Raw genomic sequence first — 54,852 nt, forward strand, 5'->3', positions numbered from 1 at the left:
CGTCCGGCCGCAAGCCGCCGCTCCTCCAGTTGCTGGGTCGTCCAACGCCTCGGCTGCCACGCCATGGAAGCGCCCCCTCCATGGAGCAACCGCCGGTCCCTTACCCAACTTCCCTGAAGGGGGTTAGTGGTTGAGGTGGTGGACGTGGATCGCCCAAATGAACGTATCGGCCGACTGGACCTTCTCCGTCCACGACACGATGGGCTCGTGGTCCCCCGCGAGGGCGAAGTCAGGCAGCCCCCACAGCAGTCTGCCCGGGCTCGGTCTCAAGACACCGCCCAGTGACTCCCATCGGGCTCCCGTCCAGCGCCGCGTCTGGCCAATCCGACTGCCCGTCTCGGTCGCGGAGGGCGCTTCGCTCGCGAGCACGACCAGCGACCCGTGGGAGTCCAGTGCAATGGCGTCCACTTGCCGGGACGTCCCGCCGGCAATATCCGTCAATGGTTCGCCGACCGTCACCCAGGCGCCCCCATTCCATTTCCTGACGAGCCCCGTCCAGGCTCCATTGATCAAGCCAGTTCCTCCCACAAGCAAGTACCCATCGCGTCCCATGCAACGGGTTACCGGCAGCAGGCCAAGCCCTGTGGAAATCTCCGTCCAGGAAGTCCCATCCCACCGCATCACTCGCCCCATGTCGCCAGTGCCTGTTTCGGATTGCCTGAAAGTGACGATGGGTCTCTCCGAGGCATCCAGGTCGAACCCCAAGTAGTTGATGTTCGCGCCTCTCTTCATTGGCAGTGGCGCGGCCATGGCCACCCAATTGCTTCCATTCCATTGGCGGAAGACAACCTGTGCCTGTGAAGAACTCTCTTCGTGCCACGCCACGACCGGGAGCTCCTGGGCTCTGGAAGTAAACCCCATCCATGGGATGGCGCTCTGAGCAAGGCTGGTCGTCATGACTGGGCCCATGGGGGCCCATGCAGTTCCATTCCATCTGCGGACATGGACTTGGGTCTGGCCGAGGCCTGTCGCGTATTCCAACCAAGCCACCATCGGGTGCCCGTCAGAATTGATTTGCAGTGCATTGCCCCAGACGGAGTTGTTCGAGCCTCCGTTCAGGGGACCGCCCAGATACTCCCACCCCTCACCATTCCAGCGTTTCACATGAATCGTACCGTTCTGCGCCCAGGCCACGATGGGCAGGGCATCCATTCCCACCCGGAGTGACGTATCTCCAATGAAACTCTCCTCAAGCCTCCCTGCGAACTGCGGCTCTCCCCATTGGAGATAGGCAGGCACGAACCACGCCCAGTCCTGAAACAGTGCCTCAAGCCTGTTTCCAGCAAGATCAACGACCGTGTTTGCCATCACCACGCGGACCCGCTCATTGACCGGCAGTGGAGAAGTAGGGATCAAGCTCAGCGACCGTCCATCTGCTGAAAGCAGAACCTCCGCCTCCAGGGTTCCGGTATCCGTCATCAGTTGGACCGACTGCCCACTCACGGTGGCGGGATTCAATGACTCGGAGAAGGTCACTTGAATGGGCGTCTGTACTGGGACTTCGGAGGCGCCGTTAGCGGGGGTCTGGGCAATCTGGCGCGGCTGCGTCCGATCCACCACGACATTGCGCTCAGCGCTTAGAAAGACCTGATCATTTCGCAGAGCGCGCACGACCAGGACATGAGCCCCTTCAGCGAAGTTCCAGGTTTCCCAAGTCAGTGCGTATGGAGATTCAAGCGCCTCGACAGCAGCCCCATCCACTAGCAACTCCACACGGTCAGGTGCGGGCCCAACAACCTCCACCTGAATCCGCAGGGTGCCGTTGGTGATGCTGTCCGCTGCTGGCGACATCCAGTTGAGAAGCACGGGGCGTTCATCAGGGCTTCCAGAATCCGGTGCAGCACCGGGCTCCAGCTCTGGAATCTGGATGCAGGCACACGGAAGGAACAGCATGAACACCGCAAGGTAGAACCGACCTGAGAGCATGAATCCCATCTGAAGCAAGAACGAATCCACGAAGCTCCAGCCGCTGTCATCACGGTGCAGGCATCGGTCCATGAAGCCCAGAGCCGTCTTTACACCGGGACACGACGTCCCACTCACGAGACCCCGCGTCCATCCATGAGGAGTCGCCCTGAAACGAAAATGCCCCTGCGAAGCCAGGGCTTCACAGGGGCATCTGATGACTCAGCACTTCCACATCATGCGTCTACGGTGCGGCAGGATTCTTCTGCATGACCATGCCGGAAGCATCCAGGTCCGCAATGGTGGCCTGGCCCCAGATGGTCTCATAAGCATCGCCGTATCCCTGCTCCGGCAGCTTGCTGAACGCGACCCGGAGGGTCAGCTTGCTGATCTGGACCGAGTTGAACGAAGTCGCCCCAGCGTAGGTGAAGGAATAGCGGGTGCTGTAGCCCGAGGACAGGATGCCGAAGACCGGCTTCTCGGCGGGAGTGCCGGTCACATAAGGGGCAGTGGGTTCGGCCGAGTTGAGGAAGAACCCCTGCGCATTTCCGACCTCACCCTGGGCGTTACCGACCTTCCCGTCGCCATCGATGTCGTCGTTGAAGAAGATCTGGGCCGTCGTGCCAATCAGGGCCTTGATGGGCGCGGAGAAGCTCACATAGACGGTCTCACCGGCATTGAGCTGGGTGGAAGCCGGCGCAACCGTGGAGTTCTCCTGGTAGCGGACGTCCGTGATGGACACCGACTTCGGAGCAGCCTGGTCGCCGCCGAAGAAGAAGCCCGTCTGGCTGAAGTTGCTGCCACCCTCGGCGGACACGGCGCGCACGAAGATGTTGTACTCCTTGCCCTCCTGCACGATGCCGTTGGCAGGGGTGATGGTCGCCGAGTAGCCACCGACGTTCACCGAGGCCGTCACCGGCAGCGACTCCTTCGCGTACTCGTCCGTCAGGCGCACGAGCAGCGAGCCCGGCTGCACCGGCTGGTTGAAGTACACGTAGATGGGCTCGCCCGGGCGCACCATGTTCCGGAGCGGATCCGTCTCCACGGCGCCCTTGAGGCTGGACACGTTGCCCCCCTCGATGGTGAGTGACACGTTCGACGGCTTCGAGTAGGACAGCTGCGCGAGCGTGGTGGTCTGCGTCCCCACGATGGCGCCGCCCGAGTAGCTCTTCACGTAGCCGCCCGTGTCCACCACCCCGTCGCCGTTGGAGTCCATCGGGGCGATCCACAGGTTGTAGGTGCCGTTCAGCCGCGCCAGCTCCACGCCGGAGGGGATGCCGCTGAAGGTCAGGACACCGTTGGAGTCCGCCGTGGCCTCCACGTAGACCTTGCTCACCACGGAGTTGGCCTGGTCGTAGTTGCTCAGGATGACCGAGCCCGCGCGGTCCACTTCCAGCACGCCCTTCGCGCCCACCGCCGGACGGCCCTGCGGCGTCACCACGTTGACCGTCAGCGAGCCGTTCAGCTGCGTCAGCGTCACCGGACCGAAGCTCGCGTTGCCGTTGTTGATGGGCACCGTGCCCGCGGACGACGGCACCGTGGACGTCGCGCGCAGCGTCGAGTAGCCGCTCTTGCTGAACGTCAGCAGCACCTGCGCGCCCGCCGGCACGTCCGTCATCACGAAGTTGCCGCTCGGGTCCGTCGTCGCCGACTTGCCCGTCGGCTGGCTGCCAATCGTCATCGCGACCGTGACGTCCGCGAGCGGCTGCAGCGTCGTGCTCAGCACCTGGCCCGACACCGTGCCCTTCGGCGTGGAAGGCACCACCACCGACACGTTGTTCGGATCACGAATGCCGTCCGCGACACCATCGTTGTCCGCGTCCGTGGCGTCACCGCACCCCCAAACCATCAGCGGCAACACGGCCATCAGCACATGCTTCTTCATCGTCCCCACCTTGAATTTATGACGGAATTTTCACGCCCCAGCTGCTCCCAAAGGGCGGAAATCGGACACTCCCTGACCCGGGCCCACGCCGTCAAGGTGGGGTAAAATATACCCAAGCCCACTGGAATAGGATGACTCGCCATGTCAGACGTCAACGACCCCTGCCTGGGCTGCGCCATCGTTCACGGGGAGTTCCACCCACCGGGTGGCGTGCTCGCCCGGGCGCCCGGACTCGTCCTCCACGGGGTGGCGTCACCCAGTCCGCTCCCGGGCTGGGTGGTGCTCACGAGCGCTCAGCATGTGCGCGGCTGGTATGACCTGGACGAGGGGGCGTCGCGGGAGCTGGGCCCGTTCGCCGCCCGGGTGATGCGCGCCCAGCGCGAGGTGCTGGGCGCGGAGCACGTCTACGCCTTCGCCATTGGCGACGTGCTCCGCCACTTCCACCTGCACCTCGTGCCCCGCTTCGCGGACACGCCATCCCACCTCCGGGGTCGGGGCGCTTTCGACGCGGCTCCGGCGGAGCACCTTCCGGTGGAAACGCTGGAGGCCGCGGCCCGGCGGCTGGCGGCGGCGCTCGCCCGCTGACCCATGCCGGGCGTGCACAGGGCGCCTGGATGGGCCACTGTCATGGACCTGACACCGTATCGGGGGAAGAATGCAGGCCGTCCTCATGCGTGCGTTCCCCCTCGGCCCCTGGCTGCTGTCCCTCTGGCTCCTCACCGCCGGTCCCGCGCTCGCGGACAACAACGCGGACGAGGCGGACATCGCCTTCGAGCTGGGCAACGACGCGTACTCGCACGGCAACTACACCGAGGCGCTGCGCTCGTACTTCACCAGCTACCGGCTGGTGCCCAACCGCAACGTCCTCTTCAACATCGCGCGCTGCTTCGAGGCCCTGGGCAAGTTCAACGAGGCGTACCGCTACTACAACGACCTGCTCGGCGAGGACCTGCCGGCCGAGGACGCCTCCGAGGTCTCCCGCTCCCTGGAGCGGCTGCGCCCCAAGGTCGCCCTGGTGCGCGTCACCACCAACCCCCGGGGCGCGGACGTCTTCGTCGACCGCGCGGACCTGGGCAGCCGGGGCCGCTCGCCGCAGACGCTCGCGCTGTCGCCGGGCCGGCACAAGGTCCTGGTGCAGAAGTCCGGCTACCGCCCCACCGAGACCACCGTCACCCTCAGCCGGGGCCGGGAGGTGCCGGTGGACCTGGACCTGGCCCTCATCACCGGCGTGGTGGACGTCACCGGCACGCCCGAGGGCGCCGAGATTCGCGACAACCCCACCGGCCCCGTCCTGGGCCGCGTCCCCGCGAAGCTGCGCCTGTCCCCGGGCCAGCGCGTGCTGCACGTGCGCGCCGCGGGCCACGCGCCCGGCCAGTACGTCATCGACGTGCCCTCCGAAGGCACGCTGCCGCTCGCCGTCACGCTGAACGCCCAGACGGCGCCCACCGGGCGTGTCGTCGTCACCGCCAACCACGACGGCGCCACCGTGCGCGTGGACGGCCGGCCCGCGGGCTTCACCCCCACCGTCGTCACCCTCCCGGAGGGCGAGCACGTGCTGGAGGTGGAGAGCCGCGACGTGCGCCCGGTGCGCCAGAAGGTCACCGTCATCCCGGACCAGGAGGTGAAGGTCCACGCGACCCTGCGCTACGAGCCGCCCCCGGTGCGCGCCGCGTCCAAGCGCCTGCTGGCCGTGGACGAGGCCCCCGCCTCCACCACCGTGCTCACGCCGGAGGAGCTGCGCGCGTTCGGGTGGCGCACCCTGGCGGAGGCCCTGGCGGGCGTGCGCGGCTTCTTCCTCACCGACGACCGGACGTACACGTACCTGGGCGTGCGCGGCTTCTCACCGCCGGGCGACCTCAACACGCGCATCCTCATCCTCTGGGACGGCCACGCGATGAACGACGTGTGGGCCGGCCAGGGCTACGCGGCGCACGACCTCAGCGTGGACCTGGAGGAGGTGGAGCGCATCGAGGTGGTGCGCGGCCCCGGCAGCGCGCTGTACGGCACGGGCGCGTTCTTCGGCGTCATCAACGTGGTGCCGCGCGAGTCGCTGGGCCTGGACCGGCGGATGGAAATCACCGGCGCCGTGGGCGCGCTGGGCTCCACGCTCGTGCACGCCACCACGTCGTGGGAGGACCCGGAGCGCTCCGTCCTCTTCAGCCTCGCGGGCATGAAGTCCCACGGCGCGGACACCACCCGCCTGGGCGACCCGGGCCCCATCGTCACCGGCCTGGACGGCGAGAAGGCCGGCACCGGTTCGGTGCGCGCGCGCCTGGGCAACCTGTCGCTGGTGGCCCAGCTGCACGGGCGCAGCAAGGACGTGCCCACCGCGCCCTACGGCACGGTGGTGGGCGCGCAGGGCACGCGCGTGCAGGACGTGCGCGGCTTCGCCGAGGCGAAGTACGAGCGCCCCCTGTCCGAGCGCTTCATCCTGTCCCTGCGCGGCGCCCTGGACCTGAGCCGCTACCAGGGCCACTGGAACTACGACGGCGGCGACAGCGCGGCGACGAACACCGACTCCGGCGCGGCGGACTGGCTCACCGCCGAGGCGCGCCTGCTGGCCGGGCTGTCCGACGACAACCGCCTCACCGTGGGCGTGGAGGGCCAGTACCAGCTGCGCGTGGACCAGAAGAGCGTGGGCCCCGCGGTGGCCGCGTCGCTGGGCACGCAGACGCGCTCGCTCGTGTCCGTGTACGCGCTGGACGAGTGGCGCCTGCACCCGCGCCTGAGCCTGTCCCTGGGCTTCCGCGTTGACAGGTACTCGGACCTGGACTCGCTGCCGCTCACGCCCCGGCTCGCGGTCATCGGCCGGCCGTATGAGCAGGGCCTCACCAAGCTGGTCATCGGCCGCGCGTTCCGCGCCCCCAATGTCTACGAGCTCTTCTACGAGGACAACCTCCTCACCCAGCGCCCCGCGAAGCAACTGGAGCCGGAGACCATCACCACCTTCGAGGTGGAGCACTCACACGACCTGACGCACGAGCTGCGCGTGACGGTCGCCGGCTACCACAACCGCATCTCCCGGCTCATCACGCTCAGCACCGAGTCTGCGGCCACGCCCGCCTGCGGCACCGCGAGCGCGCCCACGCAGTGCCTGGTGTACGCGAACAACTCCGGCGAGACGCTCGCGTGGGGCGCGGAGGCCGGGCTGCACTGGCAGCCGGGCCGCTGGCTGCTGGTGGACCTGAGCTATTCCTACGTGACGCTGCGCAACGCCTCGCAGGACGTGGTGGAGGCCGCGCCCACGCACCTGGCCTCCGGGCGCTTCCTCCTGCCCGTGGGCAACGGCGACATGCGCATCGCCACGCAGGCCACGTACCAGAGCGCGCGGGTGCCCGGCATCGCGGGCGCGGACAGCGGGGAGGCGCTGCTCGTGGGCTTCGGCGTGTCCGGCGACTACGGCCGGCTGCGCTACTTCGCGGGCGTGAACAACCTGCTCGACACGCGCTACGCCTTCGTCGTGAGCGACGACGTGTCCGCCGGCCCCGTGCCCCAGTACGGCCGCACCTTCAACCTCCAGCTCACCGGCAGCTTCTGAGAGACTCGCGCGCCATGGTTGAACCCGTCCTCGACTTCATCCAGCCCGGACACCCGCTCTACGAGGGCGAGCTGGAGCTGCGCTTCCGCGTGCTGCGCGAGCCCCTGGGCCACACCCGCGCCTCCGTGAAGTTCCCCTTCGAGGACGACAGCCTCCACCTGGTGGCCCACGCGGACGGCGCCGTGCTGGGCTGCGTGCTGTTCCACCCGGAGGACGCGCACGGCGGCCGGCTCTTCCAGATGGCCGTGTCGCCGTCGCTCCAGGGAAGGGGCCTGGGCGCGAAGCTGGTGCGCGCGCTGGAGGACGCGCTGCGCGGGCGCGGCTTCCGCCACGTGCACCTGCACGCGCGCGCCCCCGTCGTCCCCTTCTACGAGCGCCTGGGCTACGCGGTGTACGGCGAGCCCTACGAAGAGGTGGGCATCCCCCACCGGAACATGCAGCGCGACCTCTGAGCCTCTGAGCCTCAGGTCGCGGGGACCTGGACCGCCGGCAGCCGGCGGCTCCCCCAGAGCACCGCCACCAGCGCCGTGAGCGACATGCCCGCGCCCACCGCGCACACGCCCGGCCAGCCCGCGCGCGTCCACGCCGCCATGCCCGCCCACGCGCCCGCGGCGCCGCCCACGAAGTAGGTCACCATGTAGAGGGTGTTGAGCCGACTCCGGGCGTCCGGCCGCAGCGAATACACGCGCGCCTGGTTGGCGATCTGATTCGCCTGCGCGCCCAGGTCCAGCAGCACCACGCCCAGCGCGATGCCCCACAGCGAGTGCCCCAGGAGCCAGAGCACGACGAAGGACGCCAGCAGCACGGCGATGGCCAGCGCGTTGATGCGCCGGCCGGCGCCCCTGTCCGCGGAGCGCCCCACCAGCGGCGCGATGACCGCGCCCGCCACGCCCACCACGCCGAAGAGGCCCGCCACCTGCGCGTCGTAGTGTCCGGGCATGGAGCGCAGGTACAGCGCCAGCGTGGCCCAGAAGGCGCTGAACGCGCCGAAGGTCAGCCCGCCCAGGAGCGCGTGCAGCCGCAGCACCGGCTCCGTGCGGGCCAGGTGGATGAGCGACCGCATCAACTGGGGATAGGGCATGGCGGCCACGGGCGGCTGCGCGGGCAGCGTGAAGCGCAGCACGACGCCCATCACGACCATCAAGCCCGCTGCCACGAAGAACATGGTGCGCCAGCCCAGGTGCGTGCCCACGAAGCCCGCCGCCGTGCGCGACAGCAGGATGCCGATGAGCAGCCCGCTCATCACCGTGCCCACCACGCGCCCGCGCTCCGAAGGGGCCGCGAGCTGCGCCGCGAACGGGATGAGCAACTGCGGCACCACCGTGGTGACGCCGATGGCGAAGCTCGCCGCCACCATCACGTGCAGCGTGGGCGCGAGCCCCGCCGCCACCAGCGCCACGCCAACGCAGCCGCACAGCACGAGGATGACCTCGCGCCGCTCCAGGCTGTCTCCCAGCGGCACCAGGAACAGCATGCCCACCGCGTAGCCCACCTGCGTCAGCGTGGGCACCAGCCCCAGCGCGCTCCCGTCCGCGCCCAGCGCCCGGCCGATGTCTCCCAGCAGGGGCTGGTTGTAATAGAGGTTCGCGACGGTGACGGCGCCGGCCACCGCCATCAGCCAGACGAGCGAGGGACGGAGCGAAGCGGAGGGCGCGGGGTCGGAAGGCGTCTGCATGGCGGGCGGCGCAACGGATAAGCCTCGCGTGGACGCGCTTCAAGCAGGACGTGCGCGCGCAGCCGCCGGCCGGGCGGGCGGGCCACGCCCCCCTTCCCCACGGCCCCCGCGCGCGGCAGGCTGCGGGCCATGCTTCGTTCCCTTCTGCTGTGCGCGGTGCTGGCCCTGGCCGGCTGTGGTGGCGACTCCTCCTCGGGTGACCCGGCCCAGGTGACGTACGCCGACGCCCTGGGCGTGAACCTGTCCTCCATGAACAAGAGCGAGTCCGGGCTCTACACGCAGGACCTGGTCGTGGGCACCGGAGCGGAGGCCGTCAACGGAAGCCGCGTGCTGGTGCACTACACCGGCTGGCTGCCGGATGGCTCCAAGTTCGACAGCAGCCGCGGCGGTCAGCCCTTCAGCTTCGCGGTGGGCGCGGGCCAGGTCATCGAGGGTTGGGACGAGGGACTCGTCGGCATGCGCGTGGGAGGCACGCGCAAGCTCGTCATCCCCTCGGACATGGGCTACGGCTCGCGCGGCGCTCCCCCGGTCATCCCGGCGGACTCCGTGCTCGTCTTCGACGTGGAGCTGATGCGCATCTACTGAGACGCCCACGGCTTCAGACGCCGGGCGTCCCTCCGGACACCGGCGGCGCCGGGGGCGTGCGCTTCTTCGGAATCGCGGAGCGCCCCTTCGGGCCCTTCAGCGCCACGCCCAGCAGCATCGTCGCGGGCAGCATCATGCCCAGCCCCTGCGTGAGGTCCTTCGGGGGATGGGTCACCACGCCCAGCACCATCCCGAGGAAGAGCAGGCCGCACACGATGCGCAGGACGAGGGCGTTCACGTTCGAAGGCTCCCAGGCGGGCAGTGCCCGTTCGCGGGCGGCCAGAGCATAGCGCGCGGCGCCCCGGCGCGCCGTCCGTTAAGGTGGCCCCGTGAGCCCCCCGAACCGCTTCCAGCCCGGGTATGAACCGCCCGCCCGCTCGCGCGACACCGCGCTCCTGTTCGCCGTGCGCGGCATGGACCTGCTCGTGTCCGAGCACGACGGCCGCCTCGACCTGCCCCGGTGCCAGGCCCTGCCGGACGCCGCGGCCAGCGCCCACTTCCTGGGCGTGCTCGACGACACGGACTGCTACGCCGCGCCCGTGCCCGGCGACTTCACGCCTCCGGAGGGGCTGAAGTTCGTCCCCGCCCGCTCGCTCTACAAGCAGGTGGACGAGGCGACGTTCGCCGTGGCGGGCCGCGCGCTCTCCATCGCGGAGTGGGACCTGAACCACCGCTTCTGCGGCAAGTGCGGCACGGCCACGCAGCGGGTCCCCGGTGAGCGCGCGCGCCGCTGCCCGGTGGACCACACGCCGTTCTACCCGCGCATCTCGCCGGCGGTCATCGTCCTCATCACCCGCGGGGACGAGATGCTGCTCGCGCGCAACGCGTCCTTCCCGGAGCCGTTCTTCAGCACCGTGGCGGGCTTCGTGGACCCCGGCGAGTCGCTGGAGGAGACCGTCCTGCGCGAGGTGAAGGAGGAGGTGGGCGTGGACCTGAGGAACGTCACCTACTTCGGCAGCCAGCCGTGGCCCTTCGGTCGCTCGCTGATGGTGGGCTTCATGGCCGAGTACGCGGGCGGCGACGTCACCGTGGACGGCAAGGAGATCGCCGAGGCGCGCTGGTTCGGCGTGGAAGACCTGCCCCGCATCCCGCCCCGCCTGAGCATCGCGCGCCACCTCATCGACACCTTCATCGACCAGGTGAAGGCCCGCCGGCCCCAGCCCTGAGCTCCCCCTCCGAGTTCCCTGGCCCGGTCCTTCCGGGCCGGGAGCCAGGCGCCCGCTCCGGAATTCCCCGCGTCCCCGGACGTGTTTCACCCGGATGGGCGCACCGGGCTTGACCCCCACCCCCAGGGTGCGCTTGATGCGCCCCTCCGCACGCACGCCATGCCCGCCGCACGCCCGCACATCGAGCCCCGCCGCGTCCCCACCGCCGACTCCGTCGTGGTGAAGGAAATGTATCTCTCACTCCAGGGCGAGTCGTCCCACGCCGGACTGCTCTGCGGCTTCATCCGCCTCACGGGCTGCCACCTGCGCTGCTCGTACTGCGACAGCGAGTTCGCCTTCCACGGCGGCAACCGCATGAAGAACGCGGACGTCGTCGCCCAGGTGCTGGCCATGAACACGCCCGCGGTGGAGGTGACGGGCGGGGAGCCCCTGCTCCAGCCCGGCGTGTATCCGCTGATGGAGTCGCTGCTGGACGCGGGCCTCAAGGTGCTGCTGGAGACGAGCGGCGCCATCGACGTGCGGCTCGTGCCCCCGGCCGTCCATAAAATCGTGGACATGAAGACGCCGTCGTCCGGCGAGTGCGACCGCAACGACTACCGCAACCTCACGTCCATGAACGCCAACGACGAGCTGAAAATCGTCATCGGCTCACGCGAGGACTACGAGTGGGCGCGCGCGCTCGTGCGCGAACACCAGCTGGGCCAGAAGCCCTACAGCGTCCTGTTCTCCACCATCTTCGACAGGCTCCACCCGCGCGAACTGGCGGAGTGGATCATCGAGGACCGGCTGCCGGTGCGCTTCCAGCTCCAGATGCACAAGTACCTCTGGGACCCCAACGCGCGCGGCGTGTGACGCGCGCTGCCCGGTCCTCACCGCCAGGACAGCGAGACGGCGGCGAGCGCGCCCCATAGCAGCAGGCCCAGCAGGTTCAGCGCCGACAGGACGCGCAGCAGGAGGGCCAGGCCCCGGTCGCCCACCTCGTGACGGCGCCGCAGCTTGCGCGTGGAGATGACGGTGCCCGCCACCGCCACCGCCAGCGTGCACGCCAGCTCCAGCAGCATCCCCAGGCCTCCGCCCTGCCGCCCGTGGGCTGCCCCCGCGAGCCGCACCACATGCGCGCCGAGGAACAGGCCTCCCAGGGCGTTGGCGAACAGCGCCAGCCGCACGGTGTGCGACGGCCGCAGGTCCCGCCGGCGCCGCTCCGCGCACGGCGCGCAGTACGCCAGCTCCTCCAGTACCTCCGTGCACGCGCCGCACAGGAAGCCGCCGCAGCGCGTGCAGAGGGCCACCGCGGCCACGGCCGGATGCTGGCCACAGCGTGCACCCGCGAGGCTCGCGGCGGATCCGGCCATGCGGCTTGCCGCCTAGAAGCCCGGAGGCGGCGTGCGGGCCGCCAGCGCCGCAATGCCGTGGACGCCCATGCCCAGGAACACCGCCGTCAGCACCGTGCTGGCCACGAAGCCCGCGACGATGAGGTTCTTGCGCGGGTGTTCGAACTGGCTGAACGCGTAGACGAGCATGTAGCAGGGGATGAGCAGCACCATCACCCCGGTGCCCACGCTGCGGCGGAAGGCGTGCGTCAGCAGCAGGACCGCGCACACGAGCGAGACGACCCCGAACAGGATGGCGAGTGGCAGGAGCGGCACACCTGCCCCCTTAGCACGCCTTCGCCCCTTTCGCGGCGGGCGTGCGCATACTAAGGACGGCCCGCCGCCCACCCGCCGAGGAGGTCCCCGCCATGGCCCTGTTCAAGACGTTCCTCATCTTCATCCTGGCCGGCACCCTGCTGGGCACCTTCATCGCGTCGCTGGCGGCCCCCTCCTACATCGAGTGGAACAACAGCACGCCGCTCGCCACGCAGACCATGTGCAACCTGCCGGAGGTCGTGCGCAGCGTGACGGCGTCGCTGATGCACTCGCAGCTCATGGGCGCGGCCATCGGCGCGGGCGTGGGCCTGGTGGCCGCCATCCTCGCCGCCGTGCGCGCCCGGAGCCGCTCCAAGCAGCGTCCGGGCACTCCGCCTCCCGCGGCCACCGCCGCCTGAGGCGGGCGCCGCTACTGCTTCGGCAGGACGTAGATGGCGGGCGACTGGCCCAGCAGCACGCCGCCGTTGCCATCCTCCACCTCCACGTAGAGGTGGAAGGCCTGGTTGGGGTCCTCCGGCGGTGACGGCACGGTCCAGGTGGGCGTGGCGACGCTGGCGTTGCTGAACGCGCCCGCCGGGTTCGCGGGCACCTGCGTCCAGCGGAAGAAGATCTCGTCCTCGTCCTGGTCCGTCACCTCCAGCTGGAGCTGGAGGACCGTGCCCTCCTCGAACTTGAGCCCGCCCGGCGTGGACGGCGAGCCCAGCGGGCGCGGTCCGGCGATGATGACGGGCTGGTGGTTGGGCGAGTAGCACCCGACGCTCCCCAGACCCAACGCGAGCAAGACGAACAAGAACGAGCGAGAACGCGACATGGACTTCCCCCTGCTAGGAACGTCCACACCCTAATTCGGCCCCCGCGCTCCGTATACCCACCCGGGGGCCCCGGCTGTTTCATCACCAGCTGATGAACGCGTCGCGGGCCGCGCGCCAACTGTCGCGCGGCGCGCATCCCGCCCCGTTGGGAAAATCCGTCCCGCCAACAAGCCGGGGGGACGAGCGTCAACGCCTTCCCGGACGCCGCGCGAAGAGCCGCAGCTTGTCCGCGCGCGTGAGCCGCTTGATGGCGGCCTCCCGGCGCAGGGCGGCGCTCCGGTCCTGGGCGGGCTCGCTCCAGACCAGCGTCACCGGCAGCCGGGCGCGCGTGTACGCGGCCCCCTTGCCCCGGCCATGCGTGGCCAGACGGCGCTCCAGGTTGTTGGTGGCGCCCGTGTACAGCGTGCCATCGCGGCAGCGCAGCATGTACACGGTCCAGGCGGCGGTGGGGGCTTCCGACACGGCGCCCCCACTCTACCGCCAGGACGGCGAACGTCAGGAGGGCTTCTGCCCGCCCCCACGCCTGCCCTGCATGCGCGCCAGCCGCCGCGTCTGCGCCCTCACCGCGTGCGTCTTCCGGACGCGCGCCATGACGTCCGACACCTGCGCCAGCGGATCCGTCCGCCACCCCGCCAGCACCTGCGTCTCATGCACCACGCCCACCAGGCTGCCCCCTGCCCCCACCACCCCCACCACCTGCACGTGGTACTGCTCCATCACCTTCAAGGCCCCCAACAGTGTGTCTGTGGGAAAAACTGTGGCGATGAAGGACGACAACGCTTCCCTGAACCCCCGGCCCTGCCCCATTTCCACGACCTCCCCGAGATGGACTCACATCCCCTGCAACTGTCCTGCCGTCCCAGGAAAGTCCGGCCGCGACACTCCGGCATCGGCCCGGCGTCGGGCGTAGACTGAAGATGTGACATCACGACAGGCACCAGCACCCCGGTTGAGCCGGATGGCGGACCTCTTCACCAAGGCGGTCGAGCGGAGCAAGGAGGGGTTGCTGACCCTCAGCTTCAAGCCGGACGAGCTGTACCGGGTGCCCACGGACGACGGAGCGGCCATCGCGCTGGGGCGCTACCACCCTCGGGGAGAGCGCCGGTTCGCGGAGCCCGTCCTGCTGTGCCACGGGCTGGGAGCCAACCGCTTCCACATGGACTTCAACGAGCAGTACAGCCTGGCGCGCTACCTGGCGCGGGCGGGGTTCGAGACCTGGGTCATCGAATTGCGCGGCCGGGGGCTCGCGGGGGCCTGCGCGGACTGGAATTTTGATGATCAGGCTGAACACGATGTGAGAACGGCTTTGCGCACCGTGATGTCCACGGGTGCCCAGCAAGTGCTCTGGGTGGGCCACTCCAAGGGCGGGCTGATGCTCTACGCCCACCTGGCCCGCAACCCCCAGGCGCCGGTGAAGGCGGCGGTGTCCCTGGGCGCCCCCTTCACCTTCGCGGTGCAGCCGGGCTTGCGAGCGTTCGTGCAGCGGATGGAGCCCTTGCTCAAGCTCAAGGTCATCCCTACCCGCCGTGTCACCAGCATCGCCTTCTTCGGGGCGCCGCCGGGGCCGCTCACCCGGTACATGATGCTGGCGGACAACATGGATCCGCAGGTGGTGCGCTGGGCGCTGGCCAACGTGCCCGCGGACGTGGCCGGGGGCGTGGGGCGGCAGTTCGCCCGGTGGATCACCACCAGCCAGTTCACGACGTTCGACGGGAGCTTCGACTACCGCGAGCCGCTGGCCGGGGTGAGGATTCCCTTCCTGCTCATCGCCGGCAGCCGGGACCTGCTCGCGCCGCCGCTGGCGGTGGCCCGGGCGAAGGAGCACCTGGGGGGCCCGGTGAAGATGCTGGTCGCCGGGCGCGGCCACGGCTTCGCGGCGGACTACGGCCACGCGGACCTCATCCTGGGCCGCAAGGCGCCGGATGAAATCTTCCCCCAGGTGGAGGCCTTCCTGGCCTCCAACGCCACCCCGCTCTAGGCGGGGTGCCCCTGCCCGGAGCGCCGGTTGTCCGGGCCCGCCCGGCGTGCTACCCGGAAGGCCGCTCCCATGGGCCCATCCGTTCGCTTCCCATCCCGGCCGTGACGTCCCGCTTGAAAGCCCGGCGGCCCGGCACCACCGTGGAAGGTCCCCTGTCCCCTCCCCCGAGGCCCCCGCGCATGCGTCCCGCTTCCTTCCGCGCCTCCCTCCCGTCGTGGTCCGCCGTCGTCACCCTGGGGCTCGCCCTGGGAGTGCTGGGGCTGACGGGCTGCCGGCCGCAAACCCAGGAGGGACCGGACCCCACGGTGGTGGCCACCGTGAACGGCGAGTCGCTCAGCCGGACGGACTTCGAACAGGAGCTGGCGCGGGAGCTGGCCACCACGGAGGGCCCGGAGCCCACGCCCGAGGAAGTGGAGCCCTTCAAGCGGGCGCTCGTGGACACGCTGGTGAAGCGGATGCTGCTGCTCCAGGCCGCGAAGCAGAACAACATCGCCGTGACGCCCGAAGAGGTGGACCGGGGCGTGCTGCGGCTGTCGGGTGACTACCCCGCGGGCAACTTCAATGAGGTGCTCGCCCAGGGGCAGCTGTCCATGGCGGAGCTGCGCGCGCGGGAAGCGAGCCGGCTCACCATCGAGAAGCTCTTCACCAACCACGTCTATTCGCGCGTGGCGGTGACGGAGGAGGAGCTGCGCGCGTACTACGCGGCGCACGAGGCGGACTTCCAGGAGCCGGAGGAGGTCCACGCGGCGCAGATGGTGGTGAAGGGCCTGGACGAGGCGCGCAAGCTCCAGGTGCAGCTCAAGGCGGGCAAGAAGTTCTCCGACCTCGCGCGGCGCTATTCGCTCAGCGCGGATGGCAAGGTGGGGGGCGACCTGGGCTTCTTCCCCCGGGGACAGATGCCGCCGGCCTTCGACGAGGTGGTATTCAAGCTGGGGGTCGGGCAGGTTTCGGACGTGGTGTCCACGGAGTACGGCTACCACCTGTTCAAGGTGCTGGAGCGCAGGGCTCCGAGGAAGCGGGAGCTGGCGGAGGTGCGCTCGAAGGTGGAGGGGCGCCTGCTGGAGGCCAAGCGGGCGGCGGCGCAGGAGGCGTTCGAGAAGGAGCTGCGCGACAAGGCCCAGGTGGTGGTGAATGAGGCCACGCTGCAGACCATCCGCGGGCGGCCGGCGCCGCAGGCGGCGAAGTGAAGGACTTTTCCGGGGGCCGGTGGGTTGGCCTGCCCGGTGTCATGGTGTTCAAGAGGGTCGTTGCGATGAAGAACCTGGTGGCGTTCCTGGCGGCGGTGATGCTCCTCACGGGTGGCTCGTCCGCCCGCGCGGAGCTGGTGGACAAGGTGGCGGCGGTGGTGAACCGCGACGTCATCCCGCTGTCGGAGGTGCAGCAGCGCGCCGCGCCGGAGCTCCAGCGCGTGAACTCCGAGATCGACCCGCACAAGCGCGCCGAGGCCCGCGCGCAGCTGATGAAGACCGCGCTGGACACGCTCATCGGCGAGAAGCTGATGGAGAGCGAGGTCGCGCAGCTGGGCATCACCACCACCGAGGCGGAGGTGGATGAGCTGGTGCAGGACGTGCTCAAGCAGAACAACGTCAGCGACATCACCCAGTTCGAGCAGCTGCTCAAGAACGAGGGGTTCACGCTCGCCAGCTACAAGGACATGCTGCGCAAGCGCGTGGTGCGCGACAAGCTGCTGCGCATGAAGGTGGGCCCCAAGGTGAAGGTCACCGAGGAGGACCTGAAGGCCGCGTACACGCAGTACACGCGCCTGGAGAGCGAGGACGTGGAGGTGCACGCCCGCCACATCCTCGTGCAGGTGGACGCCAAGGCCACGCCGGAGCAGGTGGCCGCCGCGAAGCAGAAGGCGGAGGGCATCGCGCAGGAGGCCCGCCGGCCGGGCATGGACTTCGCGTCCCTGGCGCGAGCGCGCAGCGAGGGCCCCAGCGCGGCGGACGGCGGCGACCTGGGCTACTTCAAGCGCGGCGTGATGGTGCCTGCCTTCGAGAAGGCCGCCTTCAACCTCAAGGAGGGTGAGGTCAGCGAGCCCATCCGCACCAACTTCGGCTGGCACATCCTGAAGGTGGAGGAGCGCCGCAACGTGTCCGTGGCCTCCTACGAGGAGATGAAGCCGAAGCTGGAGTCCAAGCTCCTCAACGAGAAGACGGAGAAGTTCCTGGACCAGTACGTCCAGGAGCTGCGCTCCAAGGCCAACGTCGAAGTGAAGATGTGAGCCCGTCCCCGGTGGCCATGGCTGCCGCGCTGCCGCGCGTGGGCATCTCGCTGGGGGACGTGTCGGGCATCGGGCCGGAGGTGACGGCCCTGGCGCTGGCGAAGCCCGCGGTGCGCCGCGCGCTGGTGCCCGTCCTCTTCGGAGACGGGCCCACGCTGGACGGCTTCCCCCTCTTCCGCCGCTTCCCGCGCGTGGCCCTGGAGGACCTGGGCCGCACCCCGGGGCCGGCGGTGGTGGAGGTGACGCGCCTTGCCCAGAAGCACCGCGTGCCGGGCAAGCCCACGCGCGAGGGCGGCAAGGCGCAGTACGCGTACGTGCGGGCCGCCATCGACGCGATGCGCGCGGGGACGGTGGACGCGCTGTGCACCGCGCCCGTCTCCAAGGAGGAGATTTCGCGCGCGGGCATCCCGTTCATGGGCCACACGGAGGTGCTGGCGGACGCGTTCGGCGTGGACGTGATGATGATGATGGACGGGCCGCGCGTGAGAATCGCGCTGGCGACGAACCACGTCCCCATCTCCGCGCTGCCGAAGCTGCTCACGGTGGAGAAGCTGGTGGCGCAGCTCCAGCTGCTGTCGCGCGCGCTGCAGCCGGTGGTGGGGCGCAGGCCGCGCATCGCCGTGCTGGGGCTCAACCCGCATGCGGGCGAGGGCGGGATGCTGGGACGCGAGGAGGTGGAGGTGATTGGCCCCGCCATCCGCGCCGCCCGGGCGAAGCGGGTGGATGCGCACGGGCCCATCCCCGCGGACGGACTGTTCGCCCGGCCCGACGAGGTGGGCGCGAAGTACGACGTGGTGCTGGCCATGTACCACGACCAGGGACTCATCCCGGCCAAGGCGCTGGACTTCGAGCGCACGGTGAACGTGACGCTGGGCCTGCCGGTGCCGCGCACGTCGCCGGACCACGGCACCGCCTATGCCATCGCCGGCACGGGGACCGCCAGCTGCGTGCCCATGATGGAGGCGCTGCTCAAGGCGGCCCGGCTTTCGGGGCGAGCCGCGCGTCCAGGTGCCGCGCCAGGTCCTCGCCGTCCTCCTTCGGGTCGATGAGCTTCGCGTGCGTGCCCCGCGCCGTGGCGTCGGGGACGACGAGCACGGTGACCTTCCCCGTGGGGCAGTGACCCAGGCAGGACGCGGGGATGAGCAGCGTCTTGTCCGCCAGGCCGTGGGCCTTGAGGGCCTCGCGCACCCGGCGCGGAAGGTCCACCCCGCCCGCGTCCACCGGCAGCCGCATCAGGCAGCGGTGACACAGGTGCAACTCGATGGGGTCTGGGTCCTCCCGCGCGGCCATGCCTCAATCTAACGCTGGAACCGCTGGTCGAGCTTGCGAAGCTGGCTCTCCCAACCCGCGGACGCTCGCTGCGTCCACTCCCCGCTGTGCAGGGCGTCGGCGGTCACGGTCATCCGCACGCTGTCGCCCTGCTCCTGGAGGTCCACCCCGGTGGAGACGTTGTACGGCGCGACGCCGGGGATGAAGTCCACCGCGTGCCGGTACGCGATGCGGCGCTGGGGCGTCACCTCCGTGAACGTCAGGCTGCTCGGGGTGGAGGTGGGCATGCCCGCCCGCTTCATGAAGGCGACCTGCTCCGGCGCGGTGGCGATCATGTCGTAGCGCAGGAGGCCGCCCGGACGCGCGTCCAGTTCGTGCACCTTCACGGAGAAGCCCTCCGGGCCCCACCAGGACTCGAAGCCGTCCTTCGTCGTCCACAGCTCCCACACCTCGGCGAGCGTCGCGGGATAGGTCCGCTCGAACGTGAAGGTGCTCCGCTTCGGGGTTTCGGTCTGGGTCGTCATGGGGGTTCTTCCTCGGACTTGGGGGTGGCCATGCGTGCCTTCCGTCTTCGCTCGAGCGCCTGACCGAACCGGTCGAGCCGGGCCTCCCAGAGGCCGCGATACCCGGTGACCCAGGCATCGAGTTCCTGGAAGGGCTCCGGACGCAGCGAGTACAGCCGCTTCGTGCCCTCGGGGCGGACCTGGACGAAGCCCGCCTCCTGGAGGATCCCCAGGTGACGGGAGACACCCGACTGCTGGATGTCGACCCGCGCCACCAGGTCGTTCACCGACAGCTCGCCGCCCTTCAGCGCCTCGACGATGCGGCGGCGCGTGGGGTCGGCCAGGGTCTGGAAGACGTCAACATTCATGGACGTGAATATACATATCCGTGAATGTTTTGATTGTCCAGCGCCCTTCGGCTGGCTAGAAGACGAAGGGGAAGCGCACGGGGGCGTTCATCGCGACGCGGTGCACGGGGAACTTCCAGCCGCGCACCTGGTCCTCGATGCAGCCCGCGAGCGGGGAGCCCTTCAGTGCTTCGGTCTCCATGGCCACGCCGGACACGGTGCCGGAGGTGTCCACGGACCAGCGCACCTGGAAGCGGCCGCCGTTCTCCAGCGCGGTGCCGGCCTTGAAGTTCTGGACGCAGGTGGCGATGGCGGGCTGGTTCGTGACGACCACGTTGGTGACGTCCGCGGGCGTGAGCTGCTCGCGCTCGGAGGTCGTCGGGGCGGGCGGGATGTAGACGGTCTTCTCCTGGGCCTGCTTCGGGGCGGAGGCCTCCGCTTCGTCGGTGAAGCCGAGCTCGCGGGCGAAGTCCTCGTCGATTTCAGACTCGGGCTGCGCGGCCTCCTCGGCTTCGGCTTCGGCGGCGGCCTGACGGGCCTGGGCCAGCTCCTCCTCGGAGATCTCCCCGCCGAAGGACATCTCGCGGACCTCGCCGGTGTCCTCGGGCGCTTCGAGCGTGGCCGCGCGCTGGGCCACGGGGGCCTTCTTCTTCGTCAGCGGAGCGGGCTGCGTGGACGGCGTGGGGTCCGGGGACAACGTGTGCAGGCCGGTGGTCAGGCCCGCGCTCGCGGGGCCCGCGAGGACCGGCGTGTTCGGGGTGAGCGCCTGCGCGGCGCGCTGCGCGTCCGTCAGCGAGGGCGTGTTCACGCCGCCCGCGAGGGACTGCTGGAAGTCCGGAGCCGCCTGCGTGCCGGGCACGCCGAAGTAGGCCTGCATGCCCTGAACACCGGCCTGCGCGGCCGAGGTGCCCTGCTGAGCCGCCGCGACGCCCTGCGTGCCCGGAGGGACCTGCGCGGCCGTGGCGCCCACGGTGCGCTGCGGGGCACCCGCTACGGTGCCGAGCACGGTCTGCGCTTGCGGAGCAGGCTGCGCGGCGTGCGGATCATCCTTCGACGTCAGGCGCAGGCCCGCGACGACGAGGAGGCCCGCGGCGAGCGCGCCCATGGCCACCGCGCTGACGAAGGACATGGGGCTCATGCCGAGGATGCGCGTGGACGCATCGGCGATGGCGGGCGGCGGAGGCTCGGGCGCCTCCGGGGCGTACGGCATCCACGGCTGCGGCGCGTAGGCCGCGGCGGGAGAGCCGGGCGTGGCCCAGGCGGGCGCCGGCGCCGCGGAGTCCCACGCCGTCACGGCGCCGCAGGAGGGCTCCTGTGAAGCGCTGGTCTCCTCCGCGCGCAGCCACTCCGGGATGACGAAGCTCGCGGCTTCGGCGGACAGCGTGAGTTCGGGCTCCGCGTTGTCGTTGGACGGAGGCGGCAGCGACTGCATCCAGGACTCTTCCGTGGAGGCCAGGTCGAGCAGCGTGCGCAGCGGACCGGTCGCGAAGGACTCCGGCACGGTGTCGTCGTCTTCGGAAGGAGCGGTGAGCGCGCGATCCAGGCACGCATCCAGCTCGGCATCGAAGGTCTCGGGGTCGCGGGAGAAGTCCGAACCGCCCAGCTGCGCCCGCGACGACACATCACCCGTCAGTAGCTCGCTCACGCCACCCTCCCCGCCGCCCATACCGCGCCAGACCGCCCGACCACCTGACTGACTGCCAGGGGGCCGATGTTAGGAACGCCCCCCGTCCGCGCCACCGCGAGCGTCCAGCCGTGAACGCTCCAGCGGTCATTTGCCCGCGAACGAGGCCCGAAACGTACGGCCCCGCACTCCACACTGTACGCCGGTGTGCCGACAGGGTTCGGGTTTCCACTGCCACCCCGCCATGTCAGGAGGGGGAGGTAGACCCTCGGGGCCCACCGGCCCCGCATGAGCACGAAGCCCACCGCCACCTATACGAAGGGGAGCGACTACCTGCGGATCCGCATTGGCGACTACCGCGTCATCTACCAGGTCGAGGACGGCCGGCTCGTGGTGTTGATCGTCGAGCTGGGCCACCGGCGGGAGCTCTACCGCTAGCCGGTTTCTTCGCCTTCTTCGTCAGCCCCAGCTCCGCCTTCACCTGCTTCCATGAGACGCGCGGCTGCCCCTCGGCCTCGCGCCGCGCGGCATCCGCCTTCTGGATGTCCCTCCGGTTCTCCAGCGCCTCCAGCGCCTGGAGATCCTCGAAGGGAATCACCGCGACCAGCTTCTTGCCGTGCCGGGTCAGGACGAGCCGCTCCTTGCCGTAGGCCGCGCGGTTGAGCAGCTCCGCCAGGTCGTCACGCGCTTCGGTGATGCTGACTTCCATCATGGCCGTTCCTCAAGAAACGTACGTTCCGTACATATCATACGGAACGCACCGACACGGCGCTCCCCGGCCCGGCGTCCAGGCCTCAGTACCGCTTCGCGCCCGCCTTGGGCATCAGGTTGCTGGGCGGCGCCTGGACTCCGTTCACGCGCAGGCCCGCGTGCATGAAGGACGGCGCTCCCTGGAGGAAGGCCGCCGGGAAGTTGAGCGTGGGCTGGGATTCGTCATCCAGCGCCTTCACCTGCTCTGGCGTGAGCTTCACGTCCAGCGCGCCCAGGTTGTTGTCCAGTTGCTCCAACGTGCGCGCGCCCAGGATGGTGGACGCCACGCCCGGCCGGCCCTGCACCCAGGCCAGTGACACTCGCGCCACCGTGCTGTTCTGCTCCTTCGCCACGCGCTGGAGCACGTCGATGAGCCGGTACGTCTTCTCGTTGAGCGACGACTCCGCCCACGCGCCCCGGTCCGCCTTCTGCCTGCCCGCGTTCTCCCGCGTGTACTTGCCGCTCAACACCCCGCTGCGCAGCGGCGACCACGGCGTCACGCCCAGCCCCAGCTCCCGCGCCATCGGGATGAGCTCGCCCTCCACCGTGCGCTCCAGCAACGAGTACTCGATCTGCAACGCCACCAGCGGCGCCCAGCCCCGGAAGTACGCCGTCACCTGCGCCTGCGCCACCTTCCACGCGGGCGTGTCGGAGAAGCCCACGTAGCGGACCTTGCCGGAGCGCACCAGGTCGTCCAGCGCCCGCATCGTCTCCTCGATGGGCGTGTTCGCGTCCCAGGCGTGCATCCAGTACAGGTCGATGGAGTCCGTCTGCAGCCGGCGCAGCGACTCCTCGCACGCCGCCACCACCGACTTGCGGCCCGCGCCGCCGCCGTTCGGATCCTTCTCGAAGAGGTTGCCGAAGAACTTCGTGGCAATCACCACCCGGTTGCGTTTCGCAGGGTCCTTCCCCAGGTGGTCCCCGATGATCTTCTCCGAGTGCCCGAACGTGTACACGTTCGCCGTGTCGATGAAGTTGCCACCCCGCTCGATGTAGCGGTCCAGGATGGCGTTGGACGTGTCCACGCTGCTGCCCCAGCCCAGGTCCTCGCCGAACGTCATGGTCCCCAGACAGAAGGGGCTGACGCGCAGGCCTGAGCGGCCCAGGGTGACGTAATGGTCGAGCGACATGGACTTGGATTCCCCCGCGATGAAGGTGGCACGGCCAGCCAGAGCGCGCGGAGCCAATCCCAGACGCCTCTCCCGCGCCAACCGCCCTTCCCCAGGACGTCCAACTCCAGACACGCTCCCGCGCTCATCCGACCTCGGGCGGACATCCGCGCGCCTCAGCCCTCCCGGGGTGCTTCCAGCGCGCAGCCATACACCGGCGTGCCGCCGCCCTCGCCGTCTTCGCGCAGCACCCGCTCCAGCGCTTCACGCCCCGGGCTGTCGCCCACGTGCCCGCGCGCCACGGTGATGCCGCCGCTGAAGCGCAGGCGCCCGTCCGCGCCGTAGAGCACCACGTGTCCGGAGGTCGTCGCGCCGAAGCGCTTCGCCTCCAGGCCGTCCGCGTCACTCAGCACCGTGACGCCCGGGATGCTCGCGGCCGTGCGCCACAGGTCGCCCTGCTCCCAGCCGTCCTCCAGTCCCTCCGGGCGCAGGAACAGGACATAGGCCTCCGCGCGTCCGCCCGCGTGCGCCATCACCTCCGCCAGCTCCGCCAGGCTCGCCCGCGTGCAGGTGCACTTCGGATGCGCGAGCATCACCAGCACCGGCCTCCCCGCCTGACGCGACAGCCGCGTTCCCTCCGGCCACGTCGCCACCGTCACCGGCGTGGCCCCGGGCGTCACCGAATACCGGGCCAGCGCCACGACCCCCGTGCCGATGCCGCCCAGCCACAGCGCACCCGCGAGCATGAGCCACCCGCGGGTGGAAGGTGCCTTCATTCCGCACGACTCCTGGGAGGTGTCCGTCCACCCGCGACGCTAGCGGCTCCGGCCCCGGAGCCCTTCCGCCCCCCGGGGCCGGGTCAGTGTCCTGCGCGTGGCAGCGGCCCGCTCGCGGAAGCTCAGCGGTGGTGCGCGTGCTGGCGTTCCGCGTGGTGTTGCAGCTGGCGCCGCGCGGCCTCGAAGGCGTCGGTGACGGCCTGGTAGGCATCCGCGTGGGTCGTGGGCTCCGCGGGCTCCCGGTCCGCGATGATGTCCTTGCCCGGCACGTGCAGCTCCACGCGGACGTGGAACTGATGTCCCTGCGCGTGGTGCCGGTGCGGCTCCTCCACCACCACGTTGCAGCCGGTGATGCCGTCGAAGAACTGCTCCAGCTTCTCCGCCTGGTCGCGGATGTGCTCGTTGAGGGTGTCGCTCGTCTCCATGCCCCGGTAGGTGATTCGCAGTGCGCGCTTCATCGTCCGCCTCGGGTAGGGCTCCGTGCTCTGGAGCCGGTGTGGATTCAAGGCATTGCATGGGCCCTGCCAACCGCCGGAGCCCACTGAAACTCCTATAACGGCCCCTCCGTGGCGGGGCACGATGGGACACGCGCCCCGGGGCATGGGGCACGTTGAATCACGGCAGCTTGCGCAGGCGGGGCAGCAGCTCCGTCACCGGCTGCCCCAGCGCCTCCGCGTCCAGGTACACCTGCACCGCGTGTCCCACGCCCTCCACGGGCTCGGCGAAATAATTGCGCTTGGTGGGCACCACCCACGCGAAACCCGTGCGCGGCAGGACGAAGCTGGGGGCGTTGCCGTAGGTGAGGAAGCCTCCTGTCCGCTCGCCCACCATCGGCGCGCCGGTCGCCTGGTGCAGGGCGTAGGCTCCGCTCTCTCCCGACGACGCGGAGTCGCGGTCCACCAGCACCACGATGCGCCCGGTGAAGGGCGTCTTCGCGTGGCCTTCCGCGCGGCCGCTGTCGAACACGGGGCGCGAGGGCTCCGGCTTCACGGGCCACTTCGCGCGCAGGGCTTCGCGCTCCGCCTTCGCCTCCGGCGTGTCCAGCCGTCCATCCATCGCCTGCCGCTGCACGCGCGTGTTCCATTCGAAGCACGGATAGAAGGCGCCGTGCATCCACACCTCGCCGGAGGCGAACCACGGCCCGCGCACCATCGCGTCCAGCCATTCGTACACGTAGCCGTCGTTGCCGCCGCTGTTGCCGCGCAGGTCGAACACCAGCAGCTTGTGCTTGCGGTGCTTCGGCGCGTCCGCGACGAACTGGCGCAGCCCGGCCTCCGCTTCCGGCGGGCCGGAGAAGCGGCGGATCGTGATGATGCCCACGTCGCCCTTCGGCTCGTACGTGTAGATGTCCTTCGGCGCGAACTGGCGGACCGGACGTGGAGGCCGGACCGTGAGCGGCAGCGACGTGTCGCCGCACCGGAGCGTCCGCGTGTCACCGCCGCCTCGCGCGGACACGGTGAGCCGCTGTCCCCGGGTGCCATCCGCCTTCAGCACCGGCGCCACCCGCAGCGTGTCCGCCTGCGCGCCCGTCACGGTGCTCGCGTCGCACGACGCGGGCGCGAGCCCCGGAGGCGCGTCGGCCTGGTACTCGCGGAAGGCGAGCCGTGGCTCCTCGCGCAGCAGGCTCAGGAGGCCGGACGGCCCGAAGTGGTTGTCCGTCAGCGCCTCGCGGATGGCGATGGTCGGCGCGAGCACGCCGTCCTGGAACGACACGGTGGGCCCGGACGCGGCCACCTTCGCGCTCCAGTCCTGGAAGAAGCGATCCGGATCAAAGCTCCGGTGCGCCAGCAGCTCCGGCCAGCCGGAGTACGTGGTGCGCAGGAGCTGGTGCAGGAAGCGCACGTCCTCCGCCAGCGCGGCGCTGTCCAGGCGCGTGTCGGGCGTGGGCTTCGGGCCGCGGAAGGCCTGGTTCAGCACGTGGCTCTCCGGGTCGTAGCAATACGCCGCGCCCGTGGTCCGCGAGTCCAGGTAGGGGGAGGGGGCCGCCGTCAGCAGGCCCCCCATGAGCAGGAAGAGATGCATGCATCCCAACCTACGACGCGGCCCTTCGCGCCATTGCCCTGACACGAGGCACAGCGACTCGCGGTGAAGCGGCCTCGCGCGAGGAAGACGTTCAGCGCCTTCAGCTCGGAGACGGGATGGGCGCGCGGCCGGGCTCCACCACCTGCGGCCCCCGCCCGGGCAGCTGGACCTGGTCGTCCGCGTCGGCCTCGCGCTGCTGACGCTTCGCCAGCAACTGCGCCTGCGAACGGGTGCGGTGCAGGCTCTCACCCAGCCATTCATAGGCCCGGTGCAGGTAGAAGGACGCACCGCTCAGGGCGAAGATGGAGGCCACGAACCGCGTCTCACGCGGCCGCAGCGTGGCGGACATGAGGAAGGACGCGGCCACCCAGGGGCTCAGGCAGAAGGGGCAGTCCAGCAGCTCGCCAATCACCCGGCGGAACCCCGTGCCCCGGGCCTTCTCGCTCACCTCGCCCGCGCTGGCGTTGCCCTTGAATTGCGTGAACGGGGCGCGCACCACCGCCGTGACCCTGTCCGCCGCCACCACCCGTGTGACGACGTGCGTGGCGGCGCCAAGCAACGCGAGGTCGGGGCCGCTGAACCGCTCGGGGAGGCTCCGCCCCGATGCCCCCATCCAGCCCAGGAAGCCCAGCACCGTCGTGCTGAAGGTCCCCAGCAAGATGGCGTACGAGCCCAGCGGATGGGTCTTCTCCGAGTCATAGCCTTCGAACGGCCCTGTCTCCTGAAGCGCTTTCATGGGGTGCACAGCCTCCGTGCCGCGAAAGCTGTGCATTCCCCCCGCCTCCAAGCATCCGGGCGGACAGGCGCGCGGGCACTCGCTCCAGTGCGGCCCCGCGGCCCTACTCGGCCGCCGTCAGGTCCAGGACCGCGGCCCCGCGCACGCGCCCTTCGCGCAGGGCCTGGAGCGCCTCGTTCGCCAGGGACAGGGGAAACACCTGGACCTCCGTGCGCACGGGCACGCGCGGCGCGAGCGCCAGGAAGTCCATCGCGTCCTGGCGCGTGAGGTTCGCCACCGAGCGCACCACGCGCTCCTCCCACAGCAAGGCATAGGGGAAGGACGGGATGTCACTCATGTGGATGCCCCCGCACACCACCACCCCGCCCTTGTCCACGGCCCTCAGCGCGGCGGGCACCAGCGCGCCCACGGGAGCGAAGAGGATGGCCGCGTCCAGCGGCTCCGGGGGCACCGTGTCCGAGCCCCCCGCCCACACCGCGCCCAGCTCGCGCGCGAACGCCTGGCCCTTCGCGTCGCCCTCGCGCGTGAAGGCATACACGCGGCGCCCCTGGTGCCGGGCCACCTGGACGAGGATGTGCGCGGCGGCGCCAAAGCCATACAGCCCCAGCCGGCCACCCTCCCCCGCCATGCGCAGGCTCCGGTAGCCGATGAGCCCCGCGCACATCAGCGGCGCGGCCTCCGCGTCGCGGTACGACGGTGGCAGCGGGAAGCAGAAGCGCGCGTCCGCGACGGTGTACTCCGCGAAGCCGCCATCCAGGTCGTAGCCGGTGAAGCGCGCCATGTCGCAGAGGTTCTCCCGGCCGGAGCGGCAGAAGCGGCACTGCCCGCAGCTCCATCCCAGCCAAGGCACGCCCACGCGCAGCCCGGGAGCGAAGCCCTCCACCCGCGCGCCCGCCGCCACCACCGTGGCCACGATTTCGTGGCCAGGCACCAGCGGCAGCTTCGGGCGCGTCAGCTCTCCGTCCACCACGTGCAGGTCCGTGCGGCACACCGCGCAGGCGTGCACCTTCAACAGCACCTGCTCCGGCCCCGGCTCCGGGATGGGCCGGCGCTCCAGCCGCAGGCGCTCTCCAGGTGCGTCGAGCACCATCGCTCGCATGGTTGCTGCCATGGCCCGCCTGCCTCCCCACCCGTGCCGTCCACGGGTGTCGAAGACAAGCTAGTCAGTGCCAGTTGACCCGGCCGCTGCCGCTGACGCGCACCTGGGTGGACAGCGCGTGGCCGTACAGGTCCACGTTCCCTGACGAGTCGAGCGTGATGGCCGCGCCGCCCCCATCCACGTACGCGGCCATGGTCCCCGAGCCCCTCGACGTGAGGTTCACGTCCACGGCCCGGAGGCCGGGGGCCCCGACGCCACCGCTGCCGTCCAGCCAGGTATCGAGCCGGTTGGTGACTCCCGTGAGCGTCATGAACCCGGAGCCATCCACGCGGGCGCGCACCTGCTTCGCGGACCCCGCCCACTTCAGGTCCCCGGAGCCGGTCTGCACCAGGTCCACCCACTCCGCCAGGCCCTCGCCGGCCGAGCACAGCTCCATGCTCCCGGAGCCGCTGAGCTTGGCCTCCAGGGTGTGCACGCCGCCGCAGAAGCTCAGCGAGCCGGAGCCCTTCGCCACCAGCTTCACGTCCTCCTTCACGTGCTCGAAGCCCTCCACGCGCAGGGAGCCGGAGCCGTCCTGCGTCGCGCCCACCATGCGCGGCACCAGGATCTCCACCCGCGCCGGGCCGTGGGGCTCGAACGAGCCGTCCGTCTCGATGACGAGCGTGTCGCCCGGGGACACGAAGGTGCGCACGCGGTGCTGGAGGTTCCCATCCAGCGTGACCTTCACGTCCGGCGCGTCGCCCTCGCGCACCACCACCTCCAGCGAGCCCCGGTTCTCCACGGTGAGGAACTCCGTCACCGCGCGCGCCTCCGTGACGGTGTGGCCGTCGCCCTGAAGCTCCTCGGTGAAGTAGCAGCCGGACATCAGGCCCGCGCCGAGCACGGCCATCCCCAAACGGTTCCGCATGGTTCCCTCCCTGACTTCGAATCGAATGCCGCGTTAGAGCTGCACGCCCAGCAGGACGCCCGGCCACACGCGCACGGTGGTGCGGCCCCCGTCGGAGACGCTGCGCCACTCCGGCCCGATGCCCAGCTCTTCCCAGCGGTCGCCATGGTCCCAGGTCACGAGCGTGTTGCCGGTGACGCCGCCGATGAGCGCGAACCGCTTCGCCACCTGCCAGCCCGCCACCAGCCGCAACTGTCCCAGCACATTCAGACCGTCGCCATCGCGGAAGAGGTTGTCGGCGTGGACGCTGCTGCCAATGACGTCCAGGTCGAAGAACAATGGCCCCGCGGGGATGTGCGCGCCGAAGCCTGCGCCCCCCACGTAGCGGCGGCGGTGCGTGTCCGTGCCCGGGTTGAAGCCCAGCGTCAGCAGCGTGTGGAAGTGCCGGCCGCCGAACTTCACCGCGATGTTGGTGTACGCGACGTCGCTGGCCCACAGCTGCACGTTGGCCTGCCCGTTGCCAATGAAGCTGAGCAGGCCCACGGCCTCGCCCTGGGACTCGCGCGCCACGTTGATCAACCCCAGCTGGAGGCCGTCCGCCTTGCCCGCGATGTTGATGAGCCCCACCTGCGCGCCGGACACGTCACCGCCGATGTTGAGCAGCGACAGCTGCGCGCCCTCCATCCGGCCCGCGTAGTTGAGCCCCGAGGACGCCTGGAGGCCCGACAGCGACGGAGCGATGTTCGCGCCCACCGCGGCCTGGACGCCCTTGAACGGCGCCGTCGCGATGTTCGCGCCCACGGAGAACTGGCCGCCCACGCCGCCCGAGCCCGCGATGTTCGCGCCCACGGAGAACTGGCCGCCGGACAGCGCGCCTCCCGCCACGTTGCCGCCCACGGAGAACTGGCCCGCCGCCGCCGTGCCCTTCGCCACGTTGAGGCCCACCGCGGCCTGGATGCCCTCCAGGTCGCCCGTGACGACGTTGCCGCCCACGGCGAACTGCGCGCCAGACGCGGGGCCGCGCACCACGTTGGCCCCGAGCGCGAGCTGCGCGCCGGACAGCTCGCCCATCCAGTTCGCGCCCAGCGACATCGCCATGCCGTCCACCCGCTTCGCATGCGTGCCGAGCGCACCGAGCGCGAACGTGGTCACCAGCCGCTCCGTGGCCGTGCCCGCGGTGCTCACGTGCGGCATGGCCATCAGCACCGCCGGGACGTGGATCTCCTCCGTGTCCGAGCGCTGCTGGGCCACGGCGGCGGGCTTCACCGGTTCGCCACCCGTCGCGGCCTCCACCAGGGGCGCGGGGGACAGCGCCGCGACCGGCACCGCGACGACCGGGGCGCCCGTCCCTTCCGTCCGCTCCTCGGCTCCGGCCGCTCCCGCCGCCACCGAGACCATCACCCCGACACACACCGCGACCTTGCGCTTCATCGCCTGGACCTTCCTCGAAAGGATTCGAACGGGCGTCGTCGCCCCTCGCGGCGAAGGGAACACCGGTCCCCTCCAGAACTGTCACCTGCCCGTCTTCGCCCCCCACGAACCCCGGTGTCCTGCCCTCCCCGCCGCTACGCTTCCCCCATGCGCCCTCCCCATGCTCCTCCCTCCCGCCGCGAGGTCCTGGTGGCGGGCATCGGCGCCGCGCTCGCGCCGTCCCTCTCCGCCCTCGCCCAGACGCCCACCCCAGGTCCCCGCATGCTCACCCGCCCCATCCCCAGCTCCGGTGAAGCCCTGCCCGTCATCGGCATGGGCACCTGGCAGACCTTCGACGTCGGCGGCGCCGGGAACGAACGCGCGCCCCTGGCCCAGGTCCTCCAGAAGTTCTTCGCCTCGGGCGCGCGGCTCATCGACTCCTCGCCCATGTACGGCCGCTCCGAGGCCGTCGTGGGCGACCTGCTGAAGCAGTCCGGCCAGGAGAAGACGCCGTTCCTCGCCACCAAGGTCTGGACGCGCGGCAAGGCGGAGGGCGCGGCGCAGATCCAGGCCTCCCTCCAGAAGATGGGGCACGGCCGCATGGACCTGATGCAGGTGCACAACCTGCTGGACGTGGACGTGCACCTGCCCGTGCTGCGCGAGCTGAAGGCCGCGAAGAAGATCCGCTACGTGGGCGTCACCCACTACCAGCGCGGCGCCTTCGACGACCTGGAGAAGCACATCCAGGGCAGCAAGCTGGACTTCGTGCAGCTGCCCTACTCGCTCGCGATGCGCGACGCCGAGGCGCGCCTGCTGCCCGCGGCGAAGGAGCACGGCGTGGCCGTGCTCGTCATGGAGCCCTTCGACAAGGGCAACCTCTTCCGCAAGATGAAGGGCAAGCCCCTGCCGGACTGGGCCGCGGAGTTCGACTGCACCAGCTGGGCCCAGTTCTTCCTCAAGTTCATCCTGGGCCACCCCGCCGTGAACTGCCCCATCCCCGCCACGTCCGACCCCGCCCACCTGGAGGACAACGTGAAGGCGGGCTTCGGACGGCTGCCGGACGACAAGCTGCGCGCGCGGATGGTGAAGCTCCTCGAGTCGTGACTAGAGGTCGGGCGACGGCGTGTAGCGCAGCTCCCCGCCCGGCTCCAGCACCAGCCCGGTGCCGGGCTCGCCGGCCTCGTCGTCGCGCCCCACCTCCAGCACGCCCTCCTCCGCGTCCCACTGGCCCAGGTAGTACTCACCGCCCGCGGCCATGCACGCGCGCCCTTCCGACACCACCGTCTCCACCACTTCCTTCTTGTCGCTGGTGAGCCGGAAGAGCGTCCATGTCTTGCCGTCCTCGCGGAAGCCCTTCACCAGGTCCGCCAGCTCCTCGTCGCGCGGAGTACCGCCGGCGGTCTCCTCGCGCTTCCACTGGCGCGGCTCCTTCGCCGGCTGCGTCTGGTGCCACGCCCGCGCCAGCTCCAGCAGCTTCTGCTGGGCCGCGTCCTGGAGCGCGTGCATCGCGTCCGGCAGCTCGATCTCCTCCAGCGCCAGCAGCGCCGTCTCCAGCTGCAGCGCCTTCAGGCTCCACTCGTTCCACGCGGTCTTCAGCATCCGTGTCGCTCCCCGGGCGTCACGCCTCGTTCCCAAGGGAGAAACAAGCGAGCCGGCCCGGCACGCCCCCTATCACACGCCCGGCTGCCCTGGTGCCGACCCGCCCGCACGGACGGTGTTCCCCGAACGGTCGCTGCCTACCTTCAACCCCCAAGGGGAGGCGAGCACATGACGACGACGACGAAGACGCCGCAGGACGTGGTGGAGCACCTGGGCAAGCTCATCCACGGCATCAAGGTCGCGATGATGACGACGGTGGACACCGACGGCAGCCTGCGCAGCCGGCCGATGTGGACCTACGACAAGGACTTCGACGGCGAGCTGTGGTTCTTCACCAACGACCACACCCACAAGGTGGACGAGGTGCAGAAGGACCACCACGTCAGCCTCGCCTACTCCGACCCCACCAGAGATAGGTACGTGTCCGTCAGCGGCCGCTGCGCGCTGATCCACGACAAGGCCAAGGCGAAGGAGCTGTGGAACCCGTCCCTCAAGGCCTGGTTCCCCCAGGGGCTGGATGATCCGAACCTCGCCCTGCTGCGCGTCTCCGTCGAGAAGGCCGAGTACTGGGACACGCCCAACAGCAAGATGGTCCAGCTGGTCGGGTTCGTGAAAGCCGTCCTCACCGGCGAGAAGTACCACCCGGGCGACAACCAGAAGCTGGACCGCGGCGCCCCCCGCCACAACTGACGGGGACCCGGACAGGGCCGCCGGAAACCCGGCGGCTCCCACGCTCTCAAAACCTGACACGTGTGTCAGGGGGTGTGTGAAAGCAGGACGGCCTCAGACCTGACGCACCTTGACCCACCCGGCGAGCGCCCCCGAGGGAGCCCGCCGTGGTGGGTGAGACTTTTGTCTGGCGGTTGCTGTTTCTCTGACAGCGCCGTTCGTCCTGGCTTGTAACCCGGCCCCGGCCCGAGTCATGCAGCCGGGCCCCGCCGTGGTACGAGCCGGGCACCGTCCACACATCACGTTGAAGTGACCGACGGTTTAGAGTATCAACCATCCGCTTTCGAGATTTTCCACCTTCCGTCCGGCAGCCTGCCGGCGCCGGATGGACGGACTCGGAGACGCTCATTACGGGCGGAGCGAATTTCCCGCCTTTCGAAGGAATCAGGACGATGGAGAACAAGAAGAAGGTCGCGAAGCCCGAGGGCAAGCTGGCGGTGCTCATCCCGGGCCTGGGCGCTGTTTCCACCACGCTGATGGCGGGTGTGGAGCTGGCGCGGCAGGGCAAGGGCGCCCCCATCGGCTCGCTCACGCAGATGGGCACGGCCCGTCTGGGCAAGCGCACCGACGGCCGCACCGTGAAGCTCAACGAGCTGGTGCCGCTGGCCTCGCTGGAGGACGTCGTCTTCGGCGCGTGGGACATCATCAACGAGGACGCCTACCAGGTGGCCGTGCGCTCGGGCGTGCTGACGGACAAGCACATGGAGCAGGTGAAGCCCTTCCTGCAGGGCATCAAGCCCAAGCCGGGCGTGCACGACCCTGAGTTCGTGCGCCGTATCGCGGCGAACCACATCAAGGCCACCAAGACGCACCGCGAGAGCATCGAGGCCATCCGCCAGGACATCCGGGACTTCAAGAAGGAGCTCAACGCCAAGCGCGCCGTGATGGTGGTGTGCAGCAGCGTGGAGACCTTCCGCCCGCTGCCGGAGGCCTTCCAGACGCTGGCCAACTTCGAGAAGGCGCTGGACGCCAACAGCCCGGACATCAACCCGACGGCGCTCTACACCTACGCGGCCATCAAGGAAGGCGTGCCGTTCGCCAACGGGACGCCGAACGCCGCCGTGGACACGCCGGCGCTGCAGGAGATGGCCAAGCAGGAGGGCGTGCCCGTCGCGGGCCGTGACCTCAAGAGCGGCCAGACGATGATGAAGACGGTCATCGCGCCCGCGCTCAAGGCGCGCATGCTGGGCCTGGAGGGGTGGTTCTCCACCAACATCCTGGGCAACCGCGACGGCGAGGTGCTGGATGATCCGCAGGCCTTCAAGGCCAAGGAAGTGACCAAGTCGAGCGTGCTCGACACCATCCTGCAGCCGGACCTGTACCCGGAGCTGTACAACAAGTACTCGCACAAGGTGTCGATCCACTACTACCCGCCCCGCGGCGACGCGAAGGAGGGTTGGGACAACATCGACATCACCGGGTGGCTGGGCTACCCGATGCAGATCAAGGTCAACTTCCTCTGCCGCGACTCCATCCTGGCGGCGCCGCTCGTCCTGGACATCGCGCTGTTCATGGACCTGGCCAAGCGGCTGGAGTGGCGCGGCATCCAGGAGTGGATGTCCTTCTACTTCAAGAGCCCGATGGCGCACCCCGGCCTGCCGGTGGAGCACGACCTGTTCATCCAGCTGACCAAGCTGAAGAACACGCTGCGCGTCGTCGCGGGCGAAGAGCCCATCACCCACCTGGGGCTGGACTACTACGGGGATGACCTCCCGCTCTCCCGATAAGAACGCCTCCGCGTTCAAGTGGCTCGTCACCGTCCTGGCGACGGGCCACTTCGCGTTGGTTGTCTCCACCGGAAGGGTCCGGTGGGAGCACGTCGCGGCGGACCTGCTGCTGGTGGTGCTGGCCTGGGCCGGCGCCGGCCCGCGGCGGTTCCTCCGCGGCGCGTTCCCGCTGTGGCTCACCGGCATGATCCTGGACAGCCAGGCGCTGTGGCTGGGGGTGCGCGGCACCATCCACACCGGCGACCTGTGGAACCTGGAGAAGCTGCTGTTCCCCGCCCCGGGCGCCACGCACTGGCCCGAGTGGTGGTCGCGGCACCCGAACACGTTCCTGGACCTGCTGTGCGGCTTCGCCTACGCGGCCTACATCTACGAGGTCTTCCTCGTGGCGCTCTGGTTCTTCTTCAAGAAGGACGCGAGGTTCGAACAGCTCTGCTGGGCCTTCTTCGTGGTGAACGCCATTGGCGTCGTCGTCTACGTCCTCTACCCCGCGGCGCCCCCCTGGTACGTCCTGAAGTACGGGCCGGGACTCGCGAACCTGGCGGCGCCACCCAGTCCGGCGGGCACCGCGCGCTTCGACGCCTTCTTCGGCATCCACTACTTCGCGAACTTCTACTCCCGCAACCCCAACGTCTTCGGGGCCATGCCGTCGCTGCACGCGGCCTACCCGCTGATGATGGTGCTCGTCCTCTGGCACAAGGGCCCCGCGTGGCGGGTGGGCACCAGCCTGTTCGCGGTGCTCGTCGCCTTTTCCGCCGTGTACCTCACGCATCACTACGTCCTCGACGTGCTCGCGGGAGTCACCGCGGCGGTCGTGGCCTTCGTCGTCGTGAGGGCTGTCTTCGCAAGACGGGCCCTGGAAGCGCCAGGAATGGCGCCAGTGACCCTGCCGTCTGGAGGAAACACCCGTGCATGACAACGTCCTGGCCTTGCTGAGTGGAGACCTGTCCCCCTCGGCGCGCATCTGGACCGCCCTGGCGCCCGCGCTCTTCGCGATCGCCTACTTCCTCGTGGGGCTGGTGCTCTTCTGTATCCGGTGCGCCATCAAGGGCATCCCGAGGGACGCGGAGACGCTGACGCGAGGCAAGTCGGTGCTGGTGGGCTTCTTCCTGCGCCACTACTTCTTCTGGGTCATCCAGCCGCTGTGGCGGGTGCTGCTGCGCTCGGGGCTGCCGGCCAACGCGCTGTCCATGCTGTCGGGCCTCCTGGGCGTGTCGTCCGGCGTGGCGGTGGCGGCGGGCCGCTTCGCGCTGGGCGGCTGGCTGTTCCTGCTGGCGGGCGTGCTGGACGTGATGGACGGCCGCGTGGCGCGCACCCGCAAGGAGGCCAACCCCGCGGGCGCGGCGCTGGACTCCGTGCTGGACCGCTACGTGGACTCCGCGATGCTGATGGGCCTGGCCTGGTACTACCGGGACACCTGGGTGCTGCTGCCCGCGCTGGGGGCGCTGCTGGGCTCCTCGCTGGTGCCGTACGTGCGCGCCAAGGGCGAGGGCCTGGGCGTGAGCGTGCGCGACGGCGCGATGCAGCGGCTGGAGCGGGTGCTGTTCCTGGGCGTGGGCACGGCGCTGTCGCCCATCCTGGAGGCGCTGTTCTGGCCGGAGCAGAAGCACCCCATGCACTGGCTGGCGGTGGCGGGGCTCGTCTTCGTGGCCATCCTGAGCAACGTCACGGCGGTGTCGCGCTTCCGCACGCTGGTGCGGGCGCTGACGCCGAAGAAGCCGGTGCAGCCGCGCTCGGGCGTGGCGCTGTTCGGCTTCAACGCGGCGGCGGGCGCCATCGCCACGGCGGTGGACTTCGTCGCGGTGCTGGGCATGGTGGAGTGGGGGGGCATCTCCCCCGTGTGGGCCACGGTGGCCGGCTGCGTGCTGGGCGGCGTGGTGAACTACTCCATCAACCGGGTCATCACCTTCCGCAGCAACGGGGCGGTGGCGCCGCAGCTGGCGCGCTACACGCTGGTGAGCTCCACCAGCGCGCTGCTCAACGCGGGCGGCGTGGCGCTGCTCACGCTGCACCCGCAGCTGGCGTACACGCTGGGCTGGTGGGTGGTGCGCGGGGTGGTCTACTTCGCGTGGAACCTGCCGCTGCAGCGCGACTACGTCTTCAACGACAACACCGCGGACGAGCTCCTGGAGCAGCGGCCCCATGCGGCGTGAGACGCGCGCCCGCGGCTTGAGGGCCCTGCTGGTGGGGGCCCTGCTTTCGCTTCCGGGGGTGGCGGCGGCGGGCGGCGTGCTGGGGTTGTCCTACAACTCCAGCGACCGGTACGGAGAGAGCTTCTACTTCGTGGCGGACACGGACGACGGCACCTACGTGGCGGTGAGCCTGTCGGTGACGAACATCGGCCCGGGGTCGCGCACGGGCATCTGCCGCGCCACGGTGCTGCAGCCGGGCAAGCCCGTCTGGGCGCCGCAGAAGCGCATGGGGGCGAATGACTGGAGCTACGACCCGGCCCTGGACACGCTGACCCTGGGCGAGTGCTTCGCCCGGGCCACGGACACGGGCCTGACGGTGGAGGCGCCCCTGGACAACGGCCGGGTGAAGCTGGAGTACGCGCGCAAGCCCGAGGCGTGGTCGCCGGAGGGCTCCGTGGTGGAGAACGGCAAGGACCGCTACCGCCACGAGGTGCTGGTGGCCGGCAGCCCCGTGAAGGTGACGCTCCGCGTGCCCCAGCGGGAGGCGGTGACGCTGAAGGGCGGCGGGTACGTGGACCACTCGCGCAGCACGGTGGCGCCGGCGAAGCTGGCGAAGCGCTGGGTGCGCTTCCGCGCGCTCAAGGGTCCGCCGTACGCGGTGGTGCTGGGGCGTGAAGGGCAGGAAGGCGACTACGCGCCCGTGTACGTCTGGGAGGACAAGGGGGACGCGAAGCTCCTGGAGTCCTTCACGCTCACGCAGACGGGTGAGAAGGCGAAGAGCACGTGGCGGGCGGAGTTCACCGACCGCGACGGCAAGCCGGCGCTGACGTTGCGCGGCACCTCCCTCCTCCAGCGCAGCGCGCCGGTGGAGTCGCTGGGGGTGCTGGGCGGGCTGGTGCGGCCGGTGGTGGGCTCGCCGGTGACGTACCTGCTGCGCGGCGTGATGGAGCGTCCGGGCAAGGCGCCGGTGGAAGGGCTGATGGAAGTGTCGATGGAAGGCGAGTAGCCGGCAGGGGTCTTCAGCGTGAGCGAGTCGTTGCTGCGGTCGGTGCATCACGTCCCGGGCGTCCGGGGCTTCGTGCGCAAGCAGGTGCTGCGGGTGGTGGCGCGCGGGGTGGAGTGGACCACCAAGCTCCCCGGCAAGCGCGCCCTCAACGTGTCCCAGGTGAACCCGTGGCTGCACGTGGGCGGCAGCGTGTCCCGCGCGCGCTACGGCGAGCTGAAGGAGCGGGGCATCACCTGCGTCATCGACCTGCGCGCGGAGCGCTGCGACGACCGCGAGGCGCTGGCGGCGCTGGGCATCGAGCTCCTGAGCCTGCCGGTGACGGACCGCTATCCGCCGTCCGTGGAGCAGCTGTCGCAAGGGGTGCGCTGGGCGCTGCCCCGGCTGGACGCGGGCGGCGTGCTGTACGCGCACTGCGAGCACGGCGTGGGCCGCGGGCCGCTGATGGGGCTGGCGGTGATGGTGGCCCGGGGCTGGGACGCGCCGGAGGCTTACCGGGCCGTGCGCCACGCCCGGTGGCAGGCGACGCTGAACGACCGGCAGTTGCGGGGACTCGCGGACTTCGTGGCCGCGTGGACGGGCGTGCCGGAGCAGGCCGCGTAGGGAGCGGAGGGCCGCCCTCACGGGCCGTCCACGCGGCGCCTCAAGCCTTCACGTCGGAGCGGGTCTGCGTGCGAGCGTCCTCGCGTGGCGCGTCCTTCCCGGAGCGCCTGGGGGCCCGTCCGCCGCTGCCCATCAGCGTGTCCATCCACCGGTTGCTGATGGCGAAGTTGCGGTCCGGCGTCGCGAAGTGGTGCGCCATGTGGTGCGCGCGCAGCGCCTTGCCCCAGGCCGTGCGCGGCGTGCGGTGGTGCGTGGCCCAGTGGAGGGTGTCGTAGGCCACGTAGCCCCAGACGATGCCCACGAAGTACGGAAGCGTCTGCGCCGGGTGGCCCACCCACCACAGCAGCCCGCCGATGAGGGAGGACAGCGGGACGGTGACGATGAGCGGCATCACCAGGCGCTGGGCGTCGTCCGGGTACTTGTGGTGGTAGCCGTGCGCGATTTCATGCACGCGCCGGGTGAGCGGGCCTTTGCCCTCCCAGTGGAAGAAGAACCGGTGGGTGCAGTACTCCATGAGGATCCACGTCAGCAGGCCCAGCGGGACGAAGAGCACGCTCATCCCCACCGTCGTCCGTCCCCGGTACAGGCCCCACCCGAGCAGGCCCACCGTGAGCGGGACGTAGAGCAGGACCGGCACCGCGGGGTGCAGCTTCGAAGCCGCCTCCATGAAGGCGTTCTCGAACATCCGGCCAGATTGATGCCTGAAGTATGGGCGCCCCATACCGGGTGAAGATTGGGCCGGGGACCCCCGAGCGCCCATGCCCGTTCGTCCCTCCGCAGTGTCGCCTTTCGGGCCACCCCCGGCCCCTCCGGGCGCAATGAAGAAGGCCCCGGCGTGCTGTGCCGGGGCCTCCTTGTCCGCACGGCTTCGCGGTCGTGCTTCAGCTCTCCGCGGGGCGCTGGGCCTCGTCGCTGTCGGGCGTGGGCGTCGCGGCGCCGTGCTTGTTGCGCCAGCGGTCCACCAGCAGCAGGAGCGCCGGGAAGCCCACCAGGACGATGACCATGTTCACCGCGAAGCCCAGGTTGGCCAGGTCACCAATGGAGTTGAGGCCGGGGTGCTTGGCGAACACCAGCGCCAGGAAGCCGATGGCGCTGGTGAGCAGGCCGCCCGTGATGGCCCGGCCCGTCTCCGCGTACACGGTGGTGAAGTCCGCTCCCGGTTCACCCAGGCGCTCAATCAGGTGCACGCCCGCGTCCACCGTCGTCCCGATGAGCACCGGGATGACCACGATGTTCAGGTAGTTGAACTGCAGGCCCATGAGGGCCATCAGGCCCACCAGCGCCGCGATGGAGAGCAGCGTGGGCAGCATGCAGATGAACGCGTTGCGCAAGGAGCCCAGCGTCAGCCACATGGCCAGGAAGACGCTGACCACCGCGGCCACCAGGATGCGCGGCCCCTCGGAGGCCACCATGTCCAGGATGTCCGCCAGGATGAGCGCCTCGCCCGCCGCGGACACCTGGCTGCCGTCCGGCATCTGGAGGTTGCGCACCTCCTTGGTGAAGCGCCGCGTGCCCACGCCGTCCGACAGGCTCACGTTCGCGTAGACCAGCACCACGCCGCCCTTCTGGCCGGCCGCCGGCTCGAACTGGCGGCGCAAGCCCACCGGCAGGTCTTCGCGCGTGAAGGGCTTCGCGGCCGTCATCTTCACGGCGCGCAGCAGGTCCTCGCGCTGGGCCTTCTCCACGCGCGACGGGTCGATGCGCTGGAGCTTCTGGTGGATGGACTGGAGCAGCGCGTGCTTCTCCTCCTGGTGCTGGGGCACCAGGTCCTCCAGCGCGCCCACGAAGTCGATGGTGGAGTCCTTGCCGTACTTCGCCTTGCGCGCCTGGAGCTGGTTCACGACCTCGCGCTCCATGGCCTCCGTGTCCGTCAGCACCACCACCGGCGTCGCCGAGTAGCCCAGGATGTGGTCGATGCGCCGATCCAACCGCACGCTCGGCAGCGACACGTCATCCAGCTTCGTGGAGTCGTAGTTGAACGTCACCCGGTACACCTGGCTGATGAGCGCCACCAGCGCGACGCCAATGACAATCACCACCGCGCGGTAGCGGCGCGGCAGGAAGCGCGCCAGGATCGCCATGGGCCCCGACTGCGACTGGTGCTCGCGCGGCACCCAGCCCCAGCGCGACACCAGCCCCAGCAGCGCCGGCAGGATGAGCAGGTAGGACGCCACGCTCACCAGCATGCCCACCGCCGCGATGACGCCGAACTCGTGGAACGCCCTGAACTCCGACAGCGACAGGCTCAGGAACGTGAGCGCCGCCACCAGCGCGGAGATGAGCGCGGAGAAGCCCGTGTGCCGGAACGTCTCCCGCACCGCCTCCTCCGACGTCATGCCCTCCGAGCGCAGCGTCCCCCACCGCCCCAACAGGTGGATGCCGTGCTCCACGCCCAGGCCGCCCAGCACCGCGGCGAGGAAGCCCGTCAGGAGGTTCACCTGCCCGTACGCCACGCCCACGAAGCCGTAGGTCCACGCGAGGCCCGCGACCACCGGCACCATGGTGAGGCCCACGGACAGCCCGCTGCGGAAGTGGAAGATGAGGTAGGCCAAGAGCAGCACCAGCGCCAGCGTGGACGCGCGCGCCAGGTCCCCGGTGATGACCGCCTGCTGGTCGATCTTCTTCTTGAACGTGCCGGTGATCTCCGTGTGGAAGCCGGGGCCGTACTTCGACAGGTCCTGCTTCGACAGGTAGTCCTCCACCTGGGCGATGACCGTCTTGGAGTAGCCCAGGTCCGCGGACGAGCCCTTGGCCTTGAGCAGCATCACCACCATGCGCTCCTGCGGATCCAGGTAGTACAGGCCGCCCTGCCCCGCGAGCCGCATGTTCGCGCCGCCGGTGTACTTCTTCTGGATGTCGCTGAAGTCCAGCGACGGGGGCGGCTCCTCCTCCAGCCGCACGAAGAGCGGGTTGGCCTGCTCCTTCTCCCACGCGAATCTCGCGTCGATGCGCTCCTGGATGGTCTTCAGGTCCGGCAGGTCCACGTAGTAGAGGCCGTGCTCGTCGAAGAACTGGCTGGGCCGCTGCGCGTTGACGAAGCGGATCTCCGACAGCGTCGCCAGCTTCGGCGCCATGTCATCCACGAACTGCTTGAGCTGTTCAGGCTCCGCGCCGATGCCGGCCACCACCACGTTGCCCATGCCGCCGAAGCGCGTGCGCAGCTTCTCCAGGTCCTGCACGGACTGGAACGACTTGGGCAACAGGTTCGCCAGGTCCGCGTTGAGGCGCAGGTCTCGCGCGAAGAAGGTGCCCAGGCACGTCAGCACCAGCGTCACGAACAACGCCACCCAGGGCCGCTGGTGGCTGCGGGCCGCCAGGGAGCCCATCGCAGCCTCGAACCGTCCGGACCACCGCGTCTCACTCATGGATGTGATTTCCTGCTGAAAGCCCCCGCCGTGACGACCGGGGCAACCTTGAGCCCGAACGAACCGGGCCGTTTACGCGTATATGCCCCGGACCCCCGTGCGTCCAGGCATCGCCCCGGGGCCTCCATTGGCCGCATGCCTGGCCCGGGGAACAAACGGGGCATGAACAAACCGCGCCATGTATGTCGCCCCAATGCGCGACACGCCAGCGGATCCACCTGCTCGGGAATGTTGAGGCATTTTGCCCCACCGCCTCACAGGGCATGGGGAGCGGGCGGGCCGTCCCCTCGCGCTGTCGTGCCAGAGGTCTGCGGCATGGTCAGCTTTTGCTTCGACGCGGCCCCTGCCAGGAAGCAGGGCAGGCGCCGCGTGGAGGGGATGCCGCCGCGTGCCCCGGTCCGGCTGGTGCCGGCTCCCGGAGCACGGGCGCCCACGGTCGATGGCCTCGAACCCGTCTTCGTCATCATCAGCGGGACGCGGGTGGATGCACCGGGTGGAGCGCACGATGGGTGCGCTGGCCTCGCACAACCACCGCCGCCCCGTCATCGCGCTCGTCTGCGCGCTGCTGCTGTCCGTCGTGGGCCTGCTGTCCGCCCGCCACCTGACGCTCAACGCGAACCTGGTGGCCCTGCTGCCCGACTCCTTCGAGAGCGTGCAGGCCATCCACAGCCTGGAGGAGCGCTTCGGCGCGCAGGGGTGGGTGGTGGTGGTGGGCGAGGACGCGGACCCGGCGCAGCTCCAGCGGTTCGCGCAGGACCTGGCGCCGAAGCTGGAGGCGCTGCCGGGCATCCGCTACGTGGAGATCACCCGCCCCAGCCGCTTCTTCCAGAGCCATGCGCTCTACTTCCTGTCGCCAGAAGATTTGAAGGAGGTGGAGCGCCGCATCGACGCGCGGCTCACCTGGGAGCGGCAGCACGCCAACCCGCTCTTCGTGTCGCTGGACGACGCGCCGGCCCCGTCGCTGGACTTCAGCGACATCCAGAAGAAGTACGGCGGCGCCGCGGTCACGCGCCTGGCCAGCCACCCCAGTGACTACTACCTGGATCCCGCCGCGCGCCGCGTGGTGGTGCTGGCCAAGCCGGAGACGTCGTCCGCGGACCTCACCTTCTCCCGCAACATCGTCGGCGAGGTGCAGGGCCTGCTGAAGCAGCAGGACCTGTCGAAGTACGGGCCGGGCTTCCACACGCAAATCACCGGCTCGTTCCAGAAGAAGATGGATCAGCAGTCGCAGATCACCCGCGACGTGGCGGTGTCCTCGACGGTGGCCACGGTGCTGGTGCTGCTCTACCTGCTGCTGCACTTCCGCGGCGTCATCGCGGTGGGGCTGGTGCTGGCGCCGGTGGGCGCGGGCCTCGCGTGGACGTACGGCCTGGTGGGCGTGGCGTACGGGCAGGTGAACCTGCTGACGGCCTTCCTGGGCGCCATCCTGGGCGGCCTGGGCGTGGAGCACGGCATCCACCTGATGGGCCGCTACCTCGCGCTGCGCGGAGAGGGGAGGTCCTCCCTGGAGGCCACGCGCGAGGCGTTCACGCACACGGGGGGCGCGGCGCTGGTGTCCGCGCTGGTGGCGGCGCTCACGTTCTTCGTGCTGGGCACGTCCCGCCTGCGGGCGTTCCGCGAGTTCGGCGTCATCGCGGGCGTGGGCATGCTGGTGCTCGTCCTCGCGTATGTGCTGGTGCTGCCTGCGCTGCTGGGGCTGGTGTCGCGCTGGGGCTGGAAGCCGCGAGCGGCCTCCACGGAGACGACGGAGGCCCCGCTGGGCAACATCCTCACCCACCGGCGCGGGCTGCTCACCGTCGTGTCCGCGCTCATCGTTGCGGGCCTGCTCACGCAGCTGCCGCGCCTGCGGTTCGACTACAACATCTCCTCGTTGCAGGACCAGCGCCTGGACTCGTTCGTGCTGGACCGCGCGGTCAACCAGCTCATCGGCTATTCACAGGTCCCGCTGGTGGTGCTCACGAACTCCCGCGAGGAGGAGGCAGCGGTCGTCCGGGAGCTCCAGGCGCGCAAGCAGCAGCGGGGCGCCAGCTCCACGGTGGACTTCGTCGCGGCGCTCGCGAACCTGGTGCCGGACCGGCAGCAGGAGAAGCAGACCATCCTGAAGGACATCGGGAAGCTGTTGAAGAACGTGCCCGAAAGCCAGCTCAACCCCGCGCAGCGCAAGCAACTGGCGGAGCTGCGCGTGCAGGTGGAGGCGCGGCCCTTCACCGTGGCGGACCTGCCGCCCAGCGTGCGCCAGCAGTTCGAGGGCCGCGGCGGCCCGGGCACCGGCTTCGTGCTGGTGTATCCGTCCGCGGACCAGTCCGACGGCCAGGCCATGCGCCGGATGGCGAAGGAGGTGCGCGGGGTGAAGCTGCCGGATGGCCGGACCGCGGTGGTGGCCGGTGAAGCGATGGTGCAGGCGGACATCGTGAACATGGTGTCGCACGAGGCGCCGTTCATCCTCCTGGGCTCCACGCTCACGGTGCTGGTGGCCATGTGGCTGACGCTGGGCTCCCTGCGCAGCGCGCTCCTGTGCCTGATGCCCACGGTGGTGTCGCTGTTCGCGATGCTGGGGCTGATGCCGCTGCTGCACATGGAGTTCAACTACCTCAACATCCTGGTCATCCCGGTGCTCATCGGGACGACGGTGGACGCGGGCGTGCACCTCATCACGCGGCTCACGTCGCCGGGCAGCGACTTCGTGCGGGTGTATTCGGAGACGGGCAAGGCCATCTGCGGCGGCCTGCTCACGAGCGCGGTGGGCTTCGGCGCGCTGCTCCTCGCGGACCACCCGGGCCTCAACTCGATTGGGGCGCTGGCGAACGTGGGGTTCGGGATGAACCTGCTCATCATGCTGGTGACCTTCCCCGCGCTGCTGCTGGTGCTCTCCGAGCGCAAGCGGCGCCACCGTGCGGTTCCCCCGCGTCCCCGGGGTGCGCAACTCATGGGAGACGGCCAGGGTCCTCACCGGCCCACGCCCACCCATTAGGCCGAGGCGTCGCACGCCCGGCCGCGCACGCGCAAGGAGCGGCACGATGTCTCAGCAATGGATCTGGATGAGCCTGGCGGCGAGCACCCTGGCGCTGGGCTCCGCGAACGCCCAGGTGGATCCGAACTCCGCGGCCGCCATCACCAACAGCCAGCCGAACCCGGGAGCGCCGGCGGGCACGCCCCCCACCGCGTCCGCGGGCAGCCCCATCGGCAACCCGTACACGGAGCCGCTGGGCGACCCCACCGGCGCGGCCAACCCGGGCATTGGCGGCAGCGGCACGAGCACGGGCGCGGTGATTCCGCAGCCCTACAGCGCCCAGCCGTTCGTCGCCGGCACCGCCCCCAGCACCCTGCCGCCGGGCCCCGGTACCAGCACGACCGTGACGGGCAACGGCACGGTGGTGGCGCCCGGCACCAGCACCACCGTGACGGGCACCGGCGCGGTGCTCCCTGGCACCAGCGGCACCGTGGCGGGTTCAACGGGCTCCACCGCCACCACGGGCGCGCTGATGCCACCCGCCACGACCACCCCCGGCACCATGCTGCCGGGCGCCTCCAACAGCACCGTGACGCCGGGCACTCCGACGGGCACGACGTCCGACATGGGGGTGGTGCTGCCGCCCGCCACCGGCCTCACGCCCCCGGGAATCACGGGCTCCCAGCCCACCACGCTGTCGCCGGACAGCAACACGTCCAGCAACTCCGTGACGTCGCCCGGTGGCGGCGACGTGACCCAGCGCCCCCTGGGACCGTGAAGCGCTGGCGGCCTCCGGCCAGGCGCCCCTCCCCCGGGTGACAGGGAGGGCGTGCGCTGGCGGACGTGCAGCCCCTTGCAACCCTCCCATTCCACCCGCCCCCGCCGTTCCCCGAGCAGGCAGGCGGATGAGCCACCCCTGCACACACCGAGGGGCCTGCTCACCTTCGGTCCTGCAGGTAGCCAGGACCTTTCAAGCAGTCAGACTCCTATCGGGGGAATCCACATGAAGAAGTTCCTGAAGACCCAGCTGACGGTGGCGGCGGTTCTCGCGGGCGCGCTCGCGCTCGGTACGGGCTGTAAGTCGGATCAGTCCGCGACGCGCGGCACGGAACCCACGCCGGCCTCCGACTCCACCATGCCCACGGACTCCAGCGGCACCGGGACGGACACCTCCGGCTCCGGCACCACCACCACGCCGCCGCCCAGCAGCGGCGGCTCCGGCTACGACACGGGCAGCGGCTCGTCGCAGGACTCGACGATGCCTCCCTCGGACATGAGCACCGGCGGCTCCGGCACGACGGATGAGAGCGCGCAGCCGCCCTCCACCAACGAAGGCACCATGGATCCGGGCACCGGCGGCGCGGGCACCGGCGAGGCCGAGCCGGGCGTGCACGACGGCGAGATGACCGAGCCGGGCACGGGCGGCTCCGGCACGTCCACGGACGACGGCACCACCCCGGACGACAGCACCCTGCCCAACGACTCCACGCTCGACCCGAACAGCTCCGGCGCCAAGGGCGACATGACCACGCCGACGCCGGACTCCACGGGCACGATGGCGCCCAACACCGGCACCACGCGCTAGGCCCCTCCACCCTCCGCCGTGACACCCACGGCGGCGCGGTGACTTCAGCAGCGCCCGCGACCCTCACCGGTCGCGGGCGCTTCTTTCGTTTCCAGCGCCAGGCCTGGCGCACGAACCCCGCGCGAACAACAAGACCCCGCCGACGCCCATGCGGCGTCAGCGGGGTCCTGGAGACAGCGGAGCCTGGAGGCTCAGGTCACCTTGACGCCCGGCGAATAGGGCTGCCCCACCGGTTCGATGATGCGCGGGCTCCCGTTGTCACCCGGGCCATTGCCGGGGCCACCGCCCGGGTCGAAGGTGGACGGCACGCGGTGTTCACGGCCCTCGTCCTCCGTCCCCGCTTCGCGCGCTGGCGCGGGAGGCACCCCCTCCAGGGGAATGTGCAGCACGTCCTTCTTGCTCATGACGAACGCCTCCTTTCCCTCCTCAGGGTGGGGAGGCCGGGGGGTTTCCGCATGCCGCCAGGAAGGGGGGCCCCAGTTGGGATGCTCGCTGGCATCCTTCGCGGCCATGGCGGTCCCCACCGGGCGCTCCCCTGCCCGCATGCCCCCCGGCCTCCGGAATGCGTTGCTCTTGGATGACAGGGAGCGACCGGGGGCTTATCCAAAGAGGTCCAGGCAGCGCGCACCCGAACCGAGAGCATCCACCGCATGAAGCTGTTGCTGGCAGGCCGACGAGGAGCAAGCGACCCGCTGTTCGCCCCCCCGGAGGCGCCCCTCCCCTGGCTCCAGCGCGTGGAGGCCTGGGTCCAGCAGGTGGCGGACGGGGTGCTGGAGGGCAGCCGCATCGAGGACGGCCCCCAGGGCGCGCCCGTGCTGCGCCTGCGCCTGCACCCGGCCGCGCCGGAGGTGTCGCTGCTCGCGGCGACCCGGGAGCGCATCGTCGTGTCCGCGGAGACCAGCGCCGTGGGCCCCGGCTATCACCGCTACCTGGTGGACCTGCTCAAGCACCTGGGCGACCTGCACGGCATCAGCTGGGCGCCGCCCGACGAGGACGTGGGCGTGGGCGACGCCACGGGCTACTTCCACACCGGCGACGCGGGCCCGATTGAAGAGCACTTCCTGGGGTGGCTCCAGCACTCCGTGGGCCAGGTGCTGCGCATGCGCAGCCTGGGCAACTCCGGCTTCGGATTGTCCATGCGCTTCGGCCACACCTTCCAGCACCCCGGCGCGCTGCTCACGCCGCTGGGCCCCCGCGACGAGCGCTGGCTGCGCACCGTGCACGAAGACCCGCGGCAGGGCACGGACGTGTTCCCCTGGTGGAACCCCGGCGTGGACGCGCGCGAGCGCTTCACGCGCGCCATGTGCCGCCTGTGGACGGACGTCGTCTGGCGCTCGCCGCTGCTGGAGGAGGAGCGCCAGCGCCTGCGCGACGTGGCCCGGCTGCTGGAGCAGGCGTGGCGCGAGGACCCCACGCTCCCCTACCCGTGGCGCGAGTGGCAGGAGGTGCTCGGCTACCTGGGCATGGGCGGGACGGTCGCGGAGGAGGTGCACCGCCGGGCCCTGGAGTCGCCCGGCGTCGGGCCTTCGATTGGTTACCGGCGGGGCTCCGTGCAGGTGGCGCTCCCCGAGGGCTGGGAGATCCGCATCCCCGGCTCCCTGGCCGAGACGCGCCTGGGCGACGGCAGCTGGGTGGCCCGGGACCACCGCCGCACCGTGCGCGTGCTGCCGCTGGAGGACTCCGTGGAGGACAGCCTCGCGCCCACCAGCCCCGAGCGCCGCGCCCTGGAACTGGAGCACCACGGCGCCCGCGTCAGCGGCCGCGCGTCCCTGCACATGGGCCCCGGCGAGTGCCGCCTGACGGCCCTGTGCCGCTCCGGAAACCGCCGCGCCCTCTGCGTCGTCAGCTTCGATGATCCGGACGAGCGGGACTGGGCCCTGGGCACCTGGCGCTCGCTGGACCACGCCGTCGCCGCCTGACCCCGCAAGTCGTTGCGGCACCTACCACTTGCCAAAGCGCCGCCCGGTGGACAGTCAGCGCACCCGGACGTCTTGCCGCACAGCGCGGTCGCACCCACCTTCCGCGGGCACCTTCCCCACGGAATCGAGTGAGACGCATGAGCAGCAAGCGGGAAATCTGGCCGGGCAAGCCCTGGCCGCGCGGCGCGACCTTCGACGGCTCGGGCACCAACTTCGCGGTCTATTCGCAGGTGGCCACGCGCGTGGAGGTGTGTCTCTTCGACCGGGCGGACCCGACGAAGGAGATTGAACGCTTCGACCTGCCGATGAGCACGGAGTTCGTCTGGCACGGCTACGTGCCGGACCTGGAGCCCGGGACGCTGTACGGCCTGCGCGTGCACGGGCCCTACGAACCGGAGAAGGGGCACCGCTGCAACCCGCACAAGCTGCTCGTCGACCCCTACGCCAAGGCGCTGCTCGGCGAGGTGGACTGGAAGCAGCCGGTGTTCGGCTATCCCCTGGACCATCCGAAGAAGGACCTGATGCGCGACGAGCGCGACAGCGCGGCCGGCATGCCCAAGGGCGTGGTGGTGAGCGACTTCTTCGACTGGGGCAATGACCGGCGCCTGGACATCCCGTGGCGCAAGACGGTCATCTACGAGGCGCACGTGCGCGGCCTCACCATGCGCCACCCGGGCGTGCCGGCGCACCAGCGCGGCACGTACGCGGGCCTGGGCTCGCCGGTCATCATCGAGCACCTGCAGAAGCTGGGCGTGACCGCGGTGGAGCTCCTGCCGGTGCACGAGTTCGCGGACGACTCGTTCCTCAACGACAAGGGCCTGTCGAACTTCTGGGGCTACAGCACGCTGAACTACTTCGCGCCCGAGCAGCGCTACGCCAGCCGCAAGACGCCGGGCGGCGCGGTGGCCGAGTTCAAGTCGATGGTGAAGGCGCTGCACGCGGCGGGCATCGAGGTGATTCTCGACGTGGTCTACAACCACACGTGCGAGGGCAACCACCTGGGCCCCACGCTGTCGTTCAAGGGCATCGACAACGCGTCGTACTACTGGACCATGCCGGAGGCGCGGCACTACCTGGACTTCACCGGGTGCGGCAACAGCCTCAACGCCTCCAACCCGCAGACGGCGCGCTTCATCGTGGACAGCTTGCGCTACTGGGTGGAGGAGATGCACGTGGACGGGTTCCGCTTCGACCTGGCCACGGTGCTGGGCCGCAGCGGCAAGGGCGGCTACGACCCGAACGCGCCCATCTTCCAGATCATCAACCAGGACCCGGTGCTCTCCCGCGTGAAGCTCATCGCGGAGCCGTGGGACGTGGGGCTGGGCGGCTACCAGGTGGGCGGCTTCCCGTCGCCGTGGCACGAGTGGAACGGCAAGTACCGGGACGCGCTGCGCAAGTACTGGAAGGGCGACGAGAACCAGGCCGCGGAGGTGGGCTACCGGCTCACGGGCAGCGCGGACCTGTTCGCGGCGGCGCGCCGCAGGCCGCAGGCGTCCATCAACTTCGTCACCGCGCACGACGGCTTCACGCTGCACGACCTGGTCACGTACAGCAGCAAGCACAACGAGGCCAACGGCGAGCACAACCGCGACGGCGCGGACGACAACCAGGCGTGGAACTGCGGCGTGGAGGGGGAGACGGACGACAAGGACATCATCTCCCTGCGCGAGCGCCAGAAGCGCAACCTGCTGGCGTCGCTGTTCCTGTCCACGGGCGTCCCGATGATTGTCGCGGGCGACGAGATGGGCCGCACGCAGCAGGGCAACAACAACGCCTACTGCCAGGACAACGAGCTGTCGTGGGTGGACTGGAACCTGGACAAGACGCGCCAGGACCTCCTGGAGTTCACGCGCAAGCTCATCCAGTTCCGCCACGGGCAGCCGGTGCTCCAGCGCCGCCGCTTCTTCCAGGGCGAGCACCTGTGGGAGTCCGAGCACAAGGACCTGGCGTGGTTCAAGCCAGACGGCACGGAGATGGGCGCGGAGGACTGGCAGAAGCCCTTCGTGCGGTCGCTGGCGTTCCTGCTGGGCGGCGACGCCATCCCCACGCCGGACGAGCGCGGCCAGCGCGTCAGCGGCGATTCCCTGCTGGTGCTGCTCAACGCGCACCATGAGCCGGTGCCCTTCACGGTGCCGCCGCCGGGCGAGGGCGGCGCGTGGCGGCTGGAGCTGTACACGGCGGACGACCAGCGCGGCGACGAGGAGATGAAGCCCGGCAGGTTCGAGATGGTCGGGCGGTCGCTGGCGGTGTTCCGCAAGCCGGGGAGCAACAACACGCCGTGATAACGTGCCGGCGCTTTTGATCAGGAGCGCAAGGGATGGAGGGTGAAGGAGACGGCGTCAGGAGTGACGAGGTCGCCGTCGCGAAGGTGTACGGGGAGATCGCCTCCGCCTACGAGGTGCTCTACCCGTCCCTGCATCGCTACGGCGACCGCGTGGAGCGCTTCCTCGCGGGCGTGGTGAAGCCGGACCTGCGCGTGCTGGACGTGGGCTGCGGCCCGGCGCTGCACACGCGAGGGCTGGACGCGTCCGTGGACGTGGTGGGCCTGGACGTGGCGCCGGAGATGCTGGAACTGGCGAAGCGCGCGCGGCCATCGGGCACGTGGCGCGTGCACAGCTACCTGGACCCGGTGCCGGCGGACCTGGGCCTCTTCGACGTGGCGCTGGCCATCGGCTGTCTGGACTTCTGTGACGACCTGTCGCGCGTGCTGGGGCACCTGGGCCGGGTGTTGAAGCCGGGCGGGCGGATGTTGTTCACGGTGCTGGAGCGCCGTCAGGGCCTGGAGGCGCACGAGGAGGCCACGCGCCGGGTGCGCACGGCGGACACGGACGTGACGCTGCACCTGTGGAGCGCGGTGGAGACGGCGCGCGCGGTGGACATCGCCGGGCTGCGCACGGACTTCTACCTGCACGCGCCCGGCTGGGAGCTGCTCGCGGAGGAGCGCACCATGTGGTTCGGCTGGTGGTACGTGAGGCGCGGCTGAAGAAGCGCCGTCAGGATTCCAGCGCGCCCGCGTCTGCTGGCCCCGTCGGCGAACTTCAGGGGGCGCACGGGGTTGTCCCGAGGCGTCCGGTTCCACGCGAGGGCGCTTTGCGCCGGGGCATGGGACTCGGACGTTCCTCACGGCCATCACCGCCGGGTGTTCCTGCCGCGATTGAAGGCCGTACCGGTCGCGCGCCACCGTGAGGCGCGCATGGCTGCCCTTTGCTGGGCACAACACGAACTAGCTCAACGGTAGAGCACGAGACTCAAGATCTCGGTGTCGAAGGTTCGAATCCTTCGTTCGCCTGGACCCCGTCGTTTTTCGCTGGTGCCAACGCGAGTCCACCGCGTCCTCCTCCCCACGCCGCACACTGGCCGGCCGCCAGGGCCTCCGGAGACTTCCGTGCCGTTCGCGGAAGCGCTCCGGTCGCCGTCCGTGGCCGGCATCCGGTGCGGAGGTTCGGGCGGCTGAACGCGGCTCCGGACGGTCTGTTCGCGCGACGCGCCCGTGGGGCGGCGGGGTCCTTTTCTCCAGCAGCCGGGCTGCACTCCTTTCTTGTCGTCGAGGTGACGTGTCATGGGCATCGGTCGGGTGGAAGTGGCGCAGAACGAGCGGCTGTTCGTGGTGGTGAACGGGCGGGCGGAGCAGTACCTGGGGCCGGGCCGGCACTGGGTGGTGCGTCCGTTCCAGCACGTCCGCTTCGAGCGCGTGCCGCTGGAGCCACCCGTCACCCGGCTGGACGAAGCGAAGCTCTCGTTGGTGCCGGAGAAGGACCTCCAGGTGCTGGAGCTGGGCGCGGACGAGCGCGCGGTGGTCTTCCATCACGGCCAGCCGGTGCGGTGGCTGGGCCGGGGACAGCACCAGGTGTGGACGGCGCAGCGGCTGCCCGGTCGTACCGGTCGGCCCGAGTCGCCGACCGTGCGGGTGGAGCGCGTGGACGTGTCCGGGGTGGCGACGGAGCCCCCGCGTGACGAGGTGCGCGCGCTGATTCCGGCCAGTGACTACACGGAGGCCACGGCCACGGAGGGCACGGTGGCGCTGCGCTACGTGGACGGCGTGCTGGACGCGGTGCTGCCGCCGGGCCGTCACGCGGCGTGGACGGTCGCGCGCAAGGTGCAGTTCGCGGTCATCGACCTGCGCGAGAAGCTGCTCCACGTCACCGGCCAGGAGGTGATGACGAAGGACCGCGTGTCGCTGCGGCTCAACCTGTCCGCGGCGTACCGGGTGGTGGACGCGCGGCGGCTGGCGGTGGTGGCCCGAGCGCCGGATGAAATCCTCTACCTGGCGATGCAGCTGGCGGCGCGCGAGGCCGTGTCCACGCGCACGCTGGACGAGCTGCTCGCGGCGCGTGAGGCGGTGTCCACGGAGCTGTACGCGCAGGTGAAGTCGGGGGCGGAGGGCGTGGGTCTGGAGCTGCTGCGCTTCGGCATCAAGGACGTGGTGCTGCCGAAGGAGATGAAGGACCTGCTCAACCGGGTCATCCAGGCGCAGAAGGAAGCGGAGGCCAACGTCATCCTGCGGCGCGAGGAGACGGCGGCGACGCGCTCCATGGCACAGACGGCGAAGGTGCTCGCGGAGAACCCGCTGCTCGTGCGGCTCAAGGAGCTGGAGGCGTACAAGGACCTGGCCGCGAAGGTGGGTCAGGTGCACCTCGTGCTCGGTGAGGGCGCGGTGCCCACGCTCCAGCTCAAGGGCGGCTGAGGTCGCTGTGAGAATCGAGGCCCTCGGACCGGAAGTGCGGTCCGGGGGCCTTCGTGCGTTCAGCGGGTCTCGTAGGCATATGCCAACGGTTGACCCCTCCCCTTGTTTCGGGCGAGCTAGGGCGCATGTACGTGAAAGAGGTCCACCTCTCCAACATCCGGTCCATCGAGTCGCTGACGTGGGCGCTGCCGGACCATCAGTCTGGCCACGGGTGGCACGTCATCATCGGTGACAACGGTGCGGGCAAAAGCTCGTTCCTTCGCGCCATCGCGCTCGCGCTCGTAGGACCGAAGGAGGCCATAGCGCTCCGGCAGGACTGGAACGAGTGGCTTCGAGTTAGCGCCTTATTCGCCATCGCGCATCTCAAACTGAAATGGGATGAGCAGTACGACCAATTTGTCGACGCGGCCCCTCCGCCTCCTAACCATGTTCTAAGTGCCGAGCTACAGCTGATACGCATCAAGATGGGAGAGCAGCCGGCTCAGGCCTACCTCGTCAACAAGCCAGACAATTCCGTTCAGCAATCTCATGTTTGGGGGGAGGGAGCCGGATGGTTCTCTGCTTCTTACGGTCCGTTTCGACGTTTTGCCGGGGGCGATTCGGAACAAGCCAAGCTGTTCGAATCGAACCCCAAACTGGCCCGCCATTTGTCCGTCTTCGGTGAGGCCGTCGCACTCTCGGAATGTCTTGAATGGCTCAAGCTCCTCCAGTTCAAGAAGCTCGAGAAGGATCCCGAAGGGGACCTCCTTGAGTCCTTGAAGCAGTTCATCAACCAGCCGGACTTCCTACCCAACGAAGCCCGACTCGAATCGATCTCTTCCAAGGGTGTTCGGTTCGTCGATGGCAACGGCTGCGATATTCCTGTCGAGAACCTGAGTGACGGGTACCGCGCCATCCTGAGCATGACCTTCGAGTTGATCCGACAGCTCGCGCGAGCCTATGGGGGCGACAAGCTCTTCGCTCCTGGGGACTCAACGACCATCGTCGTCCCTGGTGTCGTCCTGATTGACGAGATCGACGCGCACCTGCATCCCGTGTGGCAGCGAAGAGTCGGTCGCTGGTTCCGAGAACACTTCCCGAACATCCAGTTCATCGTCACGACGCACAGTCCGCTCATCTGCCAGGCCGCGACCGTGGGCAGCGTGTTCCGCCTTCCAAGGCCGGGCACCGACGAAGAAGCGGGCATGGTCACGGGCGTCGCACTCGACCGGCTGCTCTACGGAAACGTCCTGGACGCCTACAGCACAGGGGCTTTTGGTGACGTGCCGCTGCGCTCTCCCGAAGCACTGGAGAAGCTCGAACGGCTCGCAATCCTCAACCAGAAGGAACTCGCGCAGGGCCTGTCCCCCGAGGAACAGGCGGAACAGCAGCACCTGCGCGCGCAGCTTCCCACCGCATCCAGCGCTCTTCCGTCCGACACGGAGGTGCCGCAGCCTTGATCCATCTCCCGAACCTTCCGCTGCCGGAACCGGCCAACATGCAACTGAAGGGCTACCAGCAGGAAATCGATTCGCTCCCCGACTACGAGACGCGCGTCGAACGCGCGCAGGAGCGATTCAGCAGTCTGAATAGGAAGGGCAACGCGACCTTCGACACCGTCAAGGCGACCCTGTCGAAGATGTCCGTGGGCGTCCAACGCTGTGCCTACTGCGAGGACTCCTTGGCCGACGAGGTGGAGCACATCAGGCCCAAGGCTCTGTATCCAGAGCTGACCTTTGCCTGGATGAACTACCTGTATGCCTGCGGTCCCTGCAACGGGCCCAAGAACAGCCGCTTCGCGGTCTTCGCGCAGGAGACAGGCATCCATACGGACGTGGGTCGCCGACGTAACGCCCCCATGGTTGCTCCCGTCCCTGGCACTCCCGTGCTGCTGGATCCTCGCGTGGAAGATCCCATGGACTTCATGAGCCTGGAGATCCGGCAGACATTCCTCTTCACCGCCACTGCTGCACCGGGCACCGTGGCGTACCAGCGTGCGAAGTACACCATCGATCTTCTTTGCCTCAACAGCCGTGAATCGCTCCCGCGTACGCGCTACCACGCCTATCGCGACTTCTTGATGCACCTCAGGGGATACGTCCAGGACCGGACCCACGGCCACGCTCCAGAGCATCTCCAGCACCTGGCGCACGACATCCAGACGCGCCAGCACGCCACGGTCTGGCGGGAGATGAAGCGCCAGCATCAGCTCATCCCGGAGCTGAAGCGCCTGTTCGAAGCGGCTCCCGAAGCCTTGGGGTGGTAGCGCCGGACCCTGTGGCCCTGTAGCCACGGGTCCCACGCCCGGACTGTCTCCCGGCGCCCCCACTCCCAGTCGCTTCAGAGGGGAACCAGGGTTGGCCCGGGGGCTGCAATGTCCACGGGCACACCCTGAAACCAAGGTTCCCGACCATGCGAGTCCTGCTCGCCACGCTCTTCGTCTGTCTTCTGGCCGCCCCGGCCTCCGCGCAACCCTGTCCCCCGGCCGCTTCGCCCACCGCGGGCGTCGCCCAGGGCACCCTCGTGGCGCGCTTCCGTGCGCAGCCGCAGCAGGCGGAGGCCACCGAGTGCCCGGACACGGAGCCGCGCACCTTCAGCCTCAAGCACACGGAGGTGGACGCGGAGGTCAGCGGCT

At 70.0% G+C, this 54,852-nt stretch carries 54 protein-coding genes, 1 tRNA gene and 1 pseudogene (1 of these 56 only partly in view); 30 read left to right on the plus strand and 26 right to left on the minus strand.

All coding sequences use genetic code 11. From position 1 onward, the window contains the following. Positions 1-123: 123 nt before the first annotated feature. Positions 124-1,998, minus strand: coding sequence for an Ig-like domain-containing protein (locus AABA78_RS31150; RefSeq protein WP_338268749.1), 1,875 nt, complete (start codon positions 1,996-1,998; stop codon positions 124-126). A 151-nt stretch (positions 1,999-2,149) separates the two neighbouring features. Further along, entirely contained in the window at positions 2,150-3,790 is a 1,641-nt protein-coding gene (locus AABA78_RS31155; RefSeq protein ID WP_338268751.1) for a carboxypeptidase-like regulatory domain-containing protein, read from the minus strand. Positions 3,791-3,931: 141 nt separating this feature from the next. Between AABA78_RS31155 and AABA78_RS31160 the strand changes: the two genes are divergently transcribed. From AABA78_RS31160 to AABA78_RS31170, 3 genes are all read left to right on the plus strand, one after another. Then, positions 3,932-4,375, plus strand: coding sequence for an HIT family protein (locus tag AABA78_RS31160; protein WP_171420714.1), 444 nt, complete (start codon positions 3,932-3,934; stop codon positions 4,373-4,375). A gap of 85 nt (positions 4,376-4,460) precedes the next feature. Then, a complete protein-coding gene (locus tag AABA78_RS31165; protein ID WP_338268753.1) occupies positions 4,461-7,328 on the plus strand; it encodes a TonB-dependent receptor domain-containing protein in 2,868 nt (955 codons plus the stop codon). A gap of 14 nt (positions 7,329-7,342) precedes the next feature. Then, positions 7,343-7,780, plus strand: coding sequence for a GNAT family N-acetyltransferase (locus tag AABA78_RS31170; protein ID WP_338268755.1), 438 nt, complete (start codon positions 7,343-7,345; stop codon positions 7,778-7,780). 11 nt (positions 7,781-7,791) lie between these two features. Here AABA78_RS31170 and AABA78_RS31175 read toward each other — a convergent pair whose 3' ends face one another. After that, on the minus strand, positions 7,792-9,003 hold the full coding sequence (locus AABA78_RS31175) for an MFS transporter (RefSeq protein WP_338268758.1): 1,212 nt from the start codon (positions 9,001-9,003) through the stop codon (positions 7,792-7,794). Between the two features lie 129 nt (positions 9,004-9,132). Between AABA78_RS31175 and AABA78_RS31180 the strand changes: the two genes are divergently transcribed. Beyond that, positions 9,133-9,588 carry an FKBP-type peptidyl-prolyl cis-trans isomerase gene (locus AABA78_RS31180; protein ID WP_338268759.1) on the plus strand — a complete coding sequence of 152 codons (456 nt, stop codon included), beginning with the start codon at positions 9,133-9,135 and terminating at the stop codon, positions 9,586-9,588. Between the two features lie 13 nt (positions 9,589-9,601). Here the strand turns inward: AABA78_RS31180 and AABA78_RS31185 are convergent, their stop codons facing one another. Then, positions 9,602-9,826 (minus strand): hypothetical protein, encoded by a 225-nt coding sequence (locus tag AABA78_RS31185; protein WP_171420719.1) that lies wholly within the window; start codon positions 9,824-9,826, stop codon positions 9,602-9,604. A gap of 91 nt (positions 9,827-9,917) precedes the next feature. On the opposite strand from AABA78_RS31185, the gene nudC reads away from it, so the two are divergent. Further along, entirely contained in the window at positions 9,918-10,754 is an 837-nt protein-coding gene (gene nudC, locus AABA78_RS31190) for an NAD(+) diphosphatase (RefSeq protein WP_338268762.1), read from the plus strand. Positions 10,755-10,913: 159 nt separating this feature from the next. Then, positions 10,914-11,606: a radical SAM protein gene (locus tag AABA78_RS31195; RefSeq protein WP_338268764.1), complete on the plus strand. Its 693-nt coding sequence runs from the start codon at positions 10,914-10,916 to the stop codon at positions 11,604-11,606. 17 nt (positions 11,607-11,623) lie between these two features. Here the strand turns inward: AABA78_RS31195 and AABA78_RS31200 are convergent, their stop codons facing one another. Continuing rightward, positions 11,624-12,106 (minus strand): hypothetical protein, encoded by a 483-nt coding sequence (locus AABA78_RS31200; protein ID WP_338268766.1) that lies wholly within the window; start codon positions 12,104-12,106, stop codon positions 11,624-11,626. Positions 12,107-12,118: 12 nt separating this feature from the next. After that, positions 12,119-12,400: a hypothetical protein gene (locus AABA78_RS31205; RefSeq protein ID WP_171422065.1), complete on the minus strand. Its 282-nt coding sequence runs from the start codon at positions 12,398-12,400 to the stop codon at positions 12,119-12,121. Positions 12,401-12,492: 92 nt separating this feature from the next. On the opposite strand from AABA78_RS31205, the gene AABA78_RS31210 reads away from it, so the two are divergent. Then, positions 12,493-12,798 (plus strand): hypothetical protein, encoded by a 306-nt coding sequence (locus AABA78_RS31210; RefSeq protein WP_338268769.1) that lies wholly within the window; start codon positions 12,493-12,495, stop codon positions 12,796-12,798. Between the two features lie 11 nt (positions 12,799-12,809). Here the strand turns inward: AABA78_RS31210 and AABA78_RS31215 are convergent, their stop codons facing one another. The 3 genes from AABA78_RS31215 to AABA78_RS31225 form a co-directional block, all read right to left on the minus strand. After that, complete coding sequence (locus tag AABA78_RS31215) at positions 12,810-13,211, minus strand: hypothetical protein (protein WP_338268771.1); 402 nt, start codon at positions 13,209-13,211, stop codon at positions 12,810-12,812. A 187-nt stretch (positions 13,212-13,398) separates the two neighbouring features. After that, positions 13,399-13,638, minus strand: a complete 240-nt coding sequence (locus tag AABA78_RS31220) for a GIY-YIG nuclease family protein (protein WP_043322549.1) — start codon at positions 13,636-13,638, stop codon at positions 13,399-13,401. A 69-nt stretch (positions 13,639-13,707) separates the two neighbouring features. Beyond that, the gene (locus tag AABA78_RS31225; protein WP_370469494.1) at positions 13,708-14,019 is read right to left on the minus strand and encodes a CBS domain-containing protein; all 312 of its coding nucleotides are present in this window, start codon (positions 14,017-14,019) and stop codon (positions 13,708-13,710) included. A 151-nt stretch (positions 14,020-14,170) separates the two neighbouring features. Between AABA78_RS31225 and AABA78_RS31230 the strand changes: the two genes are divergently transcribed. The 4 genes from AABA78_RS31230 to pdxA all read left to right on the plus strand — a co-directional run bounded on the left by AABA78_RS31230 (position 14,171) and on the right by pdxA (position 18,463). After that, a complete protein-coding gene (locus AABA78_RS31230) occupies positions 14,171-15,190 on the plus strand; it encodes an alpha/beta hydrolase (RefSeq protein ID WP_338268772.1) in 1,020 nt (339 codons plus the stop codon). Between the two features lie 179 nt (positions 15,191-15,369). Continuing rightward, positions 15,370-16,377, plus strand: a complete 1,008-nt coding sequence (locus tag AABA78_RS31235) for a peptidylprolyl isomerase (RefSeq protein ID WP_338268774.1) — start codon at positions 15,370-15,372, stop codon at positions 16,375-16,377. Between the two features lie 65 nt (positions 16,378-16,442). Continuing rightward, positions 16,443-17,414 carry a peptidylprolyl isomerase gene (locus tag AABA78_RS31240; protein ID WP_338268775.1) on the plus strand — a complete coding sequence of 324 codons (972 nt, stop codon included), beginning with the start codon at positions 16,443-16,445 and terminating at the stop codon, positions 17,412-17,414. A gap of 17 nt (positions 17,415-17,431) precedes the next feature. Further along, positions 17,432-18,463: a 4-hydroxythreonine-4-phosphate dehydrogenase PdxA gene (gene pdxA, locus AABA78_RS31245; protein WP_338269273.1), complete on the plus strand. Its 1,032-nt coding sequence runs from the start codon at positions 17,432-17,434 to the stop codon at positions 18,461-18,463. Here the strand turns inward: pdxA and AABA78_RS31250 are convergent. From AABA78_RS31250 to AABA78_RS31265, 4 genes are read right to left on the minus strand one after another with little or no spacing between them, the layout of a single operon-like run. Beyond that, positions 18,384-18,704 (minus strand): hypothetical protein, encoded by a 321-nt coding sequence (locus AABA78_RS31250; RefSeq protein ID WP_171419163.1) that lies wholly within the window; start codon positions 18,702-18,704, stop codon positions 18,384-18,386. The genes pdxA and AABA78_RS31250 overlap by 80 nt on opposite strands. Positions 18,705-18,712: 8 nt before the next feature. Further along, on the minus strand, positions 18,713-19,207 hold the full coding sequence (locus tag AABA78_RS31255; RefSeq protein WP_338268778.1) for an SRPBCC family protein: 495 nt from the start codon (positions 19,205-19,207) through the stop codon (positions 18,713-18,715). Further along, a complete protein-coding gene (locus AABA78_RS31260) occupies positions 19,204-19,554 on the minus strand; it encodes an ArsR/SmtB family transcription factor (RefSeq protein WP_338268781.1) in 351 nt (116 codons plus the stop codon). The genes AABA78_RS31255 and AABA78_RS31260 overlap by 4 nt, the downstream gene beginning before the upstream one ends. 55 nt (positions 19,555-19,609) lie before the next feature. Then, on the minus strand, positions 19,610-21,178 hold the full coding sequence (locus AABA78_RS31265; protein ID WP_338268783.1) for an AgmX/PglI C-terminal domain-containing protein: 1,569 nt from the start codon (positions 21,176-21,178) through the stop codon (positions 19,610-19,612). A 267-nt stretch (positions 21,179-21,445) separates the two neighbouring features. Between AABA78_RS31265 and AABA78_RS31270 the strand changes: the two genes are divergently transcribed. Then, the gene (locus AABA78_RS31270; protein WP_338268785.1) at positions 21,446-21,595 is read left to right on the plus strand and encodes a type II toxin-antitoxin system RelE family toxin; all 150 of its coding nucleotides are present in this window, start codon (positions 21,446-21,448) and stop codon (positions 21,593-21,595) included. A gap of 82 nt (positions 21,596-21,677) precedes the next feature. Here AABA78_RS31270 and AABA78_RS31275 read toward each other — a convergent pair. The 9 genes and pseudogenes from AABA78_RS31275 to AABA78_RS31315 form a co-directional block, all read right to left on the minus strand. Then, positions 21,678-21,869: pseudogene (locus AABA78_RS31275) on the minus strand (type II toxin-antitoxin system Phd/YefM family antitoxin); the annotation flags it as partial. Positions 21,870-21,951: 82 nt separating this feature from the next. Next, on the minus strand, positions 21,952-23,037 hold the full coding sequence (locus tag AABA78_RS31280) for an aldo/keto reductase (protein ID WP_338268787.1): 1,086 nt from the start codon (positions 23,035-23,037) through the stop codon (positions 21,952-21,954). 155 nt (positions 23,038-23,192) lie between these two features. Further along, the gene (locus AABA78_RS31285) at positions 23,193-23,792 is read right to left on the minus strand and encodes a thioredoxin domain-containing protein (RefSeq protein WP_338268789.1); all 600 of its coding nucleotides are present in this window, start codon (positions 23,790-23,792) and stop codon (positions 23,193-23,195) included. Between the two features lie 122 nt (positions 23,793-23,914). Further along, positions 23,915-24,250: an HPF/RaiA family ribosome-associated protein gene (locus tag AABA78_RS31290; RefSeq protein ID WP_171419147.1), complete on the minus strand. Its 336-nt coding sequence runs from the start codon at positions 24,248-24,250 to the stop codon at positions 23,915-23,917. Positions 24,251-24,407: 157 nt separating this feature from the next. Next, entirely contained in the window at positions 24,408-25,814 is a 1,407-nt protein-coding gene (locus AABA78_RS31295) for a S41 family peptidase (RefSeq protein WP_338268793.1), read from the minus strand. 100 nt (positions 25,815-25,914) lie between these two features. Then, positions 25,915-26,550, minus strand: coding sequence for a DUF1360 domain-containing protein (locus AABA78_RS31300; protein ID WP_338268795.1), 636 nt, complete (start codon positions 26,548-26,550; stop codon positions 25,915-25,917). A 103-nt stretch (positions 26,551-26,653) separates the two neighbouring features. Continuing rightward, positions 26,654-27,661 carry a zinc-dependent alcohol dehydrogenase family protein gene (locus AABA78_RS31305; RefSeq protein ID WP_338268797.1) on the minus strand — a complete coding sequence of 336 codons (1,008 nt, stop codon included), beginning with the start codon at positions 27,659-27,661 and terminating at the stop codon, positions 26,654-26,656. Between the two features lie 52 nt (positions 27,662-27,713). Beyond that, entirely contained in the window at positions 27,714-28,556 is an 843-nt protein-coding gene (locus AABA78_RS31310) for a GIN domain-containing protein (RefSeq protein ID WP_338268799.1), read from the minus strand. A gap of 33 nt (positions 28,557-28,589) precedes the next feature. Continuing rightward, positions 28,590-29,966 (minus strand): hypothetical protein, encoded by a 1,377-nt coding sequence (locus tag AABA78_RS31315; RefSeq protein ID WP_338268801.1) that lies wholly within the window; start codon positions 29,964-29,966, stop codon positions 28,590-28,592. A 147-nt stretch (positions 29,967-30,113) separates the two neighbouring features. Here AABA78_RS31315 and AABA78_RS31320 point away from each other — a divergent pair, with 147 nt between their 5' ends. After that, positions 30,114-31,049, plus strand: coding sequence for an aldo/keto reductase (locus tag AABA78_RS31320; protein WP_338268803.1), 936 nt, complete (start codon positions 30,114-30,116; stop codon positions 31,047-31,049). Here the strand turns inward: AABA78_RS31320 and AABA78_RS31325 are convergent, their stop codons facing one another. After that, positions 31,050-31,544, minus strand: a complete 495-nt coding sequence (locus AABA78_RS31325) for a P-loop NTPase family protein (protein WP_338268805.1) — start codon at positions 31,542-31,544, stop codon at positions 31,050-31,052. Between the two features lie 168 nt (positions 31,545-31,712). On the opposite strand from AABA78_RS31325, the gene AABA78_RS31330 reads away from it, so the two are divergent. From AABA78_RS31330 to AABA78_RS31355, 6 genes are all read left to right on the plus strand, one after another. Next, positions 31,713-32,234 carry a pyridoxamine 5'-phosphate oxidase family protein gene (locus tag AABA78_RS31330; RefSeq protein ID WP_338268807.1) on the plus strand — a complete coding sequence of 174 codons (522 nt, stop codon included), beginning with the start codon at positions 31,713-31,715 and terminating at the stop codon, positions 32,232-32,234. A gap of 431 nt (positions 32,235-32,665) precedes the next feature. Further along, positions 32,666-34,000 carry an inositol-3-phosphate synthase gene (locus AABA78_RS31335; protein WP_171419316.1) on the plus strand — a complete coding sequence of 445 codons (1,335 nt, stop codon included), beginning with the start codon at positions 32,666-32,668 and terminating at the stop codon, positions 33,998-34,000. Beyond that, positions 33,978-34,913 carry a phosphatase PAP2 family protein gene (locus AABA78_RS31340; RefSeq protein WP_338268809.1) on the plus strand — a complete coding sequence of 312 codons (936 nt, stop codon included), beginning with the start codon at positions 33,978-33,980 and terminating at the stop codon, positions 34,911-34,913. The genes AABA78_RS31335 and AABA78_RS31340 overlap by 23 nt, the downstream gene beginning before the upstream one ends. After that, a complete protein-coding gene (locus AABA78_RS31345) occupies positions 34,906-36,150 on the plus strand; it encodes a GtrA family protein (protein ID WP_338268811.1) in 1,245 nt (414 codons plus the stop codon). Before AABA78_RS31340 ends, AABA78_RS31345 begins: the two co-directional genes overlap by 8 nt. Next, on the plus strand, positions 36,140-37,135 hold the full coding sequence (locus tag AABA78_RS31350) for a hypothetical protein (protein ID WP_338268813.1): 996 nt from the start codon (positions 36,140-36,142) through the stop codon (positions 37,133-37,135). The genes AABA78_RS31345 and AABA78_RS31350 overlap by 11 nt, the downstream gene beginning before the upstream one ends. Positions 37,136-37,153: 18 nt before the next feature. Further along, complete coding sequence (locus AABA78_RS31355) at positions 37,154-37,735, plus strand: phosphatase domain-containing putative toxin (protein ID WP_171419308.1); 582 nt, start codon at positions 37,154-37,156, stop codon at positions 37,733-37,735. A 40-nt stretch (positions 37,736-37,775) separates the two neighbouring features. On the opposite strand, the gene AABA78_RS31360 is transcribed toward AABA78_RS31355, so the two are convergent. Together AABA78_RS31360 and AABA78_RS31365 are read right to left on the minus strand one after the other, a co-directional pair. Beyond that, positions 37,776-38,420, minus strand: coding sequence for a sterol desaturase family protein (locus AABA78_RS31360; RefSeq protein ID WP_338268816.1), 645 nt, complete (start codon positions 38,418-38,420; stop codon positions 37,776-37,778). 196 nt (positions 38,421-38,616) lie between these two features. Beyond that, positions 38,617-41,100, minus strand: a complete 2,484-nt coding sequence (locus tag AABA78_RS31365; RefSeq protein ID WP_338268817.1) for an efflux RND transporter permease subunit — start codon at positions 41,098-41,100, stop codon at positions 38,617-38,619. Between the two features lie 484 nt (positions 41,101-41,584). Between AABA78_RS31365 and AABA78_RS31370 the strand changes: the two genes are divergently transcribed. The 3 genes from AABA78_RS31370 (at position 41,585) to AABA78_RS31380 (ending at position 45,635) form a co-directional block, all read left to right on the plus strand. Then, the gene (locus tag AABA78_RS31370) at positions 41,585-44,071 is read left to right on the plus strand and encodes an efflux RND transporter permease subunit (protein WP_338268819.1); all 2,487 of its coding nucleotides are present in this window, start codon (positions 41,585-41,587) and stop codon (positions 44,069-44,071) included. Between the two features lie 46 nt (positions 44,072-44,117). Beyond that, positions 44,118-44,828, plus strand: coding sequence for a hypothetical protein (locus tag AABA78_RS31375; RefSeq protein WP_338268821.1), 711 nt, complete (start codon positions 44,118-44,120; stop codon positions 44,826-44,828). A 225-nt stretch (positions 44,829-45,053) separates the two neighbouring features. Further along, positions 45,054-45,635: a hypothetical protein gene (locus tag AABA78_RS31380; RefSeq protein WP_338268823.1), complete on the plus strand. Its 582-nt coding sequence runs from the start codon at positions 45,054-45,056 to the stop codon at positions 45,633-45,635. Positions 45,636-45,826: 191 nt separating this feature from the next. Here AABA78_RS31380 and AABA78_RS31385 read toward each other — a convergent pair whose 3' ends face one another. Then, positions 45,827-46,039, minus strand: a complete 213-nt coding sequence (locus tag AABA78_RS31385) for a hypothetical protein (RefSeq protein WP_338268825.1) — start codon at positions 46,037-46,039, stop codon at positions 45,827-45,829. Between the two features lie 246 nt (positions 46,040-46,285). Between AABA78_RS31385 and AABA78_RS31390 the strand changes: the two genes are divergently transcribed. The 8 genes from AABA78_RS31390 to AABA78_RS31425 form a co-directional block, all read left to right on the plus strand. Next, the gene (locus tag AABA78_RS31390) at positions 46,286-47,554 is read left to right on the plus strand and encodes a hypothetical protein (protein ID WP_338268827.1); all 1,269 of its coding nucleotides are present in this window, start codon (positions 46,286-46,288) and stop codon (positions 47,552-47,554) included. A gap of 137 nt (positions 47,555-47,691) precedes the next feature. Beyond that, positions 47,692-49,836, plus strand: a complete 2,145-nt coding sequence (glgX, locus tag AABA78_RS31395; protein WP_338268829.1) for a glycogen debranching protein GlgX — start codon at positions 47,692-47,694, stop codon at positions 49,834-49,836. 35 nt (positions 49,837-49,871) lie between these two features. Then, on the plus strand, positions 49,872-50,537 hold the full coding sequence (locus AABA78_RS31400) for a class I SAM-dependent methyltransferase (protein ID WP_338268831.1): 666 nt from the start codon (positions 49,872-49,874) through the stop codon (positions 50,535-50,537). Between the two features lie 236 nt (positions 50,538-50,773). Next, a tRNA-Leu gene (locus AABA78_RS31405) sits at positions 50,774-50,843 on the plus strand. 270 nt (positions 50,844-51,113) lie between these two features. After that, positions 51,114-52,238 carry a slipin family protein gene (locus AABA78_RS31410; protein WP_338268833.1) on the plus strand — a complete coding sequence of 375 codons (1,125 nt, stop codon included), beginning with the start codon at positions 51,114-51,116 and terminating at the stop codon, positions 52,236-52,238. A gap of 125 nt (positions 52,239-52,363) precedes the next feature. Beyond that, the gene (locus AABA78_RS31415) at positions 52,364-53,677 is read left to right on the plus strand and encodes an AAA family ATPase (RefSeq protein ID WP_338268834.1); all 1,314 of its coding nucleotides are present in this window, start codon (positions 52,364-52,366) and stop codon (positions 53,675-53,677) included. 38 nt (positions 53,678-53,715) lie between these two features. Then, complete coding sequence (locus tag AABA78_RS31420; protein WP_338268835.1) at positions 53,716-54,483, plus strand: HNH endonuclease family protein; 768 nt, start codon at positions 53,716-53,718, stop codon at positions 54,481-54,483. 146 nt (positions 54,484-54,629) lie between these two features. Beyond that, positions 54,630-54,852 carry the start of a VIT domain-containing protein gene (locus tag AABA78_RS31425; RefSeq protein ID WP_338268837.1) on the plus strand. 2,291 nt of this gene lie beyond the right edge of the window, so 223 of the gene's 2,514 nt are visible here — the first part of the coding sequence; its start codon is at positions 54,630-54,632; its stop codon lies off the right edge, out of view.

This window comes from Corallococcus caeni (assembly GCF_036245865.1).
GTDB lineage: Bacteria > Myxococcota > Myxococcia > Myxococcales > Myxococcaceae > Corallococcus > Corallococcus caeni.

Excerpts from the sequence above, each read along its gene's own strand:
- AABA78_RS31150 (WP_338268749.1), bottom strand. The coding sequence starts at position 1,998 with ATGGACCGATGCCTGCACCGTGATGACAGCGGCTGGAGCTTCGTGGAT.
- AABA78_RS31155 (WP_338268751.1), bottom strand. The coding sequence starts at position 3,790 with ATGAAGAAGCATGTGCTGATGGCCGTGTTGCCGCTGATGGTTTGGGGG.
- AABA78_RS31160 (WP_171420714.1), top strand. The coding sequence starts at position 3,932 with ATGTCAGACGTCAACGACCCCTGCCTGGGCTGCGCCATCGTTCACGGG.
- AABA78_RS31165 (WP_338268753.1), top strand. The coding sequence starts at position 4,461 with ATGCGTGCGTTCCCCCTCGGCCCCTGGCTGCTGTCCCTCTGGCTCCTC.
- AABA78_RS31170 (WP_338268755.1), top strand. The coding sequence starts at position 7,343 with ATGGTTGAACCCGTCCTCGACTTCATCCAGCCCGGACACCCGCTCTAC.
- AABA78_RS31175 (WP_338268758.1), bottom strand. The coding sequence starts at position 9,003 with ATGCAGACGCCTTCCGACCCCGCGCCCTCCGCTTCGCTCCGTCCCTCG.
- AABA78_RS31180 (WP_338268759.1), top strand. The coding sequence starts at position 9,133 with ATGCTTCGTTCCCTTCTGCTGTGCGCGGTGCTGGCCCTGGCCGGCTGT.
- AABA78_RS31195 (WP_338268764.1), top strand. The coding sequence starts at position 10,914 with ATGCCCGCCGCACGCCCGCACATCGAGCCCCGCCGCGTCCCCACCGCC.
- AABA78_RS31200 (WP_338268766.1), bottom strand. The coding sequence starts at position 12,106 with ATGGCCGGATCCGCCGCGAGCCTCGCGGGTGCACGCTGTGGCCAGCAT.
- AABA78_RS31210 (WP_338268769.1), top strand. The coding sequence starts at position 12,493 with ATGGCCCTGTTCAAGACGTTCCTCATCTTCATCCTGGCCGGCACCCTG.
- AABA78_RS31215 (WP_338268771.1), bottom strand. The coding sequence starts at position 13,211 with ATGTCGCGTTCTCGCTCGTTCTTGTTCGTCTTGCTCGCGTTGGGTCTG.
- AABA78_RS31220 (WP_043322549.1), bottom strand. The coding sequence starts at position 13,638 with ATGCTGCGCTGCCGCGATGGCACGCTGTACACGGGCGCCACCAACAAC.
- AABA78_RS31225 (WP_370469494.1), bottom strand. The coding sequence starts at position 14,019 with ATGGGGCAGGGCCGGGGGTTCAGGGAAGCGTTGTCGTCCTTCATCGCC.
- AABA78_RS31230 (WP_338268772.1), top strand. The coding sequence starts at position 14,171 with ATGGCGGACCTCTTCACCAAGGCGGTCGAGCGGAGCAAGGAGGGGTTG.
- AABA78_RS31235 (WP_338268774.1), top strand. The coding sequence starts at position 15,370 with ATGCGTCCCGCTTCCTTCCGCGCCTCCCTCCCGTCGTGGTCCGCCGTC.
- AABA78_RS31240 (WP_338268775.1), top strand. The coding sequence starts at position 16,443 with ATGAAGAACCTGGTGGCGTTCCTGGCGGCGGTGATGCTCCTCACGGGT.
- pdxA (WP_338269273.1), top strand. The coding sequence starts at position 17,432 with ATGGCTGCCGCGCTGCCGCGCGTGGGCATCTCGCTGGGGGACGTGTCG.
- AABA78_RS31250 (WP_171419163.1), bottom strand. The coding sequence starts at position 18,704 with ATGGCCGCGCGGGAGGACCCAGACCCCATCGAGTTGCACCTGTGTCAC.
- AABA78_RS31255 (WP_338268778.1), bottom strand. The coding sequence starts at position 19,207 with ATGACGACCCAGACCGAAACCCCGAAGCGGAGCACCTTCACGTTCGAG.
- AABA78_RS31260 (WP_338268781.1), bottom strand. The coding sequence starts at position 19,554 with ATGAATGTTGACGTCTTCCAGACCCTGGCCGACCCCACGCGCCGCCGC.
- AABA78_RS31270 (WP_338268785.1), top strand. The coding sequence starts at position 21,446 with ATGAGCACGAAGCCCACCGCCACCTATACGAAGGGGAGCGACTACCTG.
- AABA78_RS31280 (WP_338268787.1), bottom strand. The coding sequence starts at position 23,037 with ATGTCGCTCGACCATTACGTCACCCTGGGCCGCTCAGGCCTGCGCGTC.
- AABA78_RS31285 (WP_338268789.1), bottom strand. The coding sequence starts at position 23,792 with ATGAAGGCACCTTCCACCCGCGGGTGGCTCATGCTCGCGGGTGCGCTG.
- AABA78_RS31290 (WP_171419147.1), bottom strand. The coding sequence starts at position 24,250 with ATGAAGCGCGCACTGCGAATCACCTACCGGGGCATGGAGACGAGCGAC.
- AABA78_RS31295 (WP_338268793.1), bottom strand. The coding sequence starts at position 25,814 with ATGCATCTCTTCCTGCTCATGGGGGGCCTGCTGACGGCGGCCCCCTCC.
- AABA78_RS31300 (WP_338268795.1), bottom strand. The coding sequence starts at position 26,550 with ATGAAAGCGCTTCAGGAGACAGGGCCGTTCGAAGGCTATGACTCGGAG.
- AABA78_RS31305 (WP_338268797.1), bottom strand. The coding sequence starts at position 27,661 with ATGGCAGCAACCATGCGAGCGATGGTGCTCGACGCACCTGGAGAGCGC.
- AABA78_RS31310 (WP_338268799.1), bottom strand. The coding sequence starts at position 28,556 with ATGCGGAACCGTTTGGGGATGGCCGTGCTCGGCGCGGGCCTGATGTCC.
- AABA78_RS31315 (WP_338268801.1), bottom strand. The coding sequence starts at position 29,966 with ATGAAGCGCAAGGTCGCGGTGTGTGTCGGGGTGATGGTCTCGGTGGCG.
- AABA78_RS31320 (WP_338268803.1), top strand. The coding sequence starts at position 30,114 with ATGCGCCCTCCCCATGCTCCTCCCTCCCGCCGCGAGGTCCTGGTGGCG.
- AABA78_RS31325 (WP_338268805.1), bottom strand. The coding sequence starts at position 31,544 with ATGCTGAAGACCGCGTGGAACGAGTGGAGCCTGAAGGCGCTGCAGCTG.
- AABA78_RS31330 (WP_338268807.1), top strand. The coding sequence starts at position 31,713 with ATGACGACGACGACGAAGACGCCGCAGGACGTGGTGGAGCACCTGGGC.
- AABA78_RS31335 (WP_171419316.1), top strand. The coding sequence starts at position 32,666 with ATGGAGAACAAGAAGAAGGTCGCGAAGCCCGAGGGCAAGCTGGCGGTG.
- AABA78_RS31340 (WP_338268809.1), top strand. The coding sequence starts at position 33,978 with ATGACCTCCCGCTCTCCCGATAAGAACGCCTCCGCGTTCAAGTGGCTC.
- AABA78_RS31350 (WP_338268813.1), top strand. The coding sequence starts at position 36,140 with ATGCGGCGTGAGACGCGCGCCCGCGGCTTGAGGGCCCTGCTGGTGGGG.
- AABA78_RS31360 (WP_338268816.1), bottom strand. The coding sequence starts at position 38,420 with ATGTTCGAGAACGCCTTCATGGAGGCGGCTTCGAAGCTGCACCCCGCG.
- AABA78_RS31365 (WP_338268817.1), bottom strand. The coding sequence starts at position 41,100 with ATGAGTGAGACGCGGTGGTCCGGACGGTTCGAGGCTGCGATGGGCTCC.
- AABA78_RS31370 (WP_338268819.1), top strand. The coding sequence starts at position 41,585 with ATGCACCGGGTGGAGCGCACGATGGGTGCGCTGGCCTCGCACAACCAC.
- AABA78_RS31375 (WP_338268821.1), top strand. The coding sequence starts at position 44,118 with ATGTCTCAGCAATGGATCTGGATGAGCCTGGCGGCGAGCACCCTGGCG.
- AABA78_RS31380 (WP_338268823.1), top strand. The coding sequence starts at position 45,054 with ATGAAGAAGTTCCTGAAGACCCAGCTGACGGTGGCGGCGGTTCTCGCG.
- AABA78_RS31385 (WP_338268825.1), bottom strand. The coding sequence starts at position 46,039 with ATGAGCAAGAAGGACGTGCTGCACATTCCCCTGGAGGGGGTGCCTCCC.
- AABA78_RS31390 (WP_338268827.1), top strand. The coding sequence starts at position 46,286 with ATGAAGCTGTTGCTGGCAGGCCGACGAGGAGCAAGCGACCCGCTGTTC.
- glgX (WP_338268829.1), top strand. The coding sequence starts at position 47,692 with ATGAGCAGCAAGCGGGAAATCTGGCCGGGCAAGCCCTGGCCGCGCGGC.
- AABA78_RS31400 (WP_338268831.1), top strand. The coding sequence starts at position 49,872 with ATGGAGGGTGAAGGAGACGGCGTCAGGAGTGACGAGGTCGCCGTCGCG.
- AABA78_RS31410 (WP_338268833.1), top strand. The coding sequence starts at position 51,114 with ATGGGCATCGGTCGGGTGGAAGTGGCGCAGAACGAGCGGCTGTTCGTG.
- AABA78_RS31415 (WP_338268834.1), top strand. The coding sequence starts at position 52,364 with ATGTACGTGAAAGAGGTCCACCTCTCCAACATCCGGTCCATCGAGTCG.
- AABA78_RS31420 (WP_338268835.1), top strand. The coding sequence starts at position 53,716 with ATGCAACTGAAGGGCTACCAGCAGGAAATCGATTCGCTCCCCGACTAC.